The organism is Oceanobacillus alkalisoli (assembly GCF_021556485.1).
In the GTDB taxonomy this organism is placed as follows: Bacteria; Bacillota; Bacilli; order Bacillales; family Amphibacillaceae; genus Oceanobacillus; species Oceanobacillus alkalisoli.
In genome coordinates, this window is the sequence record NZ_JAKGBW010000016.1 from 1 (window position 1) to 57,671 (window position 57,671).

Sequence of the window (57,671 nt, forward strand, 5' to 3'; positions counted from 1 at the left end):
ATGGAATTTTATAATGAAGAACGATACCAAACGAAATTAAACAGCCTAACACCGTTAGAATATCGGTACCAGGCTGCGGCATAGATTTTTATTTTTTTACTGTCCACTTGACAGGGCGCAGTTCACAAACTCTCTTGTCCCAGTTCATACTATTTCTATGTTGCTTACAGCAAACTAAACAAACTATGAAAAAGATATGATAAGCTGTTTCTCATCCTTCAACGCACTAAGGACTTAGCATTGGCAATTCGCATCTCCTATCATTGTCCTAAAATAACAACAAAACGTATGTTTAATCAAAGAGCCTTCCCTGCTAGCGGCAACCTAACCCTGCCCCTTCCCCCGCAAGCTTTAAAAAAGCTTCATTAACAATTCACTTGAATTATTTCTTGTTTCGTCCTATAATAGCAATTGTATTCAAATTGCACGGGGCATTAGCTCAGCTGGGAGAGTGCTTGCGTGGCACGCAAGAGGTCGTCGGTTCGAGCCCGACATGCTCCATTAGTAAAGATGCTTATACATACAAAGTGTATAAGCATCTTTTTTGTTCCAAACAATTTTCATAAAAATCACATCGATTGATTGCACTACCGTTGCCAAACCGCTATATATTCTAAACCGCCAACTGACTCCATTTCTATATTAAAGTCTGATATCTTTCTTTACAAAAATATAACAATCCCGCTCCTATGTTTAGTATAGACTTGAACGGGAATGCATGCTATAAGCAAGAAATGATTGCTGACGGGAAATGGATTCCCTACTTTACAGCAGTTACTAATCATGTGATGGAAACCTTGAAAAGTGATTTGAATTTCAACACTTTCCTGGGTTACTGCACTGCACGTAAAGAAAATCAGAACAACAAGAAAATGACGGTGGAGGAAGCTGGCCGTAAAGACGGAGTAGCTACTTCAAGAAATCATGATAAAGAGTTTTACCAAGAGATTGGCCAAAAAGGCGGCGAAACAACGGCAAGGAATCACGACCAAGATTTCTATGAAGAAATCGGTCATAAGGGTGGAGAAGCAAGAGCAAACCAGTCCACAAATAATTCCAATAAAATGAGTCAAGAAAAAGCAGGACGTAAAGGCGGAAGAGCTCGAGCAAATAAACAAAACGATCATTAAATATTGATTTATTGATATATAAAAGGCGGCCGATATTGGCCGCCTTTTTCTGACGGTATTTTTATAAACGGCTCGGCTACAGAGTGCATTATCTTCCAAAAGATAATATGTGTAATTGCAATGTGCTGGCCTTTTCAGAAACAAAATATGCCGAACACAATATTTCACCAATTCTCAACATTTCCCGGGAAATATTTCATCCTATTATTACCGGCCGCCTTAGAAATTTGATAAGTAAAATCACCTTTTCCATAGTCTGATATACCAATCTGCAATCCGAAGGGGGAGAAACAGTTTAATGAACTCATACATTTCCCTCCCAAATCCTGCTATAATCAAGACATCAGTATCCCGAAAGGAAATAATCATGTCTACTTCAACTAAAAAACTTACAAAAAACATTCTTATCCTACTAGCCATTTTCGCTACTTTAACTGCTTTTCGCTTGCTATGGCTTTTCTATCACACGCCAACAGACCAGCCGATTGCTGAAGATGGTGTATTAGACTTAAGCGATTATCCATTGCATGATGAGCAATCCCTTACATTGAACGGTGAATGGATTTTTCTACCTGGCAGATTACTAGAGAATTCCCAGCAGCTAAATGCTTCTATGGAGAAAATACCAACTGATTTTACTGGAGGAACAAAAAGCGAAAACCATACATATGGGACCTATTACTTGAAAATAAACCTTGAAGAAACAACGGATCTCGATTCCCTACTCTCCATTCGGATGCCATCGACAAAAACAGCCTCTGCATTATATGTGAATGGGCATTTAAAAGAGCAATCCGGTACGGTTTCCGCGGAGGAAACTGGTCATGTCGGTCAGGGTAATCCGTATCTTGTATCTTTCTCTCCTGACAGTCACGAAATCGAATTGATGCTGCAAGTTTCAAATTTTGATACAGCAGCAGGGATTTCGGTCGGCAATCCGATTAAATTTGGTACGGAAAAGGGAATCCAACAGTCTAAAGGCTTTGAGGATATACTGTTGATTGCCATGGTGGTCATTCTTGTTCTGCATAGCCTATATAGTCTTCTTATCTTTATTTTTATTTCCAAAAATAAATTTTTTCTTTTCTTTGCTGTCGGCTTTCTATTCCCGGCAATCGATGAGCTGCTCACCTACAACAGTGCTGCAATGGAGTGGATGCAATTCAATTATGAATGGTCCTTTAAGTTTAAAGAACTGATTTATCTTGGAGCAGCATTCTTTCTTGTGCAGATTATGAGAAATTTATTGCGAATGACATCGGAACATAAGCGTTTTCGCTGGCTAACTATTCTATATGGAATTAGTGCTCTTTTGATTGTAGTGCTTCCATTAGATATTCTTATCCAGGTAAATATCACGTTCTTTGCCCTATATTTCATCTCGTTTATCGCCGTTGTTCCGTTAGCATTGAAGGAGTATTTCCAGTTCAGGGATGAGTCGATTTTTATAGCGATTGTTGTAGTCGGAACAACTTCCGGCATTATTTGGGGGTTGATTAAAGCGCTGACTTCATTTGAAATCCCTTTTTATCCGTTCGATTACATTTGCGCATTTCTTGGATTCGCGGTATTTTGGTTCAGACGTTTTTACCGGCAAAACCAGAAAGTTGTCGAATTGGTGGAAAAATTAGAACAGGAAGATAAGAAAAAGGATGAATTCTTGGCGAATACATCCCATGAACTGCGCAACCCGCTGCACGGACTCATTAATATCGCGCAAACGATACTTGATGATAAGGAAGAAGCTTTAACGGAGAAAAACAGAGAGAATCTGGAACTTCTTGTCAGCGTCGGTCACCGGATGGCCTATACACTGAATGACCTGCAGGATTTCGCTCGGTTGCAGGAAAGACAAATACGATTGCAAAAAGAAGCGGTGAATGTCTATTCAGCCACCAATGTTGTCTTTGATATGCTTCGTTTCATGATGGAAGGTAAAGATATACAGTTTAAGATCAACATCCCTGATACCTTCCCTTATATCAATGCAGATCCAAACCGCCTGATCCAGATTTTATTCAACCTTGTTCACAATGCGATCAAGTATACAAACGACGGGGTAATTACAGTTGATGCAGCAACGGATGACAATATGGCTAGAATTTACATTATCGATACCGGGATAGGATTAAGTCAGGAAACAAAGGAGACCATTTTCAAGCCTTATGAACAAGAAGATGCCAGCATAACATCGATTGGAAGTGGCGTCGGGCTTGGACTAAGCATTTGTAAGCAGCTCGTTGAATTACACGGAGGCACTATTTCGGCAGATTCAGAGCCGGGAAAAGGTTCTACCTTTGCATTTACGCTTCCTCTCGCAGATCCGTCAGAAAAAGAGGCTGCGGCGATTTTCGAAACTAATGATTTCTTTATTGAACAGCAAGAGGCAGAAGAACAATCACGAACAGCCAGCCTATCCGAAAATAAGCAAGAAAACAATGCACGTATCCTTCTTGTCGACGATGACCCTGTAAATTTAAAGATCTTGCGTGAGATGCTTGAAACAGCATATGAGGTGCATACGGTCACCAACGGAGCAGAAGCATTAGACATCGTTAATGAACAGGACTTCGATTTGGTCATTTCCGATGTCATGATGCCGAATTTGTCGGGTTATGAATTAACTAGAAAAATCCGCTCGTTGTTTTCTCTATCGGAACTGCCTGTCTTATTATTGACGGCTCGGAATAACCCGGAGGATATCCAGACAGGATTTCTTTCAGGAGCAAATGACTATGTGGCAAAGCCCGTTGTCGCCCTGGAGTTCAAATCCCGTGTAGAAGTGCTCGCTCGATTAAAACAGTCCGTAAGAGAACAACTGCGGATGGAAGCTGCCTGGCTTCAAGCCCAGATTCATCCACATTTCTTGTTTAATACGCTGAACACGATTGCATCTTTAAGTGAAATCGATACGGACCGAATGGTTAATCTGCTCGATCATTTTGGAAACTATTTACGGAATAGTTTTGATGGCAGCAACACAGAATCCGTCGTATCGGTAGAACATGAACTTGATTTAGTCCGGTCGTATGTATATATCGAACAGGAAAGATTCGGCGATAGACTGAAAGTGGTATGGGATGTAGATACGGATTTAGACTTTGAACTCCCTCCCCTCTCCATTCAACCACTTGTTGAAAATGCCATTAATCATGGGGTCTTGAACCAAATCGAAGGCGGTACCGTAACCGTTCAGATTACGAAAAATAAAGCGGGATATGAAGTACTGATTGCGGATGACGGGATTGGAATCGCTGCAGATAAAATATCGCATATCCTGGATGGAAAACAGAGAAACCGCAGAGGTGTCGGCTTAGCAAATACCCATCACCGGTTGATTAAATTGTATGGTGAAGGGCTTGAAGTAGAAAGTGAGTTTGGCAAAGGGACGGTTATTCGGTTTTCAATTCCACTTGCATAACTAGGACAACGTATATCTAATATTTTAAATAGTGGTCACTTCTCCCTGATAGGATAGTGACCACTTAACAGATACAGTAAGTTCAATAAGCAAGAATTTGTAGATTGTTGCATACAGAGTAGGACTTTTTCTATTAAACAGAGAACGATCTTCGCGCTGTTATATTTCTATCATTTATAACATGTCGTAAAAGGGGATTATAATAAACGACATTGTTTTGGAAAGATAATTTAGTCCAGTTTAGCAGTGTCCTTTGTTACATCTATTTACCGGTCGGCAGCATGGATTTCTAAGATCACTTCCACAATCATATTCCTCAACGGAGTTAATGTTTTTCGTTGATTCTGTGACTGGGTAGAAGTTTTCAACCCTCGTTATATTTTTATTAAGATTTATCACATGGGTAGGGTGTACTTTTCGAATGGTTCGCCGATTCGTTGTTGGGTTAACAACTGTTTCCGTTGGTGAAACAATTGTTTCTACATCATTTTCATTTCCGTTAAAGCCAAATGAATCAACAAAATTGGTGTCATTGGTATCCGCAACATTTCTTCCGAACAGAAATTCATCTGCATTATTCCATTTTCTACGGCTCATTCTAAATCACCTCCTATTTGTAGATTCAATATTAGTCTATTCATTTATAGGTTTTGCGTAAGAGACAAGGGTGTAATCTAGTAATAAATCCACGAATTCATTATAATTTTATAGAAAAACCAGCTTAACTGTTTATAACAGTCAAGCTGGTTTCTTTCAGTCCGCTATTTTACTATTTTACTTTTCTTCTAATCAACCCGTATTAACTAAACCTGCCGCAACACCATTAATCGTCAAGAGCACGTCCGTCTTCAATTCTTCGGAAGGATTCTCTGTCGCTCTTAATCTCCGGATGGAATCGACCTGCAATATGTTTAGCGGGTCAACATATGGATTACGGAGGTGGACGGATTCTCTAATATTTGGCGAATGGCTGAGGAGCACTTCATTACCGGTAATTTGCAGTAATGCTGCTCTTGTGCGTTTATATTCGTCCTTGATATTGTTAAAGATCCGCTTGGCCACTTCTGGGTCTTCCACTAATTCTAGGTACTCTCTCGCACTTCCCATATCAGCTGTCAATAAGGCCATTTGCAAGTTGTTGATCGTTGCATGGAAGAAAGCCCAATCGTTATACATCGTTTGCAGGATTTCTAAGTTGCTTTCGTCCTGGTCAATGAATGCTTGTAAGCCTGTACCTGCTGCATACCAAGCCGGGAGTAAGTGTCTCGACTGCGTCCAGGCGAAGACCCATGGGATTGCACGCAAGTCCTCGAATTGCTGGCTGTTCTTTCTGCTCATCGGACGAGAGCCGATATTTAATGCATCGAGTTCCGCGAGTGGTGTCGCTTCGTTGAAATAGGTCAGGAAATCTGGATCACCGAATACAAGGGACTGATACTTCTCCAATGATTTCTCTGACATGACTTCCATCGCTGTTTCCCATTCTTTTTTACGCAGTTCCATCTGATCCGGTGCGCTCGCAACTTTGGCACTTGATTCAAATAAAGCAGAAGCTGCTTGCTCCAAGTTTCGGTAGGCGATGTCTTCAAGTAAATATCTCGAGGAAAGTACTTCACCTTGCTCCGTAATTTTCACACCGTCTCCAAGTGTTTCCACTGGCTGTGAGAGAATGCTTGTATGGAGTGAACCGCCTCCACGGCCTAGTGAGCCGCCGCGTCCGTGGAAATATTTCAAATGAATATCGTAATCTCGTGCCATACGGTGGATATCTTTTTGTGCTTTAAACAATTCCCAATTCGCGCTTAGCGTTCCACCGTCTTTGCTTCCATCGGAATAGCCCAGCATAATTTCTTGATGATTGTGACGTGCTTCCAGTTGTTTTTTGTAAACGTCTGCCTCAAATAAGGTCTGCATGATCTCCGGACCTGCTTTCAAATCATCAATTGTTTCAAGTAGTGGTGCGACGTCCAAATCACTTTCTACTGTTCCGTCCTGATTGATCCGGTACAGTCCAACTTCTTTAGCAAGTACAAGGACTTCCAGTAAGTCACTTGGAGATTCTGTCATACTAATTAAATAAACTTCAATCGCACGTTTGCCAAATTCTTCATGTGCCTGCTTAATCATTTTGAATATGCGTAACATATCCTGTGTCGCTTTGGAATATCTATCGTCTGTAAGCAGTAATGGTCTTGGGTCTTCTAATATTTTATACAAGAATGCTTGTTTCTCGGTTTCCGTAAGATTGGAATAATCGTCAGCGAGTTTGACTACTTTTAAAATCTCTGCAATTGCTGATTCATGTTCCCCGCTGTGATTCCGGATATCCAGTGTCGCCAAATGGAAACCAAACATCTCTACTTGGCGGATAAGCTTGCGAATCGCTTTTAGTTTTCCATTTTCTGGTAAATGTTTTTCTACACTTTTTTTGATTTCCTTCAGGTCACTAGCTAATTCCTCTGCACGGGTATAGCCTAAGACTGATTTCCCTTTTTCTCTGATACGTTTTAAAATAACAGCAAATTTACGTCGATAGACTTCGGATTTCACTCGCCATTTTTCATCTTTTTCTAAGTATTCTTTCTCCTCAGCTTCTACCTTTTCGATGAATTCTTGTTCGATAACTAGGCGTTCGGTAGATTGACTGAACCTTCTCATTAAATTCGTAATGGAAGCTTCATATTTCTTTAAAATAAGCTGCTGTTGCATTTCAAGTGTCGTCCAAGTGATTTCTGGCGTTACATTCGGATTCCCGTCCCTGTCTCCACCGATCCAGGAACCGAAGCGGATAAAGTTCGGCACTTGCCATTCTTTCTCTGCTACTTGATCCCGCAGTTGCAGTTCCAATTCCCAGAAAACATCAGGCAGTGTATCGAACAGGACGTGGTTAAAGTAATACAAGCCGTTTTTCACTTCATCTAATACTTCCGGCTTCCTGTGTCTTAATTCATCGGTATGCCATAATGCCATTACCTCGTTGAATAGACTGTCTTCAATTGCTTCCTTCTCCCAATCGGTGATAAGCGGGTTATCTATTTTACGAAGGTTCTCCGATATCCGTTTTTGACTTTCCAGGACCGTTCGCTTTGTCGCCTCGGTTGGATGAGCCGTCATGATCAGTTCAATCGATAAGTCATTTAAAACATCCTGGATTTCTTCCTCATTCAGATCATATTCCTTTACTTTGGTGACTGCCTTTTCCAGTGAGAAGGCTTGACTTGTCCCTTCCTCGAGTAGATATTGGCGTCTGCGCCTAATCCGGTGATTCTGCTCCGCCACGTTTACGAGATGGAAATAAACAGAAAATGCCCGAATTACTTGTTGCCTCATTGGTGGTTGTAAGTTGCTGATTTCCTGCTTCAGTTCCGCATATAAATCTTTATCGAATTTTTTCCGGATACTTTTCGTCATTTTTCGAATCGTTTCGACCTTATCAAATAACGCTTTACCACCATGGAGGACTAATATCTCGCCTAGTATATTTCCAAGCATATTCACATCATTTTGCAATGGAGTGTTATTAGCTGTCTTTTCTATCAATTTTGTCTCCTCCTTAGTTGTATTCTTTCTATCATACCACTTATCTCAAAAATTAATAAAGTCTAACATCGATTTTTAATGTGAATAATAGATTTATTTTTAATAGAAAAAGCCGAATGATACGGTGCATTCGGCTTTTCCCTTGTTATTATATAAGTTAAACAAAATATTTTATCAAATGGTTTCCCAGCAATTATGACTTGATAGGGATACTCGATAAGACACACCACATTTTAAATCCGTGAAGTTATCTTATAGAAAAACTCTCCCGAACAAAAGTGGATTTAAAGCAAAAATGCGATCTGATAGATGAACCTTTCCTGACGAATAATTCATTAAAATAGAGCTCTCGCACGTTTCCTGTATCGCTGGTTTGTTTGAGAATTGGCTGTTATATAAGTTTGCGTAAAAACCTTTTTTCTCCCATAACTCATCATGCGTGCCTTGCTCATAATATTTCCTTTATCCATTACCAGTATAAGGTCGGCATTTTTTATAGTCGATAATCTGTGGGCGATAACAAAGCTCGTTCGCCCCTTCATCTTTTACATTTCACTTCTGATTCGATAGAATGATATTTATATTTTCTCAGTTAACTACTTCAAATGCATGTCATTTTTACACCCAGCATTTTCTGCACTGATTGAACAATATCCTCCACCTGCGGAACCGCTGCCTTCTCCAATTCTGGACTAAACGGAATCGGCACCGCTTCGCCTCCCAGTCGTTTAATGGGAGCTCTAAGGGAATGAAATGCTCTGCTTTCAGCAACGATACTGGCGATTTCTCCACCAAATCCACCACGCTTCACTGCTTCATGGACAACGAGTAAGTGCCCTGTTTTCTTGACGGATGCAATAATTGCTTCTTCATCCAGTGGTACAAGCGTTCTTGGATCCAACACTTCTACATTGATCGCCTCTCTTTCTAACTTAGCCGCTGCTATCAACGCTCGCTGCACCATCACAGAAGTTGCCACAATCGTTATATCCGTACCTTCGCGCTTAATATCCGCTTTTCCTAAAGGTATTGAATATTGCTCTTTAGGCACTTCTCCTTCTGTTTTATACAACAGCTTATGCTCATAAAAGATTACAGGATTATCATCATCAATCGCTGCTTTCAGTAAGCCTTTGGCGTCAAATGCTGTAGAAGGCTGGACTACTTTTAACCCGGGAATATGTGCTACCCATGCCTCCAAACTTTGGGAATGCTGAGCAGCCGCACCCGTTCCCGATCCGCTTGCAGCCCTTAGCACGAGCGGCACCCGTCCTTCTCCACCATGCATATAGCGTAATTTCGCAGCCTGGTTCACGAGTTGATCCATTGCAATCGTAATAAAATCGGAAAACTGCAGTTCAAGGATCGGGCGCATGCCAGTCAATGCCGAGCCAACTGCAGCTCCCATGATTGCTGACTCACTAATTGGCGTATCACGGACACGATCAGCACCAAATTCTGCAAGCAATCCCTCCGTTACACCAAAGCCACCTCCATATACACCGATATCTTCCCCTATTAAAAAAACATCCTCATTTCTTTGCATTTCCAAAGATATTGCTTCCCTGATTGCTTCTGAATAGGTTATCATCCACAAACCACTTACCTCCTATGCATAAACATCTGTGTACAGCTCCTCAATAGATGGTTTTGGGCTCCTCTTGGCAAATTCAACGGCAGCTTCCATTATCTGTCTTACTTCCAACTTGATTTTTTTCGCAGTTTCTCTTGTCAAAATCCCTTTATTTATTAAGTATCCCTCATACTGTTTAATTGGATCACGTGTTTGCCAGAACCTTTCTTCTTCCCGTGAACGATATTTTCTTTTGTCACTTTTGGAATGTCCTCTCCAGCGATATGTTTTTGCCTCAATTAGAATAGGACCTTTCCCCATTCGGACATGTTCGGCCGCTTCATAAGTCGCGTTCATCACTTCAACGAGATTATTTCCGTCCACAATAACACCAGGAATGCCATAAGATGCTGCCCGTTCCGCAATATGTTCAATATTTATCATTTCATCAATCGGACTGGACATACCGTATTGATTATTCTCACAGAAAAAAATAACTGGCAATTTCCAGATTGACGCCAAATTAACCGCTTCATGAAAACTTCCTTCGTTCGTTGCTCCGTCTCCAAAAAAACTGATCGTCACATCCTTTTGCTTTTTCATCTTCGCTGTAAGGGCAGCTCCGACCGCGATCGGAATTCCCCCACCAACGATTCCGTTAGATCCAAGATTCCCTTTTTCTAAATCCGAAAAATGCATCGATCCGCCTTTTCCCTTGCTGTAACCAGTCGACTTCCCAAACATTTCAGCCATCATCTTATCCACTCGAGCGCCTTTTGCAATCGCATGCCCATGCCCACGGTGGGTACTGGTGATTTTATCTTCATCCGTTAATACGGCACATGCACCCACCGCAGTCGCTTCTTGACCAATTGATAAATGCGTTGTACCGTGCATGATTCCTTTTCGAAAAAACTCATCAATCTTTTCATCAAAATGCCGGATCAGCCACATTTTTTTATAAAGATGGAGCAATTCAGGATTTGTTAGATTTGGAAGTATCTCCATTGCGGTTTTTTCCTTCCTTTTTTAAAGTGATTAATCTGTATAGTACTGTAAAAATCGATTATAAACTGTTCTCGCAATTCTCAAATCATTGGTACCGTGCACAATCGCTCGTCCATCTTTGAAAAACACGATGCGATGGCCCGCAAATTCACAGGACAACAGGAATGGATTTATGATTGGATTGCCCACAAGACCTTTCAATTTATCTAAAAATGTTTGCAATATAAACTCCCTGGTTGCTGCCGGCCGTATTTGCACCGCTTCCCTGCCGCAAAGCACTTCGGATTTCGTCTGGTTTTCATATTGCAAGTAAGGATAAGTCGGGCCAGATCCACAAGTTGGACAATCTGCATTTTTTAAACGCGATACATCAATATCTGCCCGTTCATCCTTCCAGACATCTACCGACTTCAGAATTGGCTCTATTGGTGCTCCAGTCAGTATTTTTAACACTTGCGTTACTTGTAATGCTGTAATGATTTGGACAATGGGGCTGATTACGCCAACGGTTTCACAAGTCATCCCGTCAATCGGCAGATGATTGAACAGGCAATGTAGACACGGTGTCTCTCCAGGAAGTACTGTAAAGGTAGTCCCGTAGCTTGCAACACACGCACCCATGACAAAAGGAATACCTTGCTTGACTGCCGCATCATTTGCAATCAATCTGATTTCAAAGTTATCCGATGCATCTATGATGAGGTCATGCCCTTTTACAATTTCTCCAATGTTTAAACCGTGGATATCACAAATCAGACTATGAATCGTAATATGGCTGTTGATTTGTTCTAAGCGTTGTTTTGCCGCGGCTGCTTTAGGGATTCTTTGCTCCGCATGTTCCTCTGCAAAAAGATGCTGTCTTTGCAAATTGCTCCATTCTACATAATCGCGGTCAACAATCGTAATTTTACCGACACCGGCGCGGGCTAACATTTCCGCACTGCTTGAACCAAGTGCCCCTGCCCCGATAATCAGGATCCTGCCATTTCTAATTTTTCTTTGTGCTGTTTCTCCAAGGAATAACTCCTGCCGTGAATAACGGGTCTTCATGAACCAATCATTCCTGTTGTTGGACTGCTTGCCACCGCATAGTCCTTTTCTTCAATTCTTCCCGCTTCGTATCCTAATCTGCCAGCTTGCAGCGCATATTTTACAGCTTCAGCCATTTTAACGGGGTTCTTTGCACCTGACACGGCAGTATTTAACAGCACACCGTCTGCACCAATTTCCATTGCATGGGCAACGTCTTTAGGCGATCCGATCCCCGCGTCAACAATTACAGGAACCTTGGATTGTTCAATGATGAATTGCAAGTTTAGCGGATTAATAATTCCCCTGCCCGAACCAATCGGGCTTGCCCCAGGCATAACCGCGTGTACCCCAAGCTCTTCCAAACGTCTTGCTAATACCACATCATCAGATGTATATGGCAAAACGATAAAGCCTTCTTCAAGAAGAATCTCTGACGCCTTTAACGTTTCAACCGGATCCGGCAGAAGGCTCCGCGCATCTCCAATTATCTCCACTTTAACCATGTCACATAAACCGGAAGCTTTTGCGAGTTTTGCAATCCGTACAGCTTCTTCTGCCGTATTCGCCCCTGCTGTATTTGGCAGCAAGGTATACTTTTCTAAATCTAACTGTTCGAGGAAATTTGGCTGTCCTTCTTCAAAAATATTCATTCTCCGGACAGCAAATGTTAAAATTTCTGCCTCCGATACCGAAACAGCTTCTTTTTGTATTTCAAAGGACGGATACTTCCCTGTTCCCAATAAAAGTCGTGATCGAAATGTGCGATCTGCAATTTTCAACATAAATCATCCACCTCCTATAAAATGTACAATTTCTAACGTATCCCCATTTACAAGTTTTCGTTTTTCATATTCTTCCTTTTTCACAATTTCCTTATTTAGCTCGACAACAGCGATCCGGGATTCCAACTTGTAATGCAATAACAGCTTCTTTACGGAATTTACATTATCCGGTAATTCCACCTGTTTCCCATTAATTTGTAATGTCATCTCTCTCACCCCCTAAACAATGATATGCTGACGGCGATCTAGGCGAAATGCCTCGGTCAGTTTACTCTCCACTTCTTTTCCCAAAATAAAGTCACGGATCATCTGTCCAGTTGCCGGTGCAAGTAAAATCCCATTTCGATAATGGCCGGTAGCTATGAAAATTCCTTCCTGCTCTGGATGAACTCCAATAAAAGGGCGCCTGTCAAATGTTGTTGGTCTTAAACCTGCCGTCACCCCTTCAATCGTGAATTTCCCTGCAGACGAGAGCATCTTCTTTGCTTTTTTAATTAAAAAATCTGCCCCTTTCAGACTAACCGTATGACTCCAGTCATTTTCCATCATCGTTGCACCGATAATAAATTTCCCATTATTTCTTGGCACAATGTAGCTGCCATTATGAAATAATGTATGCTTCAGTAACTGCTGTTCATGGGAAACGATAAGGCTTTCACCTTTTACTGGCGATACTCTCTCCGCCAAACCTAGTTGATGGAATAAATTATTCCCATACACTCCTGTGGCAAGAACTACATATTTGGCTTCTACTTCTCCTTGTGCCGTTTTCACCAGATAGTTCCCGCCCTTATTCACAATTTCAAACACCTGATTATTTTCAAAAAAAGATGCACCATTTGCTTGAGCACTTTTAATAAAGGCATGGCACGTCTGATCTGGAAGGACATTCACATCATCCGGAATATATGTTGCCCCCAAAACATTTGAGCTAATGCTTGGTTCCAGTTCTTTGACCCGATGCTCATCAAGCCATTCCACTGTGTGCTGTTTGAGTAAGTAGTTGAAGTTTTGCTTCTCTGCTTGTGAATAAACAAGCTTCAATATCCCGCCTTCCCGGTAACCAATATCAATTCCGCTTTGCTCATATAACGCCTCCTTTAATTCGATATAGGCAGCTTGACTCGCTTTTGCGAAAGGATAAAACACGGAGAAATCATCGTTAATTTCCGAGTGCGCTCCCAGGATGCCTGCCGCAGCACTGGTTGTTTTTGTGCCGATTTTTCCAGCTTCCATTACCGCAATATCCATCTTCTCTTTTGCTAAATAATAAGCAATTGAACAACCAATAATCCCGCCGCCGATAACAACTGTTTCATACGTTTTCTTTAACATGAAATCGCCTCACGAAATTCCTTTAATACGAAACGCGGATGAGCTGCTTGGAAAATACTTGACATCACGGCAATACCGTCTGCCCTCGTTTCCTTCATAACCGCTGTCTTCTCAAGGGTAATTCCACCGATTCCATAAACAGGGATTTCCAACTCCTTCTTTATCCGGATTAGATTTTCAAGTCCATTCGGCGGGATTCCCTTTTTGCTATCTGTCTCAAAACAGTGTCCATATATCACATAATCCGCTCCTTCTCTTTCCATTTCTTTTGCTTTTGCAACCGAGTGCACACTGCAACCCACTCGTAAGTGCGGATACAACTTTTTCACCATTTTTACCGCAAGACCATGTTCAGGCAGATGCAGATTCGTGATGCCTTTTAATAATGCAATGTCTAACCGATCGTTGATGGAAATCTTCGCCTTGTCCATACCTCCTGACTCCAGGCTATCGAGCAAGGTCATAATCGAGCGCGCAGTCTTGGACTTTTCACGAATTTGCACATAATCAACCTCGTCTTTTATAGCAATAATCATTTCAGCAAGTTCCTTTATGGAATACCTATCATCCGTTACAGCAATTAGCTTCATTTACTCCCCTCCAATGTCTCGATATTGAGCTTATTGCCTCTATTCTTTTTTTGGAGAATATTGGATTATTTAATCACAAAAAAATAACCACTCTCCTGCATGGAAAGTGGTTTTGTTTTAGATATGTATCTCTAATAAAAGTACAATTCAAATACAAATTGTCCTTGCCACATTTCCTACGCAGGTACAAGCCTGTTCAGGTTATGAGGGTATCGAAGTCCTACTTCTCTCTCAGCCCTTATGAAGGGTTCCCCTAGTGAAACGAATAGAATATATTTAATTGTTAACGCTAACTTAGCATAAATGTGGAAAATTGTAAAGGGATATAAACCTTTTCGCTTTGGAGAGAACTTATTCATAAGACACAACTACTCATTTCTTAAAAAAGGAGCGACGGAGGTGGTGACCCCCCAAGAGTTAGAGTAGAAAACTAACTTCTGGTTCGGGATCCGGTTCGCTCTTTTTTGTCCTTATTTCTTCAACCCTTCAGCATACACAGCCATCGCATCCCGCATAAACACTGCCAATCCTTCTCCGAACTGGTCGATATTTTTCGTAAAGCGTTCATCCGCAATGTACATCTCGCCAAGTCCTTTAAATGCTTTTTTTGAATAATTGCCGAACGAGTTCAAGAGTACATACCATTCATGGATGCGTTCCTGGGAAATTGCTGCAGTAGGGTCTTCATGCCGCACTTCAGCCAAGCTACGAAAGGTTTCATTAAACGCTTCCTGAAATTGCCGCATTTCTTTCTGTGATTTTTCATTCAATTTTGTATTGGCATCGTCTACGGCTTTGTTACCCCAGCGCTCTCTTGCTTCTGCTTCATACGGGTTACTGCTGAAGTCAAAGCCTGCGAATTTTTCTTTATCTGACATTTGTCTTTCTCCTTTCATATTTAACAACGTCTTATCAATCGTATCGATTAATTGATTCAGCTGCTCCTGCTTCTTCATAAGCATGCTTTTATGAAGTTTAAGGGCCTCTGTTTTATTAAAGGACGGGTCATGGATTATTTCCTTAATCCTTTTCAGCGGGAAGCCAAGTTCTCGGAAAAATAAAATTTGCTGGAGGTTCTCGAGATTTTCCTCCGAATAAATCCGGTAACCGGCTTCCGTCACCTCGTCAGGTGTGAGTAGACCAATCTCATCATAATGATGGAGTGTGCGCACACTAATACAGACGAGATCAGCCACTTCTTTCACTTTCATCTAACTCCCTCCTTTCATTTTTTACTATAAGGTATCACGTAACGTGAGGGTCAACATTTATTTTTTATTCTGCCCGCCCATTCTTCGGAAATTCAATCCCCTTCTAGACGTTTTCACCATATAGTGAATGGAAGAGTATGTTTAGGAGGCTGAACGAATGAATCATAATCCGTATGATCCGTATCAATACCCATATGAGAATGAGCATGGACATGAGTACGAAGAGTATGATGAAGAGAGACTATTCAATTTCCCGGGGAATTTACCATTCTTCGGCGGCGGACAGCAAGCTCCTCCACCGTTTGGACCACCAGGGTTTCCTGGGGGCCAATGGGGTCCTGGATCGGGAGGCGGCTGGCCGCCTGGAGGACCTGGTGGGCCTGGAGGACCTGGTGGGCCTGGAGGACCGGGCGGATTCCCTGGGCAAGGGCAACAACAGGCAGGACCACCTTCCGCTCCACCGCCGAATTTCACCCCACAGCAAAGTCAGGTGCAAACCTTTGCCGTTGATCCAGGTGGCATTCGCGGCTGTTTATTCCGCTTCACTTATATTTGGTTGAGAAGAGATCAATTCTGGTTCTATCCGACCTTTGTCGGAAGGAATTCGATTGCTGGTTTCCGCTGGCGGGGGAACCGCTGGGTATATTTCGGAATCGACCTTAATCAAATCCAATCTTTCCAATGTTTTTAATACGAGCGGGATATTCAAGAGTAATTCTTGGATATCCCGCTTTTACATCAGTTCGGTGACAAGGATTAGTGAAAGAGAACGTAATAAACAACGAGATTTGGGGAAAACTGCCCGTTCTATTCGATTGAAGTGTTCTATTAGACTGATTAAGAGGACAAGTGCTATATCTGTCCAATAGGACTATTCTCTAAGACAAACATGCCGGAGAACCACACGATCTGTCCAATAGGACCACTCTCTAAGACAAAAATGCCGGAGAACCACAAAATCTGTCCAATAGGACCACTCTCTAAGACAAATGAGCCGCATAACCACAAAATCTGTCCAATAGGGCCGCTCTCTAAGACAAATAAGCCGCATAACCACAAAATCTGTCCAATAGGGCCGCTCTCTAAGACAAATAAGCCGCATAACCACAAAATCTGTCCAATAGGGCCGCTCTCTAAGACAAATAAGCCGCATAACCACAAAATCTGTCCAATAGGGCCGCTCTCTAAGATAAATAAGCCGCATAACTACAAAATCTGTCCAATAGGACCTCAACTCGGAAATCAAATGTAAATTTACATTAACAATTCATCAACGTATTCTTACCAATTTCTCATCTTCCTCACAGCACGCTCTTACTCCCTGCGGCTAATATTAGATTGCAAGGAGGAGGAAGAACATGGCAATCGAAATTTTTAGAAGGAAAGAGCAGAAATATTTAATTACAACGGAGCAGTACGAAAAATTAGTAGACAGAATCTCTCCCTACATGCGACCGGATACGTTTGGTGTAAATGGAAGATACACCGTGACGAGTCTCTATTTCGAAAGTAACGACCGGACGATTTATTATGAGACGAAAAACAAATTAAAATATCGGCAAAAACTGCGGTTACGCGTGTATGATGATGCGGATATGGAGAGCACGGCATTTTTCGAAGTGAAACAGAAACATAAAAAAGTAGTGAATAAAAGGCGGATGCGCCTTCCCTTGGCTGAAGCCTATCGTTACATTTATTTTCCCAATCAAGATTTGGAAGCGTTCGAGACTTCCAATCTGCAAGTATTACGCGAAATCGATTATTTTAGAAATTTGTATCATTTAGAACCGGAAATGGTCGTCAGTTATGACCGACATGCCCTGCATCATAAAGACGATGCGGACTTAAGAATGACCTTTGATTTTAATTTGCGCTGCAGAGATGGCGATTTACAGCTAGCGAATGGTGCTTACGGAGATTTATTCATTGATGAAAATCTGGTTGTGCTTGAGGTCAAGGTAAATGACAGTGTGCCGCTGTGGCTTACGCGCATTTTGCAAGAGCTCGATTGTAAACAGCGCAGTGCTTCCAAGTTTTGTACGAGTATGGAATTATTACATGATATCGAACCACCCGCCGGAACCGCTCGGGAAACAGTTCGGATAGGAGGAATGTAAGATGGATATGATCAATCAGTTTTTTTCAGTAGATGGCGGAGAAACGACATTGGTGCTCAGTTTAGCCGCAATGGCACTTACAACAGTTTTAAGTATTATCATTACACTTGTATATCAAATGACCTTTTCAGGTGAGCGTTATTCTCAGAATTTCGTGCATACGATTATTATTATGAGTGTTGTCGTGTCGGTTATTATGAATGTGGTGAGCGGAAATGCCGGGGTTGCGTTTGGTTTATTTGCGGTCTTCTCCCTGATCCGCTTCCGTAGTGCCGTGACGGATGCGAAAGATATTGCCTATATTTTTTTTGGGCTTTCCGTCGGGATGACTAGTGGATTGTATCAATTCCAGTTAGCCATCATCCTGACATTTTTCGCAAGTATCTTATTTTATATTCTTCATAAAATCAATTACGGAAAAGGCAAAGATACTCAAATTCTAAAAGTGACGGTTCCGGAGAACTTGAATCATGAAAATCTGCTGGATGATGTGTTCGCGGAGTTCACGCTCTCCCATCACTTACGCCAGGTGGAGACGACAAACCTTGGTACGATGATTATGTACACGTATGCCATCCGGACGAAATATGAAACGAAAGATAAAGTGCTGCTCGACCGGATTCGGGAAAAGAATGCGAACTTGAAAGTATCTTTATCTTACTTGCAATCAGAGGATTGATCCACAGTTCAAAGGCGCAAGCGCCTGGTTAGCGACGTACAAACTGGGGCACGCCAGATTTCCAGCGTTTTCTATGCAACAAAAAGCTGCCTCTTCTCTTCAGGAGTGGCAGCTTTTTTCTTATGCTTCTTCTTTTAAAATTTTATCCACGGTATCTTCCACTTCGTTCCGAGTCATCTTCTCATGACCTTCATCCATTGCCTGAAGTGTCTTTTTCGCAAGAGCAAGTGGAATCCGGCAGAAGAGGACGATATTCTTCGTCTCTAGATCTTCCATATATTCATCCGCCTTGGCCAAGTTATCCCGAGCATAGTCAAACATATCCGCACGCGTCCAGCCATCCGGAATGAAACGGACGCCCCGCTCGGCATCTTCATCCTGATTCCTTAGCATGTTCACAGCTTGTAAGCCACGGCCATAGCCAATCGCCAAGTCATAATCGGTCTCTGTTCCATCATACCAGTTCCAAATATCGGATAGCATTACCCCGACCAGGCCAGCGACAAAATACGTATATTCATCTAATTCTTCTTTTGTTGTTACAATAAATTCCTTTTCAACCCATTTTGCCATTCCGTCTGCCATGATGCTTGTCGATTCCATCACTTTCCCGATGATCTCAGCCGGGCAAACTTCGATCCAATCCGCAAGCCGGTGGGTCACTTCCGGTAATTCGTCGTATGGCTTAATCAATGCTTCGAAAGCTTCCCGGTCAAATCCTTCTTTAGACCGCAATAGTCCAGCTATTTTCCGTAATAAAAAGATTTTCGTTTCTTTCGGCATTGTTTCATGATCTTCAATTTCATCAATGGCACGCATGCATAAATAAGCTGCGCCAACTGTTTTTCGTAGCTTGGTTTTTAATAATTTAATTGGTATATAAAATGTTCTGCTAGTCAGCTTTAACATGTGCATTGCTTCTTTTTGTAATTTCGCTTCTGTACTCAACGCGTTGTCCTCCCTTTAAAACTTGAGGTACATCAATTATAACAAACTTTACACGCTTTTTCCTCTTTCTGCTCGAACCTTGTGAATTTAACGATTAGCACGTAGAATAATAAAGTGAAACTCTATTGATCGGCAGTACATGTATTTACACTAGAAAGGTCGTTACATCATGAATAAACGTGTTTATTTTTTAATGACAGTATCTTTTGTCGTCGGAATGGTTGAACTAATTATCGGGGGAATTCTCGATCTGATTGCGGAAGATTTGGATGTGAGTCTTGGCTCGGCGGGAATGCTTATTACAATCTTCTCGTTAACATTCGCTATAACTGCTCCGATTCTGCTCGTTCTCACTGCAAAAGTGGAGCGTAAACGGTTAGCATTGATTTCTTTAACCGTCTTCTTATTCGGGAACATCCTTGCAGTAATTAGTCCATCTTATAGTATTCTCTTTATCGGAAGAATTATTTCTGCTGCAAGCAGTTCAATTTTAATCATTCTTTGCGTTGTGCTCGCTGCGAATATTGTCGAACAAAAATACCGCGGGCGGGCAATTGGAATCGTGAGCATGGGTGTGAGTGCCTCCCTCGTATTAGGAGTGCCGATTGGACTAAGTCTCGGTAACCTCTTCGGCTGGCGTGCCCCTTTTCTCATGATTGTCATTCTCACCGTCATTAGTATGATTGGTGTGCATTTCTTTATGGAACGGGTTGCTCCACGTCCGGTCAGTTCAATTAAGGAACAATTCCTTTCGCTTAAGGACCGAAAAGTCTTCTTTGCCCATCTGACCATTTTTCTCATGCTTTCAGGGCATGCCGTGCTATATGCTTATTTGACACCATTTGTTCAAGTGACGATGGGACTTACGGAAAATAGTATCAGCATCGTGTATCTTCTGTTTGGACTTGCTGCGGTGAGTGGGGGAGCTTTCGGTGGAACAATGGGAGATAAATTCGGAAATACGCGCGTAATTCTATTCTTCATCACAATCTATGCTGCCATGCTTTTCGCCATTTCCCATACAACATCCATCGTGCCGTTATTTATTGTTGTACTCATCTTATGGGGCTTAATGAGTTGGTCGGTGACACCCCCGATGCAGAGTTATTTAATGGATTCAGCTCCAGAAACGGCCGATATGCAAATCAGCATCAGCAACTCAGCTCTTCACTTCGGTATCGCCTTTGGTTCCTTCATCGGCGGAATTTCGATTGACCAAGTAGGCGTGGAGATAAATCCATATATCGGCGGACTAATTGTCGTTGTTGCTTTTCTTACGATGTATATTTCTAAGAAGCAAAAAGAGAAAAATAAAGGGCTGGCAGCGAATTGATACTGTTTTTTAAGCGTGATTTATCTTATACTAAGAGTATAAGATTTAATAAAGTGAAACTTCATTAAAATGAGGTTTCTTCACCAATAGAAATAGTAGAAGTCTACGGAAAAAAGGGGTAGCATATGAGGCAGACAAGCAAATTCATTAAATTTATTGGCGGTAAAAATTTATTCTTTCTTTTTGCGTTATTATCGCTGATTGGACTTACCATTTTCATTTACGATCGAGTTTCTTATGTGTTTTATCCGGTACTCGTTATTGTTTCAACGATAACCCCGCCACTAATTTTGGCATTCATCGCCTTCTATCTGCTAAATCCGATTGTGAATTTACTTGAACGATTACGGATAAAACGGATTTGGGGAATTATCATTCTAATCCTTGCGATTGCTGGAATTTTAACAGGTGTTGTTCTACTGACAGCCCCATTGATTGAAGAGCAAATTAAAGATTTAGGGCAAAATTTCCCGAACTACCTTGCACAGCTCGGAGCGACGATTACGGATTGGGTCCAGAGTTCCTTCCTCGCGCCTTATTATGAAGAAGGGTATAACTGGGTTGTAAATAATTTCAGTAATCTGCCGAGCATTATTGGCGGATATGTAATCAGCGCCTTTGAAAGTGTCCAGACTGTTGCTTCTACCGTAACGAATATTGTCGTTGCGATTGTAACATTCCCAATTATTCTCTTCTTTCTATTGAAAGACGGAGCACGATTCAAAGATTATTTCTTGACCTTGCTGCCACCATCTTTCCGGAAAGATATGCACAAGATTCTTCATAATATGGATACACAGGTCGGTTCCTACATCCAGGGCCAGATTATTGTTGCGACTTGTATCGGGATTCTTTTATATATCGGTTATTTAATTATCGGCATGCCTTATGCACTCACACTCGCAATTATTGCAGCAGTGACGTCTGTTGTACCATATCTTGGACCGACGATCGCAATTCTTCCTGCAATCATCATTTCGATTGTCGACTCACCATTCATGTTGCTTAAACTTGCAATCGTTTGGGCTGCAGTCCAATTTTTAGAAGGGAACTTTGTTTCACCGAACGTGATGGGACGCACCATGCAGATTCATCCGCTCACGATTATTATCGTCTTACTCGTAGCAGGTAACCTCTTTGGTGTCGTCGGGGTGATTCTAGGTATTCCGGGATACGCAATCTTAAAAGTTCTTGTTCAATATCTATTTGATAAGTTTAAACAAAGATATAACAAAATCTATGGTGAAAATCACGGCTTTTATCCGACCGTGGAGGATGAGACGAAGAACAGTTAGGAGTTGTTGATATGGAAAGGAAAGAGGAAGTCATCTACTTCAGCTCGTTGGAACAGGACGGAAAGCAAATGATTTTAGCAGCTACGGAAAAAGGTTTGTGCTGGGCTGGCGGATTTAACGAAGATGAGGAAGATATGAAGGCTTGGCTCTTGAAGCAGAATCCGGAGCGGATTTTTGTAGAAAATGCAGAGAGGCTTGTACCCTATAACCACATATTCAAGGAATACTTTTCCGGAGAACGAAATAGGCTTGACCTCCCGCTTGATCTGCGAGGTACAACATTCCAACTCGCTGTATGGGATGCACTCCAACAGATTCCGTACGGTGAGACGAAAACCTATTCTGAAATTGCTGCAGCGATCGGAAATCCAAAAAGCATCCGAGCGGTCGGGACAGCCATTGGAAAGAATCCCGTCCTCATCGTCGTTCCCTGCCACCGGGTTATCCAAAAAGATGGTAGTCTTGGCGGGTTCCGAGCAGGTCTGGACCTGAAGAAAACGCTTCTCGAACTCGAGGGTGCTTGAGATTTGGGACAGGGGGTCAGAGCATTTGTCCCAGGAACAAATGCTCTGACCCCCTGTCCCGCTCATTTTTTCCGGAACAGTAAGACGACCCCAAGTCCACATAGTAATCCTAAGAAGCCGAATAGTTCGATTTTGTTCACTGCTATTCCGATGAGTAAACCAAGGATCAGCAGGATAAAAAACAAGCTGCCGACAATTTCATGTCGCATTGAACTCCCCCTCCGCCTAACCGGATACTATAAGGTATTGATGAAATAATAAATTGTTATTCATCTTTTCTAAAAGTAAGCGTTTTAAATAAAAAACTCGTTGGTTCTGTATTGATATCTGGTACTTTTCGTGGTTAAATTGATTAAATATAGAAAATTATACTGCGATACTCTGCAGTGATGAGGTGAGGAAATGGAAAATAAAGTATCCGTTGGTTTATTAGGTCTTGGTGTTGTTGGATCCGGAATTGTGCAGATCATTAACGAACACCAGGAAAAGTTAAAGCATCAACTGGGCGTGACGGTTGAGGTAAAACGCGTCCTTGTCCGCAATCTGGAGAAAGCACGGGAAGTCGATGTTGACCCTACCCTGCTCACAGTCAATCCGGATGATGTGTTAAATGATCCGGAAATTGATGTCGTCATCGAAGTGATGGGTGGAATCGATACCGCAAAAGATTATATCCTCCGTGCCTTTGCCGCGAAAAAGCATGTCATTTCCGCAAACAAAGACTTAGTCGCCCTGCATGGACCAGAACTGCATGCTGAAGCAGAGAAGAACAAATCCGACTTCTTCTATGAAGCAAGTGTTGCGGGAGGCATTCCAATCCTTAGAGGAATTACAGATGGCCTTTCATCCGACCGTATTGAACGCGTCATGGGAATTGTCAATGGAACAACGAATTACATATTAACGAAAATGGCAGAGGAAGGCGCAAGCTATGAAGCTGCATTAAAGCAAGCTCAAGATCTTGGATTTGCAGAAGCCGACCCGACAGCTGACGTGGAAGGACTTGATGCCGCCCGGAAGATGGCTATCCTTGCCCGCCTTGCGTTTTCTGCGCCTGTTGATTTAGATGATGTGACAGTCACAGGGATTTCCAACATCACCGCAGATGATATTCAGAACGGGACTGAATTAGGCTATACGATGAAATTGATCGGTTATGCAGACTTCAGAAATGGGGAGCTTGAAACTCATGTACTGCCGACCTTCTTATCCAATGAGCATCCACTTGCAACTGTGAAGAATGAATACAATGCTGTTTATGTATACGGGAAAGCTGTGGGAGAAACGATGTTCTACGGGCCTGGTGCAGGTAGTCTTCCAACCGCAACGGCTATCGTATCGGATCTAGTAGCTGTCGTGAAAAACATCCGCCTCGGTGTAACAGGTGAACAGGTTGTAACGAACTATTTCCCCAAAGCATTGAAGGATGAAAGTGAGCGCTTCTCCCAATATTACTTGCGTGTAAATGTGAAAGACGAGGCAGGTGTGTTTTCCAAACTGTCTAATCTGTTCCATGAACATGAAATCAGCTTGAAACGAATTATCCAACGCCCGAATGAAGAGAAGAAAACAGCTGAAATCATCGTTATTACACATCAGACATCCGAAGCAAACTTTACAAACTTACTGGAGAAAATCCGGAAATTAGACGTATTAAAAGAAATCTCAAGCTATTACCGTGTTGAAGGAGATGGAACAGAATGACTTGGCAAGGACTAATCAAACAATACCGAGATTATTTACCGGTAACAGAGAAAACACCAGAACTAACATTAAATGAAGGAAATACACCGCTCCTCCACTTCCCTTCCCTATCGGAAGAGCTCGGAATCGAGCTGTACGGAAAAATTGAGGGTGCTAATCCTACCGGTTCTTTTAAAGACCGCGGAATGGTAATGGCGATTGCGAAAGCGAAAGAAGAAGGAAGTAAATCGGTCATCTGTGCTTCAACCGGAAATACTTCCGCTGCAGCTGCAGCTTATGCAGCACGAGCAGGCATGCGCGCAATCATCGTTATCCCTAAAGGGAAAGTAGCGCTTGGAAAACTTGCACAGGCGGTTATTTACGGAGCAGAAATCATTGAAATTGACGGAAACTTTGACGAGGCATTGAAGATGGTGCGCGAAATTAGTGAAACATCACCAGTGACACTCGTAAACTCGGTGAACCCGTATCGGATTGAAGGACAGAAAACAGCAGCCTTCGAAATTATTGACGACCTCGGGACGGCACCAGATATTTTAGCAATTCCAGTTGGGAATGCTGGTAACATCAGCGCCTACTGGAAAGGTTTCAAAGAATATCATGAACATAAACAAAGCGGGTTACCAAAAATCTTTGGCTTTGAAGCAGAAGGTGCTGCAGCAATTACGACGAATGAACCAATCGACCAGCCGGAAACAATCGCAACCGCAATCCGTATCGGAAATCCAGCTAGCTGGGACCTAGCAACAACTGCCCGCGATGAATCAGGAGGAATCATCACTTCCGTCAGTGATGAAGAAATTTTACACGCGTTCAAGCAACTTCCAAAAAAAGAAGGAGTATTTGCCGAGCCAGGATCCAATGCTTCCATTGCCGGCGTTATCCAACAATGTAAAGCAGGCAATATCCCACAAGGAAGCAAAGTCGTTGCTGTTCTAACTGGAAATGGATTGAAGGATCCACAAACCGTTCAAGAGAATCAGGAAATCGATCCCGTATCTCTTCCGAACGATGCAGCAGCAATTAAGCAGTATATTGAAGAGTTGACGAGCCATGAGTAGTTTCATGATACGGGTTCCAGCAAGTTCTGCAAATATCGGACCCGGATTCGACTCCATGGGTTTAGCAGTTGATTTATATTTAACATTGGAAGTGACCGAGCAGACGACATGGGAATTCATTTCCCCGTCTGCCTGTGACGTTCCTTTTGAAGAGAATTTCATTTATACGACAGCAAAACAGACTGCCGAAAGACATGGAAAAACATTACGCCCTGCCCTTGTGGAGGAAACGACAAGTATCCCGCTCGCCAGAGGCTTAGGAAGCAGTGCCGCTGCGATTGTTGCAGGAATTGAGCTAGCCAATCAGCTTGGCGACCTTGGCTTGTCTCAAGAGGAAAAGCTAGCTTATGCAACAGAAATCGAAGGACATCCAGATAATGTTGCCCCTGCCTTACTCGGAGGACTTATCATTTCTACCTATAAAGATGAAGAAATTGATTGGTTGAAGATTGATCAGCTCGGTCTTGAGTTAATTGCTCTCATCCCAGCAGTCGAATTGAAAACGAAGGCAGCAAGGGATGTATTACCAGAACAATTTTCAATCGCTGACGCCGCTCTTGGCAGCGGGATCGGTAATGTAACGGTTGCAGCGCTTATTAGCGGCGACTATGAGCTTGCCGGGAAAATGATGGAGAAAGATATTTTCCATGAACCATATCGAAAATCATTAATCCCGAACTATGATTTGATTCAGCAAACAGCGAAAGAACATGGGGCGTTTGGAACAGTCATAAGTGGTGCAGGGCCGACCATGATGTCCTTTGTACCGCAAGATAGAAGCAGTAAAGTTATTACAGCTCTAAAAGAGGTCTTACCCGATTATCGTTTAGAGCGTATGAAAATGGATACGGTTGGTTTAATAGTAGAATCAAAATAAGGGTATGAGCGATTATTACTCGCTCATACCCTTATTTTTTGCATATCTTTAGCTCATCAAAGCAGTCATCAACGCTTTTTGAGCATGCAGACGGTTTTCAGCCTGCTGGAATACAGCAGATTGCTCCCCTTCCAGTACACTCTCTGTCACTTCTTCCCCGCGATGTGCAGGTAAGCAATGAAGAAACGTAACATCTGATTTCGCTTTTGCCAGCAGCTCATCATTCACTTGGTAGTTAGCAAAAATTGCTTTTCTTTCCTTTTGCTCTGCTTCCTGACCCATACTTGCCCAGACATCTGTATAAATAAAATCTGCATCTTTTACAGCTTCAGCCGGATCAGTCATAACAGAAATAGTCCCACCAGTTTCCGCCGCAATTTCTTCTGCCTGCTTCATCACTTCTTCATTCGGGAAATAGTTTTCAGGTGCTGCGACCACCATATTTATTCCCATCTTCGCAGCTCCGATCAGAAGTGAATTCGCCATATTATTTCCGTCTCCAATATAAACAAGCTTCTGACCTTTCAGCGTTCCTTTCGTCTCCAGCATCGTTTGTAGATCCGCTAACACCTGACAAGGGTGATGCAAGTCCGTTAATCCATTGATGACCGGAACGGATGCATATTCTGCGAGCTCTTCCACGTCTTCATGGGAGTAAGTCCGAATCATGATTCCGTCCAGATAGCCAGATAATACGCGCGCCGTATCTGCAATCGTCTCACCACGACCAAGCTGGATATCTTTCGAATTTAGAAAGATTGCCTGCCCACCAAGCTGAATCATACCCGCTTCAAAAGAGACGCGCGTTCTCGTCGATGATTTTTCAAAGATCATGCCAAGCACTTTCCCTTTTAACGGTTCAAAAGCGAACCCATTCTTGCGCTGATCCTTTATATAAGAAGCAAGCTCCAATAAATGATGAATTTGCTCTGGTGTGTAATTCTCAAGGCTAAGAAAATCTCTTCCAAAAAACTCTTCGTTATCAATCTTCAGATCTTTCGCTAACGAAATCATGATGATATTCCTCCCAGAAATTTAAGTTGTGTATTATTATGCACTATTATTCATAAACATGCAATAGTTTTTTATAAGTTTTTTTTAAGGATATTAGACAGTTTGGATTTTTTCATGTGGGGATACCTTCCTACTTTTAGCCATTTCCTCCCTGCCAAAATACCGGAAAAAGTGGATGGAGCTTTCCTGTGTTGAAAGCAATTCTCTCCGCCTGAATAAACTGGAGTTAAGAACATCTCTATTCACCCGAATAAAACGGAATCGGATTTGCTCGAGTGTAAACAACATTTCCATCTATACAAGTTGAACTAAATATTCCATTCATTGTTTTTTCTTAGGAATTATGACTTGGTAGCACTTAATTAGCCACTCTTAGCCTTAAATCCGCAAAACTGTCTCATAAGTGTTCGATTAGACATACCTAGCTCGATATTTCAAAAAATGTCTCAGATAAGTGTACTATTAGACATACCCCGCTCGATATTCGAAAATATGTCTCAGACAAGTGTTCGATTAGACACACCCCGCTCGATATCCGAAAAAAACCACACGACCACTATTCATCGGACTACTGATTAGCAGTGTCACTTTAGTTGGTTTAGTCTTGTCTTATTTCAGATTTATGGATAACAAATTGTCTTCCCATTAATTTACACACATTTCCCTATTTTCCCACCGGTTTAATAAACCCAAAAACGGCAATAGTTTGGATGAAGGGAAGCGATTGAATGAAACATTATGATTATATTATCATCGGATTCGGAAAAGGCGGAAAGACGCTTGCAGCAGATCTTGCAGCCCAAGGTAAAACAGTTGCGATGATTGAGAAGTCGAATGAAATGTATGGTGGGACATGCATCAATATCGCCTGTATCCCAACGAAATTACTCATCCATCATGCAGAAAAAGATAGTCAATTAAAAAATAACAAAAATGAATATTACCGAAACGCGATTGAGGATAAAAATAAAACAATCGCCGCATTACGGGAAAAGAACTATAAAAACCTTGCAGATCAAGAGACGGTCATGGTTTATACAGCAGAAGCAAGCTTTGTCGGAACGAACCAAATCCATCTCGAAGCAAAAGAAGAAACACTGGATCTCACTGCAGATTATTTCATTATCAATACCGGTTCAGAGCCAGTCATTCCCCCAATCGATGGATTAAAAGAAGCAAATCATGTTTATACATCAACCGAACTGCAACAAGTAGCCGAGCTACCGGAAAAATTAATCATTGTCGGTGGCGGGTATATCGGACTTGAATTCGCCGTCATGTATGCGAACTTTGGAACGGAAATCACCATAATCGACAGCTCGAAAGACTTCATGGAAAACGACGACAGAGATATAGCCGAAGAAGTATTGAAAGTCGTGCAAGCTAAAGGTATCTCCGTTGTCCATGGAAGTAAAGCGACGGCGGTCTCCAATCATGAATCTGGAATAGAAGTGACTCTTGAATTTGATAAAGGAAAAGAAAGGACGGAAACAGCCTCCGCTCTACTGCTTGCGACGGGAAGGAAACCTTATACAGAAGGACTTGAACTCGGTAAAGCAAGTGTGGAAGTTGATGACAATGGTGCAATCATTGTCGATGACGATTTACGGACTTCGAACAGACATATCTGGGCACTCGGTGATGTGAACGGCGGACCGCAATTCACGTATATCTCACTTGATGATTACCGGATTGTCCGGGATCAAGTTTTAACTGGTGGCTCTTACTCTTTAGCGAAACGTAAAAATGTGCCGTATAGTGTGTTTATCGAACCCGTTCTTTCCCATGTCGGACTGAATGAAAAAATAGCGCAGGAACAAAATATAAATTATGTCGTCGCAACCATGCCGGCAGCAAATATCCCACGTACGAAAATCAATAAACAGCCGGATGGTTTGCTAAAAGCATTAGTTGATCCGGAAACAAAAAAGATTCTCGGGTGTACACTATTCTCGGCGGAATCAAGCGAAATGATTAATATCGTTCGCGTGGCAATGGAAGCGGATCTGCCGTATACCTTTTTACGGGATAATATTTTCACCCACCCGACAATGAGCGAAGGGTTGAATGATTTGTTTAAGATGTTCGATGGGAAATTGGCATAAGTTAATGTTCTTCTAAATTTAGGATTCACCGAAATGGGACTGGGTAATACGAAAGGGAAAGAACTCTCTACCTTAATACAGAGAGTCTTTCCCTTTTAGAGTATTAGGTTGAATATCAACTTCTAGTCATTACTTACTTCTGCTCTCTCTTAGAAACTATAAGAGTTATAAGATGATAATTGAAAATGTGAAATTAAAACTAATGGAACTAAAAAGGGACGTTTAGCATTGAATCTCATGCTAAACGTCCCTTTTTAGTTACCTAAATAATAAATGATGAAGCACTCTAACATTTAATAAAATAGAGGAATGCTATACTTGAGATAATAACAACAAGCAATAATCACCTCTTTATTTTATATTGAAAGATATTTGAGAAGCCCTCTTATGAATTTATCATAAGACAACTATTTATCGTGGGGCAAGTAATTCTGTTTGAATACCCAATATTACAAAAAAACTTTTGTAATATTGGGGTGGGGCAAAAAGATATGTTACATTGTTGGCAGTGAAATATCCATTTAAGGTGAAAATTGAGAGGGAATAAATAATCATAATTTTATTAATAGGAAAATCGATTGAAAAAAGCAATTTATGGATTTTTAGCCTTAGTTATGTTTCATGTGCCTTTAAACATTACAACTCTATACTTTTCAGTAACCTTTTTGAGTACTTTGATATTAGAGACAATAAATCATTCTGTTAGATTCGATTACACTCTAATGAAATTATTAATTGTAACCATCTTTTGTAGTGTTGTATTTTGGTTGGTGGATTCTGTGATTTTTAGATATGAGAGGATATGAATTCGTCTCAAAGGTGGCATAACCTCATTTACCTTGAATAAATCCGACACTTGCACCACTATCAAACTAGCTCCATAATAAAATTATCAAGCATACATACAGGAAACGGAGAAAGTCAGATGAATGAAATCATAGTTTATATCGTAGTTCTCTTCTTTATTATCGGGGCTATTGATAAAATAATCGGCAACCGCTTTGGGTTTGGTGAGCGCTTCATGGAGGGCCTGATGGCAATGGGCTCACTTGCCGTTGTCATGATCGGGATTATTTCCTTAGCACCGGTCATTGCTAAAGTTTTACTACCAATCGTCTCACCTATTTACGGCTTAATTGGAGCAGACCCGGCAACCTTCGCAAATACAATTCTTGCTATCGATATGGGAGGCTATGCTTTGGCGGAAACGATGGCACGAACTCCAGAAGCTGGATTCTTTGCCTGGGTATTCCTCGGAACATCGATTGGTGTGACCGTCGTATTCAGCCTGCCGGTTGCGCTCGGGATTATTCAAAAGAAAGACCGCGAATTTCTAGCACAAGGAATTCTTATTGGAATCGTGACAATCCCTTTCAGCACCTTTATCGGTGGAATCGCAGCAGGGTTCAACTTAGAGATGCTCATCAGAAACTTGATTCCAACCATCATCATATCGCTCTTCATCGTAATCGGTCTCTGGAAAATTCCTGTTCTTATGGTAAGAGGATTCTCCATTTTCGGGAAGTTCATTGAGTTTCTTGCTATGGTAGGACTCGTTGCTATCGTAGTTGAGACGTTAACAGGTTTCGTGGTTATTCCAGGACTTGCGCCACTCGAAGAAGGGATTCAAATTGTCGGGACGATTGCGATTTTCCTTGCTGGAGCTTTTCCAATGGTGCTCTTCATTTCAAAAGCATTTAAGAAACCACTTGAAAAGCTTGGCAGGGCGCTTGGCATCAACCCAACAGCGACAGCAGGATTAATTGCAACAATCGCCCATATTATCCCGATGCTCGCTCTTGTGAAAGATATGGATCCTCGCGGTAAGGTTATTAATATTGCCTTTAGCGTAAGTGCAGCTTTCGTATTCGGGAGCCACCTCGGATTTGTTGCAGGGATTGAGCCGGAACTTGTTTTTCCGCTGATTATTAGTAAACTTTTGGGGGGAATTAGTGCCGTTTTACTTGCGGTATTCATCTTGAACAAGCAGAAAAAAGTCGGCTGAGGGGTAGCCGACTGTTGCTTAATTCAACCAATTCACGTCTAATTCTGACTCATTATTGAATTGAACGTCTGTAGGAAGTGCGATGTACAAAACATTTTCATGATAAAAGACTTCATCAAAGTGCATAAAATGTGATCCACCTTCACGGAATTGGGTGTATGGAAATGGTTCTTTACTTACTTCAGCGTACCGATAAAGTTTCTTCCCCATCTGATTGACCGTAATTTCACCTGAATCATAATGAATGGTCGTTTCATTCCAATCATCTTTTACAGGCTCGGGTTCGATATCAGGCTTCACCTCATATAAGGTAATGTCAATCGTCTCCTGCCCTTCTACCCACTCAATGACAACAGGAAAATAGTAGTCGTCGCTGGAGGTATCATATATCGCTACTTCTTCCCGGTCCGAAAGTTCAAAACTCCATTCTTTACTCTTGTATGGTTCAAACTCTTCTACTGGAATACGACGCTCTGTTAGTTCATGTATAAGGTAGACTCTATTCTCATCAAATTCTGTCTCATCAACAAAATCCTTTGCAGGAATAAGAGAGTAAACAACCATAGATATGACTAACAGAATAGAATAACCTCCAAGCAGCCAATATCCAAAACGGTCTAATTGCAGCTTTTTCAATAAGAAGGTGAACACGACGATGATACCAAGAAGGATAAAAGGAAATAAGATCATCTTCTAACCTCCGTTCTGCTAGAAATGAATAAAGATATAGCAAATAAAATGACCGTAGAGAGCATCGTTTTCAATACAAAAATGGTGGCGCTCATTTCTTGATAATAAAACTGAAAAATATTCATCATGAAATCTGAATTGGTCTGACTAAAAACAAGCAGTAATCCTAGCAGAATGATCGGCAAAAGCGTTGGCAGTAATCTGTGAAATCTCGTTAAGGTACCAAGAAAATAACCGACAGCACACATGAAAATCAAATGCATAATCATAATAAATATTCCGGTCCATACTTCCTGACCTGATAGTACAAATCCTGGAGTCATGAACAAATATTCACCGCTAAAATAATAAATATACACACGAAGCATGATAGTAGATAATATCGTCAAGATTCCTGCTACGATGCTGATACCGATTAGAAATAGAAAGTTGGATAAATCATTAGTCCGTCCGTTACCTACGAATGGAAATGACTTTTCCCAGTCCTTTTTAGTCGTCATAATGATGGCATGGATAAGTGCCCATATCGACGTAAATAGGATGACATTATAAGCGCTATAACTTTTAGACTCTACTTCTACCTCATTCATCCCGCTGAATCCTTGCATTGGTCCAATAATTGATAAAAACAAAGCAATAACTTGAACAATAACAAGCGAAGTGAACATCCCAACATTCACTTTCAACTTATAATTTAATTGCTTCCCTACAACAGTAGAATGATCCATCTTATTTAAAGACATCATCAATCCCTCCCTTATGCTTAGCAGTCAGGTAAATACATAAATCATTTGGCTGCACCGGACCTGTAGCCATTCCGTGTTGCTTCGCCTTCTGGATAACGGGACTGTTCGATTTCACTACGGCATAAGTGGAATGATCGCCTACTCGCGTTTCATAGATTACCTCTTCACCCGCAAACAACGGCTCTAAAACTTCCGCTCTCCCCGTGATCCCTTGCGCATATTCCTTCAATTCATCCATCGACTCATGTAAGACGACTTGCCCCTCATCGATTAAAATGATTTCCTCCAGCAGGTCTTCCATTTCTTCTAAATGATGACTTGATAGAAGAATTGTCCTTGGATGGGCCAGATAATCTTTCAACAGAGCCCGGTAAAAATCTTTTCTTACGGAGGCATCCATCCCTGTTGTCGGCTCATCAAACATTGTCAGCTTGCATCTTGATGCAAGCCCAATAATCATATTGAACGTGCTTTTCTTCCCTTTCGATAAATAATCATGTTTCGCTCTCGGGTGAAAAGAAAAATACTCAAAGAGACGCTCCGCAAGAACCGCATCCCAATTCGGATAAAAGCGTGCTGCTTCTTTTAAAATATCCTTTAGTGTCAACGTATGGCTGAACTGCATTTGGTCATCTACATAAATTGCATTCACGGATACGTTTAAATTTTGGAATGGCCGCTCGGCAAATACGTTAACCTCACCCGACGTTTCGTGCCAATACCCTGCAAGAATCTTCATGAGCGTTGTTTTCCCCGCTCCATTTCTTCCGATTAATCCGGTTATTTTATCCCCTTCCAATGTGAAACTTAATTGGTTCAATGCATTTCTTCCAATCATTCGTTTCGTTAGATTTTTGCATTCAATCACTTTCATGCCCCGTCCCCCTTATGTTCTTCGATTGCATGATGCAGCATCGTAATTAATTCCTCGTCACTGACATGTAGTCGTCCTGCCTCCAGTGCCACTTCCTCTAAAAGCCCTTTCAATTTTTCATTCTTTCTTTTATCAATGATGATTGCTTTTGCTTCTTGCGTCACAAACTTTCCAAGTCCACGCTTCCCGTATAAAATATTTTCATCCGTCAAAACGTTCAAGCCTTTTGCCGCTGTGGCCGGATTGATCGTAAACATTTCCGCCAGCTGATATTGGGAGTACACCTTATCATCGGCCTTGAAATTATCATTCAATATTTCTGTTTCCATCCATTCGGCTATTTGAATATAGATTGGCCTGCAACTCGTTGAGTCGATTATCAAGTGCGCACCTCCTCTGATTCAGTGCATTACTCATGTAATGTACTATACAATAATTTTGTATAGAATGCAACTGAACTTTGGTATGCTAGTAGTAGTTAATTGAAGGAGTGTGAAAGATGAATATTTATGTTGATGCAGATGCTTGCCCAGTGAAAGATATTATTATCGATGAAGCAGTTCGAAGGGATTTGAACGTTATTCTCGTAACGAGCATTTCTCATTTTTCCCTGCAGGAAAACCCGCCAGGTGTCGAGACCATTTATGTTGATAATGCTAGGGATGCAGCGGATTACCGGATTATGAAGCTTGCCGAGAAGGGAGACCTTGTCATCACCCAAGATTACGGACTCGCCTCCCTCGCTCTTCCGAAAGGCTGTCAAGTCATGCATCATAAGGGGTTTATGTATACGAATAAGAATATCGATGAACTGCTGCAAACGCGTTACCTGAGTGCTCAAGCGAGGAAGGCCGGACAGCGCACGAAAGGACCGAAAGCCTTCACAAACGAAGACAGGGAGAAATTCCGAGAGCGGTTTATCCGTGTTTTGAAAAAATAAAAATGGACTGTGCACCAGTCCATTTTTAGTCTAATTATTTATTAGATTTAATGAATTTCATAATACGTATTTAATGCTTCACCATCACCATATGTAGTTGAGTTAGTTCGTTCCCAACTACATATGGTGATGGAATAGCCGACTTTGGTAATTATGAAATTCATTCGATTGTTAATTCGCTTTCGGACAACTTCCAGAATCTCGGAATTTACCCGACCGAATTTTTGTTCTCACGATTTGTTTAGATAGTGTATATATTTTATCAGTTCTAATCTCTGAAGTGACTTTCAGTTCACCCTCTGATAAATCAATTGTATTAATTGAAACTGAAAACTCATGATTCCTTACTTTTGAAGTGATAGCAACAACAACAATATCATTAGTCATTTCATTATAACTATTATTTGAAATAACTAGTACAGGACGTTGCTTCGAATTAGTTAAATCACTGGAACGGATATTAAAAGGATGTCGCCTTAATTATACATTGTTCCAAACCTCATCATCGATATCATTATCCCAAAAATCTAAGCTGCTTTCACTAGCCTTCGTTAAATCACCAGTTAATCTCTTTTCTTGCTTAGCTGCTAAATATTCCGCAAAATCTAGAATTTTATCTACTTCCTGATCAGGTATTTTCTCAATGATTTTAAGCAAGCGTTCTCTGGCTGTATTCATGCTAAAGGTCACCTCTTCCATGAATCGTTTATTTTATTATTGCGCTAATGCCAATTAACAAAGGGATCACACACTACAACTAGCCTGCTTTTAACTTTGAACAATCTATATATGTTTTATACATTCTTACATGCGCTGTTCTTATTGCTAAGATGAACACCAGTAACCTGAAATAGATTCGCACGACACCCGGGATTAGCGCACGATCATTGTCCAAACCCGCACGCCATCCGGGAATCGCGCACCACACCCGTATAAACTCGCACACCGACCAGGAATCGCGAAAAATCCCCGTATATCTAAGCCTTATTTCGCCTTACGATACATTTCCGTAAAATCATAAACCGCTCTGCGTTCTTGAAATTCGTAAATTGCCGCTTGCATCTCCGCTTCATCAAAATCCGGGAAGTAAATATCCGTGAAATAAAGTTCGGCATGGGCAGCTTGCCATAAAAGGAAATTACTCAGCCGCTGCTCGCCACCGGTGCGGATAACTAAATCAAGCGCTGGCAACCCGCCGGTATAAAGATAGTCTTCGATGGTTTCTTCATCCAGTTCTATATTTTTTTCTTGCATATCACGAATCACGTGCTGCACAGCCTGCACAATCTCGCCCCTCCCACCGTAATTAAAGGCGAAATTAACGATCAACCCGGTATTATTTTTTGTCTGATCCATCGACTGTTGCAATGTTTTTCTCGTTGCCTTTGGCAGCTCATCCATATTTCCAGAGATAGTGATTTTTACATTGCGTCGCATGAATTCAGGAAGCTTTGATTTGAAAAATCGAATCGGCAGCCGCATCAGATAATTGACTTCTTCCTTTGTCCGCGCCCAGTTTTCTGAAGAAAAGGCGTATAAAGTCAATGCTTCAACGCCGAGACCAATACTTGCATCAATCGCTTTTTCCATCGCTTGAACTCCAGCATAATGCCCTTGACTTCTTGTGAGTCCCCGGGATTTTCCCCATCTTCCATTACCATCCATTATAATCCCGACATGTTTCGGTATATCGACCACGACGAGCCACCTCCATTAAGTTTAGAGCCCAAGCTCTTCCAGTAATTCTTTCGCTTCATCCCTTGCAAAGTTAAATGCTTGCCAGGATTCATCTTCATTTTCAAGCTCTAGCCTCTTATCTATTAATAAACCTTTGAGCCCTGGTATTTCCGGATCTTTTTCATACAACTGTACCAGACCTTTAATACCTTCTGCTCCTAAGTTAGAGAAATAATGAATATCAATTTTCCCTGTTACTTCATATCGTTCCAGGTTATTTTCCACAATCGTTTCTTCCAAATTGACGGCATTCAACAAGCAATAAAAGAGAAATGCGCAAATCAGGTAAAAATGTAAAATTGGCAGATTCTCCAACCAGACACGAATGAGTGTATAAGCGAAGATCACGAGTAAAAATGCCATGAAATAATGGGCAAGCAATCGGTCCATTGTAAAACCATATGCCGCTTCATACAAAGTAAGTCGCTGCCATGCTGATACAAGCAGAATGCCACTAGCGGAAATCATGATAGAGTATAGAATTTGCAATAATCGTTTCTGCTTGTCATCCTCAGGCCTCACTCGCTTCATGAATACGAGTAAAATTGTCCAGTTAATCAGTGTAACGAGAATTAATTCAAAGAAACCGCGTCTTGCATAATCGGCATACGTAAAGCCGTCAAGCAAACCTTCATGAAAGAAATATTGAAACTGCAGCGCAATAAACAGCACATACAATGTGTTTAATAACATTAATATCGTAGCCGCAACGATTCCCGGCAACGTTTTTTTATTTGGTGTCTCGGGAATTTCAATCTCGCGCTTTGTCTTTTTCCCAATGACCTGGAAAATACAGAAGAAGAAAATCGCAGCAACAACCGTAAAGGCAAGACGAAATCCAACTTCAACCAGATTTACATTGATGCGGAAAATGAATAAATTTTCGATTTGCTCTTGAAAGACCGCATCCGCAGACATTAGTAACGGAACAATGATGATCAAAATCGGAATTGTAAGCAGTATTCCTAAGAGAATCTGCCTTAGTGTCCTATTTTTCACCCGCCGCCTGCTTCTCGCCATGATTCTTCCAATATAACGTAAGTAGTTCGTCAAATAGCGGAGCGCGTCCGCAAGCTTCCCAGTTACGAGTCTAATAAAGGATAACTTACCCCAGTTCAATTTCGCCGGGCTTGTAATTAAGACGATATGGAAGAATACAACGGCCGGGATTACAAGTAAATTCAGCGGATAAAATATCGTACTGTCAAATAGCAGGAAACTACCCGCAAGCAACCAGATTCCCGCCATGAGCAATAGACCTATTCGCCGGTGTTCGAAGGAAAACTTAAACCGGACAAATAACACCGTGTAAAAGAACGCGATGAAAATAATATAGGATACTCCAATTTCCCCGTATAAGAAGCTGATATTTGCTAGAAAGCCTAGAAATAGACAAGTTAACAAAAACAGCCATTCTCTTTGTTTTGTCCGCATGTTAAACGCTCCTATACATAGAATCCCTATGTATATAGACAAACTATGTACATAGGCATAAATCATTTATACTTCTCGGACTGAACAAATCTATCCAGTCCGACTAAACAGACGCTCTTCTCCCCCAGTAGTAACCGAGTAAACTAACCGGATATAATGCCACCGTGCAAAGGATACTGAGCACGATAAAAGATCGATCGAGCAGTGGATCGAACCATTCATAAGGAATCAATCGAAAAACAATCAAATACATAAGCAGCAGATTCGGAATGATCCCGATGAGAAACGTCCGGGTAAGCACCTTTTTTCCTCGTGCTCCTAAGGCTTTGCCGATTTCATAACCAAGCAATCCCCAGAAAAATAGATAGATTAAAATAATAATCGTCGTCGATTCCGTTAAACTTTCCCAAAGGATTTCCAGCCATCTCCAGCCAAGGACATTGTAACCAATCGTAAATAGTACACCACCAGCAAATAATGCAATGTTGAGGAAAACGAATAGTCGCTGCATTTTCTTCGGTGTGACGGATTTTTCTTCTTTCCAAAGTTCTGCTAGCTCTTCCGGGGAACCTAGCCGGGTAACGAGCAGGTTATAAATGTCGGCATCACGTTCTGTTATTTCCGCCAGCATCTCTTCTACATGCAGGCGATATTCTGCAATAATTTCTGCACGGTGCGGATCTTCTTCCAATGCTTTTTTAAGCTCATGGAGAAACCGTTGCGCCTCCTCGTTCATGTTTCATTTCTTCCAATAAGATTATTCATAACCTGAACATACTGTTTCCATTCGGATGTGCGTTCAGCTAGAATATCTTTTCCTTCTTCGGTAATCCGGTAATATTTACGGGCCGGCCCTTTTTCTTGATGCTTCCAGTAATGTTCAACGTAAGCTTGTTTTTCCATTTTATGAAGCGCAGGGTAAAGCGTCCCCTCCTTCATTTGCAATTGATCATCACTTCTTTTTGCCATTTCTTTCACGAGTTCATAGCCATACATATCCCGTTCATCAAGCAATTGCAGCACAAGAATGGACGTACTCCCTTTTACGAGTTCACGATTAAACATATTTTTTCACCTACCTAGAATAATTAGGTACCTTTACTATAAGGGAAATGAATTTGCTTGTAAAGATGTTTTTATATTTTTCTTCAAAACTTGACTTCGCACCCTTAATGAAGCTTTTATCTGGGCTGCTTCGGGAGGACAGACAGGACAAGTGCCATGATGAGAGGATCAAATCTGTTGCTTTCCTATTAAAGTCGAGGGCAATAACGGCAAGTAAAACATGACGCTCCATAACTAGGTGAGTTACTATTCCACTCTTGTTTCAAGACTGTTACGATATACTATAATAAATAGGGGCTGAATAATTTTGTAGCATTGTTTTGAGTTTGATGAATAAAGGCTAAATTGAGGATACTATAAGTGGAGGGGTGTAGATGGAGAATCCTTATTTAATAGTATTGCAAGAAGAGAAAGAAGTGACAAAAGAATATCACCAATTATTAAAACAAGGTACGACAAATGAAGATAGATATGTATCGGGCTATATAAAGAGATTCCGAATATCGCGGGAGATCAGCAAGTTGCCGAACCTTATGAGGTTCCGGGATTAATGGATACCCTACTAATTAAATATATTGAACTGTCTTATGCTGATTTGCATGCCATTCTCGATTTTCATCATCATTTTGAATTGATACATCCCTTTCAAGATGGTAACGGCAGGTTCTTTTTTAGCTTCGGACTAACTATGTTGAATAAAATCACGAATTCGTTCAATCATCGGCACTACATTCCACTTTTATAAAAAAATGTTATTTCATGTTTTAAGAATGGAGTAACGGGTATAGTACAGTACAAGGCGAACTACTATTGGAATTCCAGCCGAAAGATAACTTGTGTGCCGTAACAAACAACTTATCAAGAAGCGGAATCTAATAGGGATCTGCACAGCCTTGGCGGAAAATTTGCTTTACGACGGAAGGATCAGCCCGTCAGCAACAACATGAGATTCCAATTCTCTTGCATGTTTGAAAAAAATAATTTTTTGTGAAAGTGCAACTGCAACAAACCGCTGTTTGAAGTAAAAACAGCACAAAGTAAATATTAAGAATCAAGACGGGGAACAAAATTCCGTCATCACAGAACGAGGAAACAAAATTTTCCGCGCAAACCGGTCAACACGACGGGGAAAAGCCAGCTTCAAGGGTAGAAGCTGGCTTTTTCTTTGTTTAAACATTACCTCTTTCAATCTTCAATAAATATAGTATAATAAAAGCAACATGAAGCGAAAGGGTGAGCCAAGAGACAATGAAAAACTAATCCTATTTTACAAAGCGAAACAGATGAGATATGTAATGTTCAAGCAGAAGACCTGCTTCTTTCTCATGCATTTTTGTTTCGAAATAGGATTAGAATGGCTGACGATACACGATAATTGGGGATCTTTCATTTTCCCGTGCTTTCTAACTCCTATTTCAAACACGATTATAGGGGCTTTTTTATGCCCGAAAATAGGAGTTGTTTTTATGATTATAAAAGAATTAATGAACATAACGTATGAAATCGGTGATCGGAAACTCTTTGATATCGAGCATTTACAAATACGCGACAAGGAACGGATTGGACTTGTTGGCAGAAATGGATCAGGCAAGACGACCTTGCTCGAAATTATTGCAGGGAAAAGGAACATCCAATCGGGAACGATTTCCGGAGAGACATCTGCTACCCTCCTTCCCCAGCTCAAGCGAACGGACACAGTGAAAAGTGGCGGAGAAATAACCCAGCAGTACATCGATAAAGCTTTAGCACGTAAAACCGAATTGCTTTTAGCCGATGAACCGACAACCAATCTCGATACGTCAAGAATCGAAAGGCTCGAGCGTACATTCGAACGTCTGCAGGGAGCGGTCATTATCGTATCCCACGACCGTGCTTTTCTTGATGCGACCTGCGAAACCATTTGGGAGATTGCGGACGGGAATGTCGATGTGTACAAAGGGAATTACTCCGACTTCGCACGGCAAAAAGAGCTAAAAATTCAAGAACATGAGAAGGCTTATGAAAATTATGTTCAGAAGAAACAGCAGTTGGAGGATGCGATTGTTCTCAAGGAGAAAAAAGCAGAGCGGGCAAAAAAAAAGCCAAAAAGTTTAAGTAGTTCAGAAGCGAGATTAAAAGGTGCAAAACCTTATTTCGCCAAAAAGCAGAAAAAACTGCAGCAAGTAGCGAAATCAATTGAAACACGGATTGAAAAATTGGAAAGGGTCGAGAAAGTAAAAGAGCTGCCGCCAATTAAAATGACAATCCCAAATCAAGAATCACTGCAGGGAAGAACCATCATCCGTGCTGAAGCTATCACACAAGCTTTCGGGAAGCGCGTTCTTTGGAATGAGGCGAGTTTTCAGATTAAAGCTGGAGAGAAGATAGCTGTTATTGGAGAAAACGGAAGCGGCAAAACGACTTTAATCAAAAAAGTAATAAATGAAGAATCCGGCCTTTCCATTTCCCCAGCGGTAAAGCTCGGTTATTTCAGTCAGAATCTGGATGGTTTAGATCCACAAAAATCAATCCTAGAGACCGTCATGGAAACAGCTATCCAAGATGAGTCGATCGTACGAACCGTGCTCGCGCGCTTACACTTTTTCCGTGATACTGTTTATAAGCAAATGGGTGTGCTAAGTGGCGGAGAACGGGTTAAAGTCGCACTTGCAAAGTTGATGGTAAGTGATTGCAATACTCTTATTCTAGATGAACCGACGAACTTCCTTGATATTTATGCAATGGAAGAACTCGGGTCCCTGCTCAAGGAATATGAAGGAACAATACTTTTTGTTTCCCATGACCGGATGTTTACAAGTCAAATTGCCGAACGTATTTTGGCGATTGAAAACAAGGAAATAATCGATTTTCACGGGGGCTATGAAGAATTTAAAAACCGTAAGATGAAACCGGAAGTTGATACGAAGGAACAAGAGTTGCTCGTAATTGAGACCAAAATATCAGAAGTTTTAAGTAAGCTAAGTTTGGAACCAAGTGAGACATTGGATAAAGAATTTCAATCTTTGTTAAAAGAGAAACGAAAACTGCTCGGAAAATAAATTCTAAGGGCTTATTCATATAAAGAACCCATACATTCACAATCCCCCTTTCATATACTGCGAAAGGGGGATTGTGAATGAAAAATAATGAAATTTTATTATTTATCGGACTTGCCGCTATCATTGTTGCGATACCATTTCTATTGCTTCTCTTTTCTGACGCAAAATTGACATTTCCCGGGCTTTCAAATGATTTTTTAGATGAGGAAAAGGATACGAATAAAAACGATGATGATAATGAAGGTGAGGATACGCAACAATTTTATTGGGGAGTCGATTCAGCGAGTTATACCGACGAGAATCTCTTCCAATGTGTTATGGAGAACTTTGGCAAGCCAGAGGTCTGGGGACGTTATCTCGAAGACCGGGAAGGAATCTCTTTTGGGCTTGATACAGCTGAGATTGATTATTTGCATCAACATGATATTCGAATCCTCGTGATCTATAATCATGTAAATGATGCGCGCGGATTTGAGAACGGCACAGAACATGCGGAGCAAGCAATACAGTTTGCTGAAAACGCTGGGGTTCCGGAGGGCGTTGCAATCTTTGGTGATATTGAGCCGGACTATCCAGTTGATTACGCTTTTATCAATGGTTGGTATAATACATTAACGAATTCAGAATATGCACCTGGAATTTATGGGGTGTTCAATGAAGGTAGCGAATTAACGCTTGCGTTTGAAGCATTGGATACAAGTATCCAAGAAAATACAATTGTCTGGACCGCTTATCCGCAACATGAAATTACGACACAGGAAAATGCTCCAGCATTCAATCCAGAAGGACCTGCCGCCGCTCCTGTTCTCGGCTGGCAATACGCAATTGAGGCTCAAAGCTGCACCATTGATACAAATCTGTTTTCTCGGGATATGATGGACTATTTGTGGTGAATCGATGTGCAAGGGAATCCGGAAAGAACATTTATGTATTCGTCAGTGCCTTTTGCTAAGCATTATCACCGCTGACTGGCTATGATTGAGCTGCTCATTGCCCGGAGTGGACTTTCTCAATGAAACCGGGTGCTGACAGGGCTACTCTGCTCTCCGTCACGTGATTTTTCAGCGAGAGCGGTAACCGACACAACCGCTCTCTTCCTTTTAATAGGTTTTTTCAGCACGGACAGGCACATTCCACTCCCAATCCTAGACAACCCCACCCAAACCAGGCATTGATACTTCCTTCCCCCTCCTCAACGTCAGAGCAACTGGGACAGCCGTTCTGACCGAGGCTGCTGAAAAAGTACACTAATTTCAAGCGAATGGAAACCGATTCCCAAATTTCATGTAAAATAACCTATGAAAGTGGGGAATAAATACCTGTTTTCACTCGATTTTGGTTATCAAAGTGGGAAAAATAATTTCCATAATATGTTTTTCAGCAGCCTCGTTCTGACCCCATGTCCCGCTTTTCTTCATGTATTCAGGCAATATAGGGTAAACTGATACATAGGCAAGCTGTTTTAATTGAACGAGATAGAAAAGAGGAATACAGATGAATAACGAACAAGCAATTGAATTAAAAAACGTCTCTTACGCTGATGGTCCATTAAAAATAATAAAGAATGTTACAGGTTCATTCCGGAAGGGTAAAATCACTTCTCTCGTCGGCCCGTCCGGTGCTGGGAAAACAACCTTATTCAGACTTTGTAATGGAATCATTTCTCCTACACATGGCAGGATTATTATCCAAGCAAAACCCATCCAAGTATACGAACCGACCGATTTAAGGAGAAATGTAGGACTAGCTCTGCAAAGCGCAACAATGATTGCAGGGACCGTTTATAAAAATCTACAACTTCCCAGAATACTTGCGGGAGATGCATTGCCGGAGGATGAGGCTGCCGATTTACTTGCAGCAGTAGGCTTGGATAAAGATTTACTGATGCGACATGTCGGTGATCTTTCCGGTGGACAGAAGCAAAAGGTTTCCATTGCCCGGACACTTGTAAACCGTCCGGAAATTTTACTGCTCGATGAAATCACATCATCCCTTGACCGTATCTCGACCCATGATATTGAGAACTTGATTGAAAAGATCAATAGAGAATACAACGTGACGATCATCTGGATTACCCATAATTTAAACCAAGCAATTCAGATCAGTGATGACACATGGGTCATGATGAATGGACAATTAATCGAATCCGGACCAAGCAGTCTGCTGACCAATCCAAAGAATGTGCAAGTGAAACAATTTGTAAAGGGGGATTTCGCATGAGTTTCCTGACCCTTTCACTAGCTCTCGTTTTTGTCCTCATCCCCTTAATCCTGACAAAGACATTGAATCTTGGCCTTGGAAAAGACACAGTTATCGCGACAGTACGCTCCATTATCCAATTGCTTGCTGTCGGTTATATTTTAACCTTCGTATTTGCAACAGAAAATCTGATCTATATTATTTTAATGGTCATTCTCATGATTACCGCGGCAACCCACAACGCAAGAAAAAAAGGAGCGGCCATTCAAGGAATCACCTGGAAGCTCATTGTGACCTTCGTATTTATCGAAGTGCTGACCCAAGGAATACTGATTGGCTTTAAGATTACTCCTCCAGAAGCACAATACATTATCCCAATTAGTGGTATGCTAATCGGAAACTCGATGGTGCTCTCGATTCTTTTTTTAAACCGGTTCACAGCGGAAATCGAAGCGAGAAAAGATGAAACAGAACTTATCCTTTCCTTGGGAGGGACACCGAAGCAAGCCATTCACCATTCGCTCATTACTGCCATCAAAGCGAGCATGATTCCGACAATTGAAAGCCAGAAAACAATCGGACTCGTTCAGCTTCCAGGTATGATGAGCGGGCAAATTATTGCGGGAGCCGATCCAATGCAAGCTGTCCAATTTCAATTGCTCATTCTATTCCTGTTACTAACGACAGCGGCGGTAACGAGTATCATGCTCGGTTTCCTATCTTATCCGACTCTTTTTAATAGCCGGATGCAGCTCATTAAATTACCGGACAACAACAACCCCGCCTAGTCGCGTATCAGGCGGGGGTTTTTTATCTAAGTAGAACGCTTGACAGACTATCCATTAACCTCTATAATTTTAGTTAATTAAATATATCTTAATTCAGTATATATGAAAAGGAGTTAATAGCTATGTGTGAAAATTTATCTTTGAAGTCCTTTGTCGTTTTAATGAAAGCATCGAAGACATTAGAAGAAATGGTAAAAAAAGATATTGCTGACCACGGAATGAAATTATCCGACTTTTCCATTCTGGAAGCACTATACCATAAAGGCAGACAAACAATCAAGCAAATATCTGAAGCGGTACTCATTAATACTGGTTCAATCACATATGTCATCGATAAACTGGAGAAAAATGAGCTACTACGCCGAACAAATTGTAAAGACGACCGTCGTGTCATTTATATTGAAATCACGGATAAGGGAAATGAAGTAATGGATAAAATTTTCCCTAAACATCAAGAGCGAATTGAAGAAGTCTTCGAGGGTGTATCAGAAGAACATAAACAGATTGTGATCGAAACGATTAAAACAGTAGGTAAACGAGCAGAGAAAATTTAATCAATGACTTTTTAAAAATATAAGCGTTAAGAGGTGCCACAACATGCTTTCCATTCATCCACAGGATCAAACGGAAAGAGAAAATTATAAGCTGTTAATCGGCTCCATCATTCCACGGCCCATTGCCTTTATTACAACTCAATCTTCAGCCGGAATTATAAATGCAGCGCCTTTCAGCTATTTCAATATCGCCGCAACCGACCCTCCGATGCTTGCCGTTTCGATTCAACGGAAGGACGACGCCCAGAAGGATTCTGCCAAAAATATGATGGAAACGAAGGAATTCGTCATTCATATTGTCGATGAGTATAATGTAGCTGAAATCAATAAAACAGCCGCATCACTTTCACCGGATGAAAGTGAAATCGATGTAACAGAGCTGGACTTGGTCGAAAGTACAAATATAGCTGTACCTGCTGTTAAGCAAGCAAAAGTTCGATTTGAATGTACGTTGGAAAAGGCAGTAGAACTTGGACAAACCGAGAGAATTACTTCTGATTTAATCATCGGTAAAGTCGAGAGATTCCATATCGCAGAAGAAGTTTATGAAGCTGGAAAAATCAATTACGATAAACTCCAAGCCATAAGCCGACTGGCCGGACATGATTACGCCAAAATTGGAGAGATATTTACAATCGAAAGACCAAAATAAGAGAGGAAGATTGAATAATTGAAACACGTATTCCAAAAAGGAAATGACCCATCAAGACCAACATTGCTCTTACTGCACGGTACCGGAGGAAATGAACATGACTTGCTCCCCCTTGCAGAGGTTATCGATAAAGCTGCAAACGTACTAAGCGTTCGCGGAAATATTCTTGAAAACGGAATGCCTAGGTTTTTTAAGCGACTGGCAGAAGGAGTTTTTGATGAAGAGGATTTAATTTTCCGAACACAGGAATTAAATGTATTTCTCGACGAAGCAGCGGAAAAATATGAATTTGACCGGAACAATATAACTGCTGTCGGGTATTCCAATGGTGCAAATATTGCAGCGAGCTTGATGTTCCATTATCAGGATGCACTGAAGACAGCGATTCTCCACCACCCAATGGTGCCAAGAAGAGGGATTGATTTGCCTGACTTAACTGGTAAGCGTGTATTTATCGCAGCTGGTACGAATGATCCAATTTGTCCAGCACAGGAATCAGAGGAATTGGATACGCTACTTGCAGGTGCTGGAGCGGAAGTCGAGCTCCACTGGGAAAATCGCGGGCACCAATTAACGATGACGGAAGTGCAAGCCGCTGCTGCTTGGTATAAATAATAAAGTGAAACTTCATTTCGTGGGGCTTTTCTTTCTCCATTGAATGTTAGTTGAACAGAATCAGGGATTTACGGACTGTTTATCCCTCAACATCACATGTTCGGTTTCCCTCATGTTTAGAAGTGGGGGATTACAGACCGTTCATGCATGAAATAAGTGTGCAAATTAAATGAAGTCGCAGGGCTTACACATGTTCAATGTAAACCCTGCGACTATTTAAATTATTTTACTCCTAAATTGTAAATGGTAAGATCGGGAAAAGGAGGTTGTTTCTTTGGACGGACTTGTTTTTCTCATTGCAAGCTTCATCGGTCCATTTATCGCCCTTATCATAATTGCAGTTGCAATTATACGGTCCATTAAAAAGTAGATTAAAACTTCATTCAGTGGGGATATCTTTTACCCCTATTTCGAATTTTAGTTGGTCCTTCTATTAGACAGATCTAATGATTTTGCACTTATTTTGTCCAATTTCCGCTGTTATCTCGCCGCCGCTATTCATCCAATCACAAAACGAAGCGTGTTTCCCGATGGGTCTTCAACGAAATAATCGCCATCCGCCTCACGAATTGGTGCATTAAGTTTCCGAACATTTTCTAAAGTTGTCTGTCTTGTGCTTTCATCTGGAAAAACAAGCTTGAACCAGTTCAGTCCGACACTATTTTCCGGTGTTCTTGGTGCACCTACCCCGTTCCAGGTATTCATGCCGATATGGTGATGGTAACCGTTACTCGATGTGAATAAAGCTCCAGGCAGTTCGGTCACAACATCATAGCCGATTCCATTAATATAGAACTCGCGCGCCACTTCAATATCAGACACATGCAAATGAATATGCCCCATGATTGTATCTTCTGGCATTCCTTCCCATGGTGCCTTCCGGTCTGCGAGTAACCCTTGTGCGTCAAGTGCAACTGTCCCCATGGATACCATGCTTCCTTCCCACTCCCATGTTCCGGAATCCCGGTCATGTGCGATTTCGATCCCATTACCATCTGGGTCGTCGAAATATAAAGCTTCACTTACAAAGTGATCAGAAGCCCCTAAGCGCATATTTCCTCCCGATTTTTCCGCGATATGTTGCAGCAATGCGGCAAGATCAGAACGATTTGGAAGCAAAATTGCATAGTGATACAATCCAGCTGTACGCGGAGCTTTCGGTTGTACTCCTTCTGGCTGAACAAGTGTGAGGATTGCTTTTTCACCATCTGCAGTCAGCTTAGCTTCCGTAGCTGTTTGCTCCAATACTTTAAACCCGAGGAAATCCCGGTAAAATTCTAATGACCTTTCCAAGTCTGTTACATTAATACTTACTTCGCCAACATAAATCGTTGGACTTTGAAAAAACTTTTTCTCCATATCTATTCTTCCCTTTCAATTATATTACCATTTTACACTAAGTTACTATATGTAAGTGTAGGGTATAAATGTATGAATGTCAACAAAAGAAAGACCTTAAGATAAACATTCTGTCTGTTTATCATAAGGTCTATGCGTTGTTATCATTTTTCTCTCAGTTGTCTTTGCAAGTTATACATTTCGACATTCAATTTTTCCATCATCGTATCCATTGCTTCTCTTCGCGGCTGGTCTTCGGGCAAGTAAATCGGATCACCGAAAATAAGCTTTGGCTTCTGGAATTTGAGCAAATCTTTAAAGTTGTTCGGACCAACGTAAGCTGCAGGTATAATCGGTGCTTTACCATAAGCTGCGATCGTTACGGCACCGCGCTTTAAAGGGACTTCCTCGGTTGATCTCGTTCCGCTTGGGAAGATTCCAATGATCTTCCCTTCCTTCAGTAGCTTACGGGGTACCTTGATTGTGCTCGGTCCCGGATTATCCCGGTCGACTGGGAAAGCATTCAAGACATTCATCAGCCAATTTGTGAATTTCGTCTGGAACAATTCCTTCTTTGCCATATAATGAATTTGCTTAGGCAGTAAGGATACCCCAAGCCATAAAATATCAACCCAACCTGTATGTGTACAAGCAATAATGTATCCGCCATTATCTGGTAATTTTTCTTTCTGATAGACTTTGATTCTTCCAAAAATAGTTAAGATAATTTTTACTACGTTCGCTGCAAAATTATACATTGCCTTTCCTCCTACACTCGTGCATCTCCCTTATTTTATCATAAAGGAGGAGGAACGGGTATCCTTTACTTGGGGGAGTTAGTTCTTTTTTCAGATAAAAACCTGTGACTTTTTAATGTAATAAACGTCTTAATTATGAGTCTTAAAAAAGGAGGCGAAATCGTTTTGCAGGATAAAGCAAAAGAAGAAATTGCAGATTGGTATCGACATTACAGCGATTCCGTGTTCAAATATATTCTAATGATTTTCGTGATCACCAACAACCTCCAATCGAATCAATAGCAGCATCTGCACCCCTTCCATTTGTTAACTCCATCACAGTTTCAGTAAGTGAAGTGCTTGAAGTGTTTATAACATGAGACGCACCCAGTTCAAGTAAATCTTCCGTAAGTTTATCATTTCGTGTAACTGCAACTAACTAAAAACCTAGCCCCTTCGCTAATTGAGCAAATTTCCGTCCTATCGAAGAACCACACGCATTAACCAATAAACGATCATTTGCAATTGAAATTATTGAAATCGATGAATGATTCAAGGTTTATTTATAACTGGCGAAAAATAGAGTGATTTCTAAGCAGGAAAAAACCCTACAATCGTTGTAGAGTTCCTCCGTCTTCGAGTGAAGATTATTCGGTTGCCCGGTCTCTCCCCTGGGATTCTTCTTCCTCCGACTCAACCATAAGCCGTCTCGTCGGAACAGCAATTTCAATACCTTCTTCTTCAAGAATATCGAGAATTCTAAAGTTAATATCTTCACGGACTGCCAAGTGCTCTGCCCAAACCGTTGTCTTCGTAAAGAAGTAAAGCAAGAGCTCAAAGCCATCCTCCTGATATTGTTCGAAATAGACCATAATCGTTTCCGGATGGACTTCATCATGCTCCCTGAGCATCGTATTGATTTTTTCCAATACGTTTTTAACTTTTTCTTTAGGTGTATCATATATAAGTCGAATGGAAAAGTTAATTCGACGTTTGCCCATTTTACTCCAGTTTGTAATATTTTCATTTGCAAGGGTATTATTTGGAACTGTAACAAGTGCGTCTTCAAAGGTTCGGATCTTCGTACTTCTGAAGCTGATATCTTCTACCGTTCCTTCAACGGATGGTGTTAAAATCCAATCTCCTAGCGTGAACGGTTTTTCCGATATAATGACGACTCCGCCAAGAATATTAGCTAGGGCATCTTTAGCCGCAAGGGAAATAGCAAGTCCACCAAGGCCAAGTCCGGCAATAAACCCTTCGATACTGTAATCGAATTCTTGCAGAATGATCGTTAAACTGATTGCGATGATGATCACTTGCAAGGTTCGCGATAAAAGCGGAATCAGAATATCATCTATTTTAATATTCGTCCGCTGATTGATTTTATAAAACACATTGGATGAGGATGATGATAAATTAAGCAGTCCCCAAGTAATTAACACGATAAGCGCTACCTTGACGAGAGTAATAAACCAATCCTGGTGATGATTAAAGTAAGGATATAACCGTAAAGCCACATAAAGCCCTACGATGATGAATAGCCATTCCACCGGTTTTTGAAAGGATTGGAAAATATTCGATAGAAAATTAACTTTCGTCTTATTGATCAACCGCATGATGATGCGGAAGACATATTTTGTAAATAATTTGCGGAACAGCAAGAATAAGAGAAAGACTCCTACTGCGATTCCTAAGTTTTTCAAGTGTGTATAGGATATAAGAAATTCCCAATTTTCCAACGTGAACATTGTTAAACCTCCAACTTATCTAGCTGCAATTCATTGTGATGTACGCCATTTTATAGTTGATTTTTCCATTTGTAAACTGCTAGCTACTGGGCATTATGAATGATTTGCAGAATCTTTTTCATCTCGCCTGCAGACACCTGTCCCGGTGCGGAAGCGTGCTTCACCGTTGCAAACGTAAGCACAGATCCGAAAATCTCTCCACTCATCCGGGTCACGATACCGCGACTCCCCATTGCAATCATAATCATTTTGCGGTTTGGATATAACTTTTTCAATTTTAGGTTCGCTTGAATTACCGTGAGGACATCTTCCTCTTTGACCGGCATGACAGCAACTTTCGGAATATCCCCGCCAAGTTCAAGCATTTTTTCTACCCGGTTCATAATTTCCGGTGTGTCAGGTGTCTGTTTGAAATCATGATTTGAAATAATCGTTAAAACTTGCTGTTCTTTTGCGATTGCAACTAGTTCCTTAACGGTATCTTCCCCGCGGAATAATTCAATATCAATCAGCTGGACAGCTCCGGACTCGGCAGCTTGTTTATTCAGTTCCATGTATTGCCTGACAGTGATATCCTTTTCCCCGCCTTCTTCCGCTGTCCGGAAACTGAAGATAAGCGGCATATTTCCCAGTTCTTTTCTTATTTCAGCTAATGCCTCAAGCACCTTTTCCGTATCTCGTCCATACTCAAAGAAATCAACCCGCCATTCTGCAAGATCTGCTTCTGAATTCCGCACTAAGCCGCATTCATCCAGTAACGCTTTTAAAGTAGTTCCTGTTAAAGGGGCACAAACTTTCGGCATTCCTTCACCCAATGTAATATCACCAATTTTATATTCCTGACTCATCTGCTACCAGTCCTTTTTTATGTATTACTATCATTCTAATTTATCCTGGCTAACGTGACAAATGATTGGGTGAGTTGTAATACTTTTAAATAAAACGACACAAAAAAAGTTGAGGGAATTTATTAAGAATTACTTTACCCACTTATTCTTTATGATTCGTCATCTTACTCACTTTAAACAATCCATCAAATAAAAGGATTCCCAAAAAGCCAAATGAGTATAAATCCTACTATAATTCCTACTATAAATATTCCTATTTTCTTCACTATTCCCCACCACTTTTAGAATGCTAATATTTTTAATTCCCTTTTTTTGTATTTCTAAACCGGGATTTACGGACTGTATATCCCCACCTTCACATTTTGGCTTTCCCTCATGTCTAGAGGCGGGGATACTACAGACCGTTAATGCGTGATAAAAAGTTTCGGTGTTTGTCAAATGAATGAATTTCATAATTACCAAAGTCGGCTTTTCCATCACCATATGTAGTTGGGAACGAACTAAATCAACTACATATGGTGATGGTGAAGCATTAAATACGTATTATGAAATTCATTAAATTCATAAAAAACTCAAATCGGCTGCCGTATAAGGTTTTTAAATACTATTCACAACTGAAAAAGCTCAATTCCGGATGGTTCAGTTGTTTATCAGTCTCATCAATAAAAGCATTTGAGAAAATAAAATAGCGCATCCCCCACACACCAAGATGCGCCATACTCTCTTATTCCATATGTTCTTTCATTTTTTCATGAATTTGTTCTTCAATTTTCTCGACACGCTCATCCTGTAACTTTCGTCTCGGTTTTGGATGGAACCATTCGACTTCTCCATCAATGATTGTACCCTTGAATTCTTCGCCTTGGATCTTCAATTTAAATAACTGAAGGTTTCTTCTGCTATTGCTGTTGTTAAGCATTGGCTCGACTTCCATGTTATCCGTGTCATCACTGATGCCGTGCTTTCCAAGAAGCTCGTACACTTCATTTTCGATTGCCTGTAGCTTGTGCTCCGGAACGACTTGTTTTGGGTGCGGGTGCAGCCAGTGAATTTCACCATCATAAAAATCACCCTTGTATTTCTTCCCATCTATGACGAGCTTGAATTGATGCCGTTCATGTGGTCTGTCTTCAAAAATCGGTTCCACTTCAAAATTATCAACCAGTGGAAACACCTCCCTGAAAAATCATTCTCTTCTTATATTCCCTTAAATTTATAGAACCATGCCTGATTTTATAAAATTGAACCATTCCACCATAAAGCGTAAGAATAGGTTTGTCAACCTTCCCTATTTTTTTAAGGTTCTACGAAAAGTGTCATATTTTGTTCGTATCCTTTCATGCTACAATGAACCCGATTAGGAAGGTGAACAAGATGAATAAGGAAGAACAAATCATTGAGATGCTTGGGAAAATCATGGACGAGCACAGCCAAACTTTAGAAAAACATGGCACACAACTTAAAGAACACGGACAAATACTAACTGCGCTCCGTGCTGATCAAGAACATGTAAAAGGAGAACTTGATGGTATGAAAATATCAAACGCTAAAGAATTCGGAGGCTTGAAAGAAGAAGTAAACACGTCCGTAATCAACCAGGAAATTTTACGTAATGATACCTGGGCAAATAAAGTCGATATCCAACGTATGAACAAAGGCGCAAGTTCCCGTTTAGCAACGTACAAACTGCGCCTCCCAGGATGGGAGGTAGTTCGATGTTGCCCCAGGAAGGGGCGAACTTAATCGAACCTCCTTTTTACCGGAAGGGAGATAAAGGAAACTCAGGCGACGGTAGAGAGCCGATGTTGACTTTCATCACAAGGGTATAAGTGCGACTAAGCCTCTGGCTGAAGCCAATCGGCAAGTCTTCTTTATCGATTGCAGGAGTGTGAAGTTTGTCAGTTGTTGGGCGCAGAGCGGACGTGGCTATTGCTGGGAATTCAAATTATCCACAGCATTTTTTTGCTTTCTAGTTTCCCATGCAATAAGAAAACGCTTGGGTTGGCCTAGTGAAATCCAGCTAATTTTCGGACATCCCCTCATTTTTTAACTCCATAGAATCTAATTCCAAAAAAACAGGTCAGAATCCGTGTCTGACCTGCTTTCCTATTCTTCTTATTAAATTGCATCCCTCACCTGATGTCCGTAAAATCAATGATTCGATCAGATATTTTTTCAAGGAGTTGATGATCATGACTTACGGCAAGGACACCAATCCCGCGCTGCCTAGCAAGCTTAAGTACCGCCAGCCAGATTTGCGCTTGGGTCACGGCATCAAGCATCGTTGTCATTTCGTCGGCAATCAGGTAGCGGATATTTTCACTCATCAACGCGCGGGCGACGGAGAAGCGCTGCAGTTCGCCGCCTGACAATTCACTTGGCCAGCGCTTGAACCATTCTTTCCGGATTCCGAGGATATCAAGCAGTTCTGCATCCCACGTCCCTACTTCCTGGAAAATCTTCTCCACCCGCCATCTTGGGTTAATCGCTTGTTCGGGATGCTGCCAAACCATTTGCACAGGATTCACGTCTTCTTTAATCCGTTTAACATCAAGAAGTACTTCTCCTTCTAGCGGGAACATGTAGCCGGCGAGAATTTGCGCCATTGTCGACTTGCCCGCCCCGCTATAACCGAATAACCCAACGACTTCACCCGGCTCGATTGAAAGCTGCAAGTTTTTAAAAAGCCACGGGGAGCCCGGATACCGGTAGCTGATCCCTTTGGCATGGAGTACCTGCTGTTTCTTGTTGCCCTGTTTTTTCTCCTCCAGTGGTGACGTCATAATAAATTCATTTTGCGGTAAGGCGTTCCACAAAGCTTTCGTAAACGGGTGCTCGAGCCGCTCCCCTTTCCCGGAAAAATGGGCAACAGGGGCAATCTCCACCGTTTCTCCTTCGTTGAATACAGCTATCCGGTCAGCAAGTCGGGCTGCAACCGCAATATCATGCGTAATAAACATCATTCCTTTATCTGCAGTCACGAGTTGCCGGAGCTGTTTGATTGTATCGTCAAGTGCTTCCGGATCAATTCCTGGAGTGGGCTCGTCCGCAATGATCAGAGTTGGAGATGCCGTGATTGCTGTTGCTACAAGGACCCTTCTGCTCATGCCGCCCGAAAGTTCAAAAGGATAGAGGTCCACTACATTTTCCTTTAAGCCGACCCGCTCTAAAACAGACCGACTTGCTCTTTTCTTGTTTGACTGAATTTGTTTTCCCGTTTTCATTAAAGGGTCGAGGGCCATAACAGACTGCGGGATAAGCGATATTTCGTTGCCGCGGAGTTTCATCTGTCGCTTTTCAGTCAGCTCCTCCCCTTTATATTGCAATGTACCGTCTGTCCTTGCATTTTCCGGTAAAATTCCCAGTATGGCATCTGCGAGCAGGCTTTTCCCTGAACCGCTCGCTCCAACCACTGCCACAATTTCTCCGGGATAAATACACAAAGAAAAATTGCGGATCACTTCTAGATAAGTTTCCCTCAAACCTCTTTCATATTGCAGAAATCTTAATGAGAAGTCTTTCACTTCAAGCAGTGGCTGTCCATTCATCTTATTATTTGAAACCAATTTGCATCCTCCTTACCCTCTTTGACCATGGAATGGGTCGACGAACTTGCGTACACTTCTGCCAAAAAGATCAAAGAGGCCAACAACGACGAGCAGTGCTAACCCCGGAAAGAATGCAAGCCACCAAGCTCCTGTTGATAAATAACGCATCGATTCCGACAAAATGATTCCGATTGCTGGCGTTTCTGTTGATAAGCCGAAGCCGAGAAAGGTAATCGCCGCTTCGTGTAAAATCACATGCGGGAAAAGTAAAATAAACCCGACGATAAGTTGTGGGATTAAATGGGGTAAATAGTGATTCCTCGCTATCCAGCGCTCTCGCTTACCTAATTGCCGTGAAATCTTTGTATATTCCGCTGTTTTCAACTGCAGTACTTCAGACCGTAATAACCTTGCAAGACTCGGCCAGTGGGTAAGGGAAAGTCCGATTACAACTCCTTTAAACCCTCCGCCTGCAGCAAATGAAATTAAAATCAATGTGACAATATGAGGCATACTTAAGAACAAATCAATCAGCCACGTGACAATCCGGTCCGCAAGTTTATTCCATGCAGCCACCAAACTTAGCAACAGTGCAATGATTGTACTTGAACAGGCCGCGAGAATACCGACACCGATACTAAATATCAGGCCTTTTAGCGTACGCATCAGCATATCCCGACCTAGCCAATCCGTCCCAAACAAATGCTCGAGGGAAGGCGCCCGATTTTTCCCTTCCAGATTAATAGCAATGTTATCGGTTTGAATGAGCAGCCCACTTATGATGATCCCAAGCAGGAGGATGGAAGCAAACAGAATCCCTGCCACCGTCCGCCTGCGCACACTCCAGTTGAAGGAATGAGTTTTCCTGCTCATGCTTTGTGCTTTCATTTACCCACCTTCCCTTCGGATTCTGGGATCAATGACTTTATATAAAATATCTGCAAGTAAATTCCCTGTAAAAACAAAAATCGTACTAAATAAAACAATTCCGAGTAACAGCGGGACGTCCCCGCCAAGTCCGGCATTGACAATTGCTTGTCCAAGACCCGGATAGGAAAAGACTTGTTCTGCCAATACAGCACCTCCGAACAATTCACCAAACGAGGCAAAATGAAGCGAGATTGCTGGTAGCGAGATATTCCGTAACCCATGCCGCTTCAGTAAAGTAAGCCCCCGCTCGCCTCTTGCTTTTGCAAATCGGACATATTCACTCTGCAGCACGTCAATCAATTTCTCGCGCGTATGTAAGGCAACATTGGCAACTCCTACAATACTTAACGTCAGCGCTGGAAGAAACAGATGTCTCACCCGGTCAGCTAGCGATACATCGGCTGCAAGCACTCCGGCAGGTGAACCGAGACCGACCGGGAACCAGCCGAACCAGACGGCAAGTACCATTAAGAATAATAATCCCATCCAGAAAGCTGGCGTCGAAGCAAGGATGAAACAATATCCCTTAATGATACGGTCAAGCCAAGATCCTTCATTCATTCCTGACACAACACCAAGTAAAAATCCGATTCCCCCGGATAGGATCCATGCTACCATCATCAAGAGGAGGGAAGCGAGAAACCGCTCCCCGATTTCACTTGCGACATCACTCCGATAAATCAGTGATGTGCCTAAGTCCCCTTGCAAAATGGTTTTTCCCCAATTGAGATACTGGTTCACCTTTGATTCATTTAACCCCCAGTATTCTGCAATATTTTCTCGTTGTTCCGGACTTACTCTTGTCATATCAGCTCCGATGTAAGACTGGACCGGGTCAATCGGTGATAAACTCAGGAGCGTGAAGGACAGGATGCTGACGGCCACAAGCAGAGTAAGCAGTTTAACAGCTTTCTTCACGGTATATAAAACAATGGATTTGAGCCGCATCTGTCCTAATCTTCCCAGTGCCAATCCGCTATGAATTCTGTAATTGGCCAGCCATGCCCATGCGGCTGTACTTTCTGCTCGCCAATATCCAAGCTTTCATCAACGAAATAGAGATGCTCTAAATTAATGAGCCATGCCCAAGGGGTATCCCCCTTCGATGAGAAGCCAGTTTCTCCGTCCCATTGAGCTCGTTTCCAATATTCATTCGCCTCTTCTAAAGATGTCGCGTTGATTGCTTCTTCCATATATTCATCTACAGTCGGATTGGAGTAATAATTGACATTATAATAGCCTTCCCCCATCGTATTGCTGCTGTAGATATTATACATTTCAAGCGGATCATGGCTTCCCCAGCCCATCATTACAGGGTTAGCATGCATAAGCCGTTCAAGTTCATTCCAGCTTTTCCCTTCTGTGTCGACCTCGATTCCAAGCGCTTTAATCTGGTCAGCGACAGCGATGGAAAGGGATTGCCTTACTTCATCCCCTGCTGGATAGAATATTGTAAAGGAAGCTGTCAACCCATCTTTTTCCCGTGTGCCATCTTCCGTTTCCTGCCATCCGGCATCTTCCAACAATTCTTTTGCTTCTCCCACTCGGTTATCTTCCATTTCTGTCTCCGGATTCCACCATGGGAGCTGGTCGGCAACAGAATAAGCAGGTGTTCCAAAGCCGTCTAAAATACCATCTACCAATGCCTCACGATCCACACCGATATCAATCGCCTTCCGAATCGCTTCGTCAGCCGTCACGTCATTGCCGATTGGGTAACCGTCATCTGTTTCTTCTCCTGCTTCTACGTAGGGAAAAACAATACCCCGGTTGTCAACCGACTCGACTTCAACGAGCTTCATACCTGGAACTTCCTGTTTGGCAAAACTTGGAGTAACCGCTACAACATCAACTTCTCCAGCTTGAGCCGCTGCAAAGGCCGCATCTTCTTCCAAGAAAAGAA

General features: G+C 41.7%; 56 protein-coding genes, 1 tRNA gene, 2 pseudogenes and 1 riboswitch (1 of these 60 running past the window's edge). Of the genes and pseudogenes, 25 read left to right on the forward strand and 34 right to left on the reverse strand.

Features of this window, described 5'->3' with window-relative positions; translation table 11 throughout:
* Positions 1-428 precede the first annotated feature (428 nt).
* The 3 genes from LZD48_RS14180 (at position 429) to LZD48_RS14190 (ending at position 4,551) form a co-directional block, all read left to right on the forward strand.
* Positions 429-501, forward strand: a tRNA-Ala gene (locus LZD48_RS14180).
* A 188-nt stretch (positions 502-689) separates the two neighbouring features.
* The gene (locus LZD48_RS18940) at positions 690-1,130 is read left to right on the forward strand and encodes a KGG domain-containing protein (RefSeq protein ID WP_310739840.1); all 441 of its coding nucleotides are present in this window, start codon (positions 690-692) and stop codon (positions 1,128-1,130) included.
* Positions 1,131-1,497: 367 nt separating this feature from the next.
* Positions 1,498-4,551 carry a hybrid sensor histidine kinase/response regulator gene (locus LZD48_RS14190; RefSeq protein WP_235763381.1) on the forward strand — a complete coding sequence of 1,018 codons (3,054 nt, stop codon included), beginning with the start codon at positions 1,498-1,500 and terminating at the stop codon, positions 4,549-4,551.
* A gap of 240 nt (positions 4,552-4,791) precedes the next feature.
* On the opposite strand, the gene LZD48_RS14195 is transcribed toward LZD48_RS14190, so the two are convergent.
* The 11 genes and pseudogenes from LZD48_RS14195 to LZD48_RS14240 form a co-directional block, all read right to left on the reverse strand.
* Positions 4,792-5,148 (reverse strand): CotD family spore coat protein, encoded by a 357-nt coding sequence (locus LZD48_RS14195; protein WP_235763382.1) that lies wholly within the window; start codon positions 5,146-5,148, stop codon positions 4,792-4,794.
* Positions 5,149-5,340: 192 nt separating this feature from the next.
* Positions 5,341-8,091, reverse strand: coding sequence for a phosphoenolpyruvate carboxylase (gene ppc, locus LZD48_RS14200; protein WP_255771069.1), 2,751 nt, complete (start codon positions 8,089-8,091; stop codon positions 5,341-5,343).
* Positions 8,092-8,343: 252 nt separating this feature from the next.
* Positions 8,344-8,633, reverse strand: a pseudogene (locus LZD48_RS19210) (hypothetical protein); the annotation flags it as partial.
* A gap of 59 nt (positions 8,634-8,692) precedes the next feature.
* Entirely contained in the window at positions 8,693-9,682 is a 990-nt protein-coding gene (locus LZD48_RS14205; protein WP_235763469.1) for an alpha-ketoacid dehydrogenase subunit beta, read from the reverse strand.
* Positions 9,683-9,700: 18 nt separating this feature from the next.
* A complete protein-coding gene (locus LZD48_RS14210) occupies positions 9,701-10,672 on the reverse strand; it encodes a thiamine pyrophosphate-dependent dehydrogenase E1 component subunit alpha (RefSeq protein WP_235763383.1) in 972 nt (323 codons plus the stop codon).
* 30 nt (positions 10,673-10,702) lie between these two features.
* Entirely contained in the window at positions 10,703-11,722 is a 1,020-nt protein-coding gene (locus LZD48_RS14215; protein WP_235763384.1) for a ThiF family adenylyltransferase, read from the reverse strand.
* Positions 11,719-12,486, reverse strand: a complete 768-nt coding sequence (locus tag LZD48_RS14220) for a thiazole synthase (RefSeq protein ID WP_235763385.1) — start codon at positions 12,484-12,486, stop codon at positions 11,719-11,721. Before LZD48_RS14220 ends, LZD48_RS14215 begins: the two co-directional genes overlap by 4 nt.
* Positions 12,487-12,489: 3 nt before the next feature.
* Complete coding sequence (thiS, locus tag LZD48_RS14225) at positions 12,490-12,693, reverse strand: sulfur carrier protein ThiS (protein ID WP_235763386.1); 204 nt, start codon at positions 12,691-12,693, stop codon at positions 12,490-12,492.
* 12 nt (positions 12,694-12,705) lie between these two features.
* Positions 12,706-13,821: a glycine oxidase ThiO gene (gene thiO, locus LZD48_RS14230; protein WP_235763387.1), complete on the reverse strand. Its 1,116-nt coding sequence runs from the start codon at positions 13,819-13,821 to the stop codon at positions 12,706-12,708.
* A complete protein-coding gene (locus tag LZD48_RS14235; RefSeq protein ID WP_235763388.1) occupies positions 13,815-14,411 on the reverse strand; it encodes a thiamine phosphate synthase in 597 nt (198 codons plus the stop codon). The genes thiO and LZD48_RS14235 overlap by 7 nt, the downstream gene beginning before the upstream one ends.
* A 155-nt stretch (positions 14,412-14,566) precedes the next feature.
* Positions 14,567-14,676, reverse strand: a riboswitch (TPP riboswitch).
* A gap of 205 nt (positions 14,677-14,881) precedes the next feature.
* Positions 14,882-15,622, reverse strand: a complete 741-nt coding sequence (locus LZD48_RS14240; protein WP_235763389.1) for a MerR family transcriptional regulator — start codon at positions 15,620-15,622, stop codon at positions 14,882-14,884.
* 157 nt (positions 15,623-15,779) lie between these two features.
* On the opposite strand from LZD48_RS14240, the gene LZD48_RS14245 reads away from it, so the two are divergent.
* The 3 genes from LZD48_RS14245 to LZD48_RS14255 all read left to right on the forward strand — a co-directional run bounded on the left by LZD48_RS14245 (position 15,780) and on the right by LZD48_RS14255 (position 18,418).
* On the forward strand, positions 15,780-16,313 hold the full coding sequence (locus LZD48_RS14245; RefSeq protein ID WP_235763390.1) for a hypothetical protein: 534 nt from the start codon (positions 15,780-15,782) through the stop codon (positions 16,311-16,313).
* Positions 16,314-16,980: 667 nt separating this feature from the next.
* Positions 16,981-17,739, forward strand: coding sequence for a polyphosphate polymerase domain-containing protein (locus LZD48_RS14250; protein ID WP_235763391.1), 759 nt, complete (start codon positions 16,981-16,983; stop codon positions 17,737-17,739).
* Position 17,740: 1 nt separating this feature from the next.
* On the forward strand, positions 17,741-18,418 hold the full coding sequence (locus tag LZD48_RS14255) for a DUF4956 domain-containing protein (protein ID WP_235763392.1): 678 nt from the start codon (positions 17,741-17,743) through the stop codon (positions 18,416-18,418).
* A 120-nt stretch (positions 18,419-18,538) separates the two neighbouring features.
* On the opposite strand, the gene LZD48_RS14260 is transcribed toward LZD48_RS14255, so the two are convergent.
* Positions 18,539-19,366, reverse strand: a complete 828-nt coding sequence (locus LZD48_RS14260) for a squalene/phytoene synthase family protein (protein WP_235763393.1) — start codon at positions 19,364-19,366, stop codon at positions 18,539-18,541.
* Positions 19,367-19,535: 169 nt separating this feature from the next.
* Here LZD48_RS14260 and LZD48_RS14265 point away from each other — a divergent pair, with 169 nt between their 5' ends.
* The 3 genes from LZD48_RS14265 (at position 19,536) to LZD48_RS14275 (ending at position 22,518) form a co-directional block, all read left to right on the forward strand.
* Positions 19,536-20,699, forward strand: a complete 1,164-nt coding sequence (locus LZD48_RS14265; RefSeq protein ID WP_235763394.1) for an MFS transporter — start codon at positions 19,536-19,538, stop codon at positions 20,697-20,699.
* 125 nt (positions 20,700-20,824) lie between these two features.
* A complete protein-coding gene (locus LZD48_RS14270) occupies positions 20,825-21,994 on the forward strand; it encodes an AI-2E family transporter (RefSeq protein ID WP_235763395.1) in 1,170 nt (389 codons plus the stop codon).
* A gap of 11 nt (positions 21,995-22,005) precedes the next feature.
* Positions 22,006-22,518 carry a methylated-DNA--[protein]-cysteine S-methyltransferase gene (locus tag LZD48_RS14275; RefSeq protein WP_235763396.1) on the forward strand — a complete coding sequence of 171 codons (513 nt, stop codon included), beginning with the start codon at positions 22,006-22,008 and terminating at the stop codon, positions 22,516-22,518.
* A 62-nt stretch (positions 22,519-22,580) separates the two neighbouring features.
* Here LZD48_RS14275 and LZD48_RS14280 read toward each other — a convergent pair whose 3' ends face one another.
* A complete protein-coding gene (locus LZD48_RS14280; RefSeq protein ID WP_235763397.1) occupies positions 22,581-22,727 on the reverse strand; it encodes a hypothetical protein in 147 nt (48 codons plus the stop codon).
* Positions 22,728-22,920: 193 nt separating this feature from the next.
* Between LZD48_RS14280 and LZD48_RS14285 the strand changes: the two genes are divergently transcribed.
* Genes LZD48_RS14285 through thrB form a run of 3 tightly spaced genes read left to right on the forward strand, consistent with a single transcriptional unit; the run spans position 22,921 to position 26,160 of the window.
* Entirely contained in the window at positions 22,921-24,222 is a 1,302-nt protein-coding gene (locus LZD48_RS14285; protein ID WP_235763398.1) for a homoserine dehydrogenase, read from the forward strand.
* Positions 24,219-25,283, forward strand: coding sequence for a threonine synthase (gene thrC / locus LZD48_RS14290; protein ID WP_235763399.1), 1,065 nt, complete (start codon positions 24,219-24,221; stop codon positions 25,281-25,283). The genes LZD48_RS14285 and thrC overlap by 4 nt, the downstream gene beginning before the upstream one ends.
* On the forward strand, positions 25,276-26,160 hold the full coding sequence (gene thrB, locus LZD48_RS14295; protein WP_235763400.1) for a homoserine kinase: 885 nt from the start codon (positions 25,276-25,278) through the stop codon (positions 26,158-26,160). Before thrC ends, thrB begins: the two co-directional genes overlap by 8 nt.
* A 48-nt stretch (positions 26,161-26,208) precedes the next feature.
* On the opposite strand, the gene argF is transcribed toward thrB, so the two are convergent.
* Positions 26,209-27,174: an ornithine carbamoyltransferase gene (gene argF / locus LZD48_RS14300; RefSeq protein ID WP_235763401.1), complete on the reverse strand. Its 966-nt coding sequence runs from the start codon at positions 27,172-27,174 to the stop codon at positions 26,209-26,211.
* 728 nt (positions 27,175-27,902) lie between these two features.
* On the opposite strand from argF, the gene LZD48_RS14305 reads away from it, so the two are divergent.
* On the forward strand, positions 27,903-29,279 hold the full coding sequence (locus LZD48_RS14305) for an FAD-dependent oxidoreductase (RefSeq protein ID WP_235763402.1): 1,377 nt from the start codon (positions 27,903-27,905) through the stop codon (positions 29,277-29,279).
* A 925-nt stretch (positions 29,280-30,204) separates the two neighbouring features.
* The gene (gene eutH, locus LZD48_RS14310) at positions 30,205-31,284 is read left to right on the forward strand and encodes an ethanolamine utilization protein EutH (protein ID WP_235763403.1); all 1,080 of its coding nucleotides are present in this window, start codon (positions 30,205-30,207) and stop codon (positions 31,282-31,284) included.
* An 18-nt stretch (positions 31,285-31,302) separates the two neighbouring features.
* Here eutH and LZD48_RS14315 read toward each other — a convergent pair whose 3' ends face one another.
* The 4 genes from LZD48_RS14315 to LZD48_RS14330 are packed head-to-tail and all read right to left on the reverse strand — an operon-like array spanning position 31,303 to position 33,977.
* Positions 31,303-31,974: a hypothetical protein gene (locus tag LZD48_RS14315; protein WP_235763404.1), complete on the reverse strand. Its 672-nt coding sequence runs from the start codon at positions 31,972-31,974 to the stop codon at positions 31,303-31,305.
* Positions 31,971-32,717: a hypothetical protein gene (locus LZD48_RS14320; RefSeq protein ID WP_235763405.1), complete on the reverse strand. Its 747-nt coding sequence runs from the start codon at positions 32,715-32,717 to the stop codon at positions 31,971-31,973. The genes LZD48_RS14315 and LZD48_RS14320 overlap by 4 nt, the downstream gene beginning before the upstream one ends.
* Complete coding sequence (locus tag LZD48_RS14325; protein ID WP_235763406.1) at positions 32,704-33,594, reverse strand: ATP-binding cassette domain-containing protein; 891 nt, start codon at positions 33,592-33,594, stop codon at positions 32,704-32,706. The genes LZD48_RS14320 and LZD48_RS14325 overlap by 14 nt, the downstream gene beginning before the upstream one ends.
* Positions 33,591-33,977, reverse strand: a complete 387-nt coding sequence (locus LZD48_RS14330; RefSeq protein WP_235763407.1) for a GntR family transcriptional regulator — start codon at positions 33,975-33,977, stop codon at positions 33,591-33,593. The genes LZD48_RS14325 and LZD48_RS14330 overlap by 4 nt, the downstream gene beginning before the upstream one ends.
* A gap of 116 nt (positions 33,978-34,093) precedes the next feature.
* Between LZD48_RS14330 and LZD48_RS14335 the strand changes: the two genes are divergently transcribed.
* Positions 34,094-34,534, forward strand: coding sequence for a YaiI/YqxD family protein (locus LZD48_RS14335; RefSeq protein WP_235763408.1), 441 nt, complete (start codon positions 34,094-34,096; stop codon positions 34,532-34,534).
* A 171-nt stretch (positions 34,535-34,705) separates the two neighbouring features.
* On the opposite strand, the gene LZD48_RS19100 is transcribed toward LZD48_RS14335, so the two are convergent.
* The 6 genes from LZD48_RS19100 to LZD48_RS14360 all read right to left on the reverse strand — a co-directional run bounded on the left by LZD48_RS19100 (position 34,706) and on the right by LZD48_RS14360 (position 38,770).
* On the reverse strand, positions 34,706-34,921 hold the full coding sequence (locus tag LZD48_RS19100; protein WP_369010268.1) for a type II toxin-antitoxin system PemK/MazF family toxin: 216 nt from the start codon (positions 34,919-34,921) through the stop codon (positions 34,706-34,708).
* A gap of 93 nt (positions 34,922-35,014) precedes the next feature.
* Positions 35,015-35,212: a DUF2281 domain-containing protein gene (locus tag LZD48_RS14340; protein ID WP_235763409.1), complete on the reverse strand. Its 198-nt coding sequence runs from the start codon at positions 35,210-35,212 to the stop codon at positions 35,015-35,017.
* Positions 35,213-35,518: 306 nt separating this feature from the next.
* Positions 35,519-36,232, reverse strand: a complete 714-nt coding sequence (gene uppS / locus LZD48_RS14345; RefSeq protein WP_235763410.1) for an undecaprenyl pyrophosphate synthase — start codon at positions 36,230-36,232, stop codon at positions 35,519-35,521.
* Positions 36,233-36,253: 21 nt separating this feature from the next.
* A complete protein-coding gene (locus tag LZD48_RS14350) occupies positions 36,254-37,705 on the reverse strand; it encodes a DUF4153 domain-containing protein (protein ID WP_235763411.1) in 1,452 nt (483 codons plus the stop codon).
* 103 nt (positions 37,706-37,808) lie between these two features.
* On the reverse strand, positions 37,809-38,441 hold the full coding sequence (locus LZD48_RS14355; RefSeq protein WP_235763412.1) for an HAAS signaling domain-containing protein: 633 nt from the start codon (positions 38,439-38,441) through the stop codon (positions 37,809-37,811).
* Positions 38,438-38,770 carry a PadR family transcriptional regulator gene (locus tag LZD48_RS14360; protein WP_235763413.1) on the reverse strand — a complete coding sequence of 111 codons (333 nt, stop codon included), beginning with the start codon at positions 38,768-38,770 and terminating at the stop codon, positions 38,438-38,440. The genes LZD48_RS14355 and LZD48_RS14360 overlap by 4 nt, the downstream gene beginning before the upstream one ends.
* 374 nt (positions 38,771-39,144) lie before the next feature.
* On the opposite strand from LZD48_RS14360, the gene LZD48_RS14365 reads away from it, so the two are divergent.
* The 9 genes from LZD48_RS14365 to LZD48_RS14400 all read left to right on the forward strand — a co-directional run bounded on the left by LZD48_RS14365 (position 39,145) and on the right by LZD48_RS14400 (position 46,616).
* Positions 39,145-39,321 (forward strand): hypothetical protein, encoded by a 177-nt coding sequence (locus LZD48_RS14365; protein WP_235763414.1) that lies wholly within the window; start codon positions 39,145-39,147, stop codon positions 39,319-39,321.
* Positions 39,273-39,515, forward strand: coding sequence for a Fic family protein (locus tag LZD48_RS19105; RefSeq protein ID WP_369010269.1), 243 nt, complete (start codon positions 39,273-39,275; stop codon positions 39,513-39,515). Before LZD48_RS14365 ends, LZD48_RS19105 begins: the two co-directional genes overlap by 49 nt.
* Before the next feature lie 721 nt (positions 39,516-40,236).
* Positions 40,237-41,808 (forward strand): Vga family ABC-F type ribosomal protection protein, encoded by a 1,572-nt coding sequence (locus tag LZD48_RS14370; protein WP_235763415.1) that lies wholly within the window; start codon positions 40,237-40,239, stop codon positions 41,806-41,808.
* 77 nt (positions 41,809-41,885) lie between these two features.
* Positions 41,886-42,701 carry a glycoside hydrolase domain-containing protein gene (locus tag LZD48_RS14375; protein WP_235763416.1) on the forward strand — a complete coding sequence of 272 codons (816 nt, stop codon included), beginning with the start codon at positions 41,886-41,888 and terminating at the stop codon, positions 42,699-42,701.
* 601 nt (positions 42,702-43,302) lie between these two features.
* Complete coding sequence (locus LZD48_RS14380) at positions 43,303-44,028, forward strand: ABC transporter ATP-binding protein (RefSeq protein ID WP_235763417.1); 726 nt, start codon at positions 43,303-43,305, stop codon at positions 44,026-44,028.
* On the forward strand, positions 44,025-44,795 hold the full coding sequence (locus LZD48_RS14385; protein ID WP_235763418.1) for an ABC transporter permease: 771 nt from the start codon (positions 44,025-44,027) through the stop codon (positions 44,793-44,795). Before LZD48_RS14380 ends, LZD48_RS14385 begins: the two co-directional genes overlap by 4 nt.
* A 122-nt stretch (positions 44,796-44,917) precedes the next feature.
* Positions 44,918-45,349 (forward strand): MarR family winged helix-turn-helix transcriptional regulator, encoded by a 432-nt coding sequence (locus LZD48_RS14390; protein WP_235763419.1) that lies wholly within the window; start codon positions 44,918-44,920, stop codon positions 45,347-45,349.
* Positions 45,350-45,392: 43 nt separating this feature from the next.
* The gene (locus LZD48_RS14395; RefSeq protein ID WP_235763420.1) at positions 45,393-46,001 is read left to right on the forward strand and encodes a flavin reductase family protein; all 609 of its coding nucleotides are present in this window, start codon (positions 45,393-45,395) and stop codon (positions 45,999-46,001) included.
* An 18-nt stretch (positions 46,002-46,019) separates the two neighbouring features.
* The gene (locus LZD48_RS14400; RefSeq protein ID WP_235763421.1) at positions 46,020-46,616 is read left to right on the forward strand and encodes an alpha/beta hydrolase; all 597 of its coding nucleotides are present in this window, start codon (positions 46,020-46,022) and stop codon (positions 46,614-46,616) included.
* Between the two features lie 498 nt (positions 46,617-47,114).
* Here LZD48_RS14400 and LZD48_RS14405 read toward each other — a convergent pair whose 3' ends face one another.
* From LZD48_RS14405 to LZD48_RS14430, 6 genes and pseudogenes are all read right to left on the reverse strand, one after another.
* Positions 47,115-47,975, reverse strand: coding sequence for a VOC family protein (locus tag LZD48_RS14405; RefSeq protein ID WP_235763422.1), 861 nt, complete (start codon positions 47,973-47,975; stop codon positions 47,115-47,117).
* A gap of 143 nt (positions 47,976-48,118) precedes the next feature.
* A complete protein-coding gene (locus LZD48_RS14410; RefSeq protein ID WP_235763423.1) occupies positions 48,119-48,712 on the reverse strand; it encodes a lysophospholipid acyltransferase family protein in 594 nt (197 codons plus the stop codon).
* Between the two features lie 262 nt (positions 48,713-48,974).
* A pseudogene (locus LZD48_RS14415) lies at positions 48,975-49,211 on the reverse strand (zinc-binding dehydrogenase); the annotation flags it as partial.
* Positions 49,212-49,338: 127 nt separating this feature from the next.
* Positions 49,339-50,442, reverse strand: a complete 1,104-nt coding sequence (locus tag LZD48_RS14420) for a mechanosensitive ion channel family protein (RefSeq protein ID WP_235763424.1) — start codon at positions 50,440-50,442, stop codon at positions 49,339-49,341.
* A gap of 83 nt (positions 50,443-50,525) precedes the next feature.
* Positions 50,526-51,290 carry a type I 3-dehydroquinate dehydratase gene (aroD, locus tag LZD48_RS14425; RefSeq protein ID WP_235763425.1) on the reverse strand — a complete coding sequence of 255 codons (765 nt, stop codon included), beginning with the start codon at positions 51,288-51,290 and terminating at the stop codon, positions 50,526-50,528.
* A gap of 724 nt (positions 51,291-52,014) precedes the next feature.
* On the reverse strand, positions 52,015-52,464 hold the full coding sequence (locus LZD48_RS14430; RefSeq protein WP_235763426.1) for a HicA family toxin-antitoxin system: 450 nt from the start codon (positions 52,462-52,464) through the stop codon (positions 52,015-52,017).
* A gap of 200 nt (positions 52,465-52,664) precedes the next feature.
* Between LZD48_RS14430 and LZD48_RS14435 the strand changes: the two genes are divergently transcribed.
* On the forward strand, positions 52,665-53,033 hold the full coding sequence (locus LZD48_RS14435; protein ID WP_235763427.1) for a hypothetical protein: 369 nt from the start codon (positions 52,665-52,667) through the stop codon (positions 53,031-53,033).
* 389 nt (positions 53,034-53,422) lie between these two features.
* Here LZD48_RS14435 and LZD48_RS14440 read toward each other — a convergent pair whose 3' ends face one another.
* The 4 genes in view from LZD48_RS14440 to LZD48_RS14455 are tightly spaced (at most 12 nt apart) and all read right to left on the reverse strand, a layout consistent with a single transcriptional unit that may run on beyond the window.
* Positions 53,423-54,856, reverse strand: coding sequence for an ABC transporter ATP-binding protein (locus LZD48_RS14440; RefSeq protein WP_235763428.1), 1,434 nt, complete (start codon positions 54,854-54,856; stop codon positions 53,423-53,425).
* A 12-nt stretch (positions 54,857-54,868) separates the two neighbouring features.
* Entirely contained in the window at positions 54,869-55,726 is an 858-nt protein-coding gene (locus tag LZD48_RS14445) for an ABC transporter permease (RefSeq protein WP_235763429.1), read from the reverse strand.
* A complete protein-coding gene (locus tag LZD48_RS14450) occupies positions 55,727-56,716 on the reverse strand; it encodes an ABC transporter permease (RefSeq protein WP_235763430.1) in 990 nt (329 codons plus the stop codon).
* A gap of 5 nt (positions 56,717-56,721) precedes the next feature.
* Positions 56,722-57,671, reverse strand: the 3' portion of a protein-coding gene (locus LZD48_RS14455; RefSeq protein WP_235763431.1) for an ABC transporter substrate-binding protein. 652 nt of this gene lie beyond the right edge of the window; 950 of the gene's 1,602 nt are visible here — the last part of the coding sequence; its start codon lies beyond the right edge, outside the window; it ends in the stop codon at positions 56,722-56,724.

Bases quoted from the DNA above. Each gene is read 5' to 3' on its own strand.
- LZD48_RS18940 (WP_310739840.1), top strand. From the start codon at position 690: ATGTTTAGTATAGACTTGAACGGGAATGCATGCTATAAGCAAGAAATG.
- LZD48_RS14190 (WP_235763381.1), top strand. From the start codon at position 1,498: ATGTCTACTTCAACTAAAAAACTTACAAAAAACATTCTTATCCTACTA.
- LZD48_RS14195 (WP_235763382.1), bottom strand. From the start codon at position 5,148: ATGAGCCGTAGAAAATGGAATAATGCAGATGAATTTCTGTTCGGAAGA.
- LZD48_RS14205 (WP_235763469.1), bottom strand. From the start codon at position 9,682: ATGATAACCTATTCAGAAGCAATCAGGGAAGCAATATCTTTGGAAATG.
- LZD48_RS14210 (WP_235763383.1), bottom strand. From the start codon at position 10,672: ATGGAGATACTTCCAAATCTAACAAATCCTGAATTGCTCCATCTTTAT.
- LZD48_RS14215 (WP_235763384.1), bottom strand. From the start codon at position 11,722: ATGAAGACCCGTTATTCACGGCAGGAGTTATTCCTTGGAGAAACAGCA.
- LZD48_RS14220 (WP_235763385.1), bottom strand. From the start codon at position 12,486: ATGTTGAAAATTGCAGATCGCACATTTCGATCACGACTTTTATTGGGA.
- thiS (WP_235763386.1), bottom strand. From the start codon at position 12,693: ATGACATTACAAATTAATGGGAAACAGGTGGAATTACCGGATAATGTA.
- thiO (WP_235763387.1), bottom strand. From the start codon at position 13,821: ATGTTAAAGAAAACGTATGAAACAGTTGTTATCGGCGGCGGGATTATT.
- LZD48_RS14235 (WP_235763388.1), bottom strand. From the start codon at position 14,411: ATGAAGCTAATTGCTGTAACGGATGATAGGTATTCCATAAAGGAACTT.
- LZD48_RS14240 (WP_235763389.1), bottom strand. From the start codon at position 15,622: ATGAAAGTGAAAGAAGTGGCTGATCTCGTCTGTATTAGTGTGCGCACA.
- LZD48_RS14245 (WP_235763390.1), top strand. From the start codon at position 15,780: ATGAATCATAATCCGTATGATCCGTATCAATACCCATATGAGAATGAG.
- LZD48_RS14250 (WP_235763391.1), top strand. From the start codon at position 16,981: ATGGCAATCGAAATTTTTAGAAGGAAAGAGCAGAAATATTTAATTACA.
- LZD48_RS14255 (WP_235763392.1), top strand. From the start codon at position 17,741: ATGGATATGATCAATCAGTTTTTTTCAGTAGATGGCGGAGAAACGACA.
- LZD48_RS14265 (WP_235763394.1), top strand. From the start codon at position 19,536: ATGAATAAACGTGTTTATTTTTTAATGACAGTATCTTTTGTCGTCGGA.
- LZD48_RS14270 (WP_235763395.1), top strand. From the start codon at position 20,825: ATGAGGCAGACAAGCAAATTCATTAAATTTATTGGCGGTAAAAATTTA.
- LZD48_RS14275 (WP_235763396.1), top strand. From the start codon at position 22,006: ATGGAAAGGAAAGAGGAAGTCATCTACTTCAGCTCGTTGGAACAGGAC.
- LZD48_RS14280 (WP_235763397.1), bottom strand. From the start codon at position 22,727: ATGCGACATGAAATTGTCGGCAGCTTGTTTTTTATCCTGCTGATCCTT.
- LZD48_RS14285 (WP_235763398.1), top strand. From the start codon at position 22,921: ATGGAAAATAAAGTATCCGTTGGTTTATTAGGTCTTGGTGTTGTTGGA.
- thrC (WP_235763399.1), top strand. From the start codon at position 24,219: ATGACTTGGCAAGGACTAATCAAACAATACCGAGATTATTTACCGGTA.
- thrB (WP_235763400.1), top strand. From the start codon at position 25,276: ATGAGTAGTTTCATGATACGGGTTCCAGCAAGTTCTGCAAATATCGGA.
- argF (WP_235763401.1), bottom strand. From the start codon at position 27,174: ATGATTTCGTTAGCGAAAGATCTGAAGATTGATAACGAAGAGTTTTTT.
- LZD48_RS14305 (WP_235763402.1), top strand. From the start codon at position 27,903: ATGAAACATTATGATTATATTATCATCGGATTCGGAAAAGGCGGAAAG.
- eutH (WP_235763403.1), top strand. From the start codon at position 30,205: ATGAATGAAATCATAGTTTATATCGTAGTTCTCTTCTTTATTATCGGG.
- LZD48_RS14315 (WP_235763404.1), bottom strand. From the start codon at position 31,974: ATGATCTTATTTCCTTTTATCCTTCTTGGTATCATCGTCGTGTTCACC.
- LZD48_RS14320 (WP_235763405.1), bottom strand. From the start codon at position 32,717: ATGTCTTTAAATAAGATGGATCATTCTACTGTTGTAGGGAAGCAATTA.
- LZD48_RS14325 (WP_235763406.1), bottom strand. From the start codon at position 33,594: ATGAAAGTGATTGAATGCAAAAATCTAACGAAACGAATGATTGGAAGA.
- LZD48_RS14335 (WP_235763408.1), top strand. From the start codon at position 34,094: ATGAATATTTATGTTGATGCAGATGCTTGCCCAGTGAAAGATATTATT.
- LZD48_RS19100 (WP_369010268.1), bottom strand. From the start codon at position 34,921: ATGACTAATGATATTGTTGTTGTTGCTATCACTTCAAAAGTAAGGAAT.
- LZD48_RS14340 (WP_235763409.1), bottom strand. From the start codon at position 35,212: ATGAATACAGCCAGAGAACGCTTGCTTAAAATCATTGAGAAAATACCT.
- LZD48_RS14350 (WP_235763411.1), bottom strand. From the start codon at position 37,705: ATGCGGACAAAACAAAGAGAATGGCTGTTTTTGTTAACTTGTCTATTT.
- LZD48_RS14355 (WP_235763412.1), bottom strand. From the start codon at position 38,441: ATGAACGAGGAGGCGCAACGGTTTCTCCATGAGCTTAAAAAAGCATTG.
- LZD48_RS14360 (WP_235763413.1), bottom strand. From the start codon at position 38,770: ATGTTTAATCGTGAACTCGTAAAAGGGAGTACGTCCATTCTTGTGCTG.
- LZD48_RS14365 (WP_235763414.1), top strand. From the start codon at position 39,145: ATGGAGAATCCTTATTTAATAGTATTGCAAGAAGAGAAAGAAGTGACA.
- LZD48_RS14370 (WP_235763415.1), top strand. From the start codon at position 40,237: ATGATTATAAAAGAATTAATGAACATAACGTATGAAATCGGTGATCGG.
- LZD48_RS14375 (WP_235763416.1), top strand. From the start codon at position 41,886: ATGAAAAATAATGAAATTTTATTATTTATCGGACTTGCCGCTATCATT.
- LZD48_RS14380 (WP_235763417.1), top strand. From the start codon at position 43,303: ATGAATAACGAACAAGCAATTGAATTAAAAAACGTCTCTTACGCTGAT.
- LZD48_RS14385 (WP_235763418.1), top strand. From the start codon at position 44,025: ATGAGTTTCCTGACCCTTTCACTAGCTCTCGTTTTTGTCCTCATCCCC.
- LZD48_RS14390 (WP_235763419.1), top strand. From the start codon at position 44,918: ATGTGTGAAAATTTATCTTTGAAGTCCTTTGTCGTTTTAATGAAAGCA.
- LZD48_RS14395 (WP_235763420.1), top strand. From the start codon at position 45,393: ATGCTTTCCATTCATCCACAGGATCAAACGGAAAGAGAAAATTATAAG.
- LZD48_RS14405 (WP_235763422.1), bottom strand. From the start codon at position 47,975: ATGGAGAAAAAGTTTTTTCAAAGTCCAACGATTTATGTTGGCGAAGTA.
- LZD48_RS14410 (WP_235763423.1), bottom strand. From the start codon at position 48,712: ATGTATAATTTTGCAGCGAACGTAGTAAAAATTATCTTAACTATTTTT.
- LZD48_RS14420 (WP_235763424.1), bottom strand. From the start codon at position 50,442: ATGTTCACGTTGGAAAATTGGGAATTTCTTATATCCTATACACACTTG.
- aroD (WP_235763425.1), bottom strand. From the start codon at position 51,290: ATGAGTCAGGAATATAAAATTGGTGATATTACATTGGGTGAAGGAATG.
- LZD48_RS14435 (WP_235763427.1), top strand. From the start codon at position 52,665: ATGAATAAGGAAGAACAAATCATTGAGATGCTTGGGAAAATCATGGAC.
- LZD48_RS14445 (WP_235763429.1), bottom strand. From the start codon at position 55,726: ATGAAAGCACAAAGCATGAGCAGGAAAACTCATTCCTTCAACTGGAGT.
- LZD48_RS14450 (WP_235763430.1), bottom strand. From the start codon at position 56,716: ATGCGGCTCAAATCCATTGTTTTATATACCGTGAAGAAAGCTGTTAAA.